44 protein-coding genes (1 of these 44 only partly in view) are annotated in these 57,671 nt (G+C 46.4%); 12 read left to right on the top strand and 32 right to left on the bottom strand.

The window, feature by feature from the left end; all coding sequences use genetic code 11:
* From BK127_RS08325 to BK127_RS08225, 21 genes are all read right to left on the bottom strand, one after another.
* Window positions 1-575, bottom strand: the 5' portion of a protein-coding gene (locus BK127_RS08325) for a sulfatase family protein (RefSeq protein ID WP_076229551.1). The gene continues 814 nt to the left of window position 1, outside the view; 575 of the gene's 1,389 nt are visible here — the first part of the coding sequence; the start codon lies at window positions 573-575; its stop codon lies off the left edge, out of view.
* A gap of 33 nt (window positions 576-608) precedes the next feature.
* Window positions 609-1,613 (bottom strand): Gfo/Idh/MocA family protein, encoded by a 1,005-nt coding sequence (locus tag BK127_RS08320; protein ID WP_076229550.1) that lies wholly within the window; start codon window positions 1,611-1,613, stop codon window positions 609-611.
* Between the two features lie 148 nt (window positions 1,614-1,761).
* Window positions 1,762-3,159: a sulfatase family protein gene (locus tag BK127_RS08315; RefSeq protein ID WP_076229549.1), complete on the bottom strand. Its 1,398-nt coding sequence runs from the start codon at window positions 3,157-3,159 to the stop codon at window positions 1,762-1,764.
* Between the two features lie 60 nt (window positions 3,160-3,219).
* A complete protein-coding gene (locus BK127_RS08310; protein ID WP_076229548.1) occupies window positions 3,220-4,026 on the bottom strand; it encodes a sugar phosphate isomerase/epimerase family protein in 807 nt (268 codons plus the stop codon).
* A 237-nt stretch (window positions 4,027-4,263) separates the two neighbouring features.
* Window positions 4,264-5,448 carry a Gfo/Idh/MocA family protein gene (locus tag BK127_RS08305; protein WP_083689169.1) on the bottom strand — a complete coding sequence of 395 codons (1,185 nt, stop codon included), beginning with the start codon at window positions 5,446-5,448 and terminating at the stop codon, window positions 4,264-4,266.
* Window positions 5,449-5,457: 9 nt separating this feature from the next.
* A complete protein-coding gene (locus BK127_RS08300; protein ID WP_076229547.1) occupies window positions 5,458-6,885 on the bottom strand; it encodes a sulfatase family protein in 1,428 nt (475 codons plus the stop codon).
* Window positions 6,882-7,514 carry an adenylyl-sulfate kinase gene (gene cysC, locus BK127_RS08295; RefSeq protein ID WP_076229546.1) on the bottom strand — a complete coding sequence of 211 codons (633 nt, stop codon included), beginning with the start codon at window positions 7,512-7,514 and terminating at the stop codon, window positions 6,882-6,884. The genes BK127_RS08300 and cysC overlap by 4 nt, the downstream gene beginning before the upstream one ends.
* Before the next feature lie 101 nt (window positions 7,515-7,615).
* Window positions 7,616-8,449: a carbohydrate ABC transporter permease gene (locus tag BK127_RS08290; RefSeq protein ID WP_076229545.1), complete on the bottom strand. Its 834-nt coding sequence runs from the start codon at window positions 8,447-8,449 to the stop codon at window positions 7,616-7,618.
* Complete coding sequence (locus tag BK127_RS08285; protein ID WP_076229544.1) at window positions 8,446-9,312, bottom strand: carbohydrate ABC transporter permease; 867 nt, start codon at window positions 9,310-9,312, stop codon at window positions 8,446-8,448. The genes BK127_RS08290 and BK127_RS08285 overlap by 4 nt, the downstream gene beginning before the upstream one ends.
* 95 nt (window positions 9,313-9,407) lie before the next feature.
* On the bottom strand, window positions 9,408-10,763 hold the full coding sequence (locus BK127_RS08280) for an ABC transporter substrate-binding protein (RefSeq protein ID WP_076229543.1): 1,356 nt from the start codon (window positions 10,761-10,763) through the stop codon (window positions 9,408-9,410).
* A gap of 212 nt (window positions 10,764-10,975) precedes the next feature.
* Window positions 10,976-12,496: a response regulator transcription factor gene (locus BK127_RS08275; protein ID WP_076229542.1), complete on the bottom strand. Its 1,521-nt coding sequence runs from the start codon at window positions 12,494-12,496 to the stop codon at window positions 10,976-10,978.
* Window positions 12,493-14,316, bottom strand: a complete 1,824-nt coding sequence (locus tag BK127_RS08270) for a cache domain-containing sensor histidine kinase (protein ID WP_076229541.1) — start codon at window positions 14,314-14,316, stop codon at window positions 12,493-12,495. Before BK127_RS08270 ends, BK127_RS08275 begins: the two co-directional genes overlap by 4 nt.
* A gap of 28 nt (window positions 14,317-14,344) precedes the next feature.
* The gene (locus BK127_RS08265; protein WP_076229540.1) at window positions 14,345-15,238 is read right to left on the bottom strand and encodes an AraC family transcriptional regulator; all 894 of its coding nucleotides are present in this window, start codon (window positions 15,236-15,238) and stop codon (window positions 14,345-14,347) included.
* A gap of 271 nt (window positions 15,239-15,509) precedes the next feature.
* The gene (locus BK127_RS08260) at window positions 15,510-17,078 is read right to left on the bottom strand and encodes an extracellular solute-binding protein (RefSeq protein ID WP_076229539.1); all 1,569 of its coding nucleotides are present in this window, start codon (window positions 17,076-17,078) and stop codon (window positions 15,510-15,512) included.
* A gap of 31 nt (window positions 17,079-17,109) precedes the next feature.
* Complete coding sequence (locus BK127_RS08255) at window positions 17,110-17,982, bottom strand: carbohydrate ABC transporter permease (protein ID WP_076229538.1); 873 nt, start codon at window positions 17,980-17,982, stop codon at window positions 17,110-17,112.
* 13 nt (window positions 17,983-17,995) lie between these two features.
* Window positions 17,996-18,970: an ABC transporter permease gene (locus BK127_RS08250; protein WP_076229537.1), complete on the bottom strand. Its 975-nt coding sequence runs from the start codon at window positions 18,968-18,970 to the stop codon at window positions 17,996-17,998.
* Window positions 18,971-19,151: 181 nt separating this feature from the next.
* On the bottom strand, window positions 19,152-21,401 hold the full coding sequence (locus tag BK127_RS08245; protein ID WP_076229536.1) for a helix-turn-helix domain-containing protein: 2,250 nt from the start codon (window positions 21,399-21,401) through the stop codon (window positions 19,152-19,154).
* A 166-nt stretch (window positions 21,402-21,567) separates the two neighbouring features.
* Window positions 21,568-22,557, bottom strand: a complete 990-nt coding sequence (locus BK127_RS08240) for a Gfo/Idh/MocA family protein (RefSeq protein ID WP_076229535.1) — start codon at window positions 22,555-22,557, stop codon at window positions 21,568-21,570.
* Window positions 22,558-22,818: 261 nt separating this feature from the next.
* Window positions 22,819-24,204 carry a hypothetical protein gene (locus BK127_RS08235; RefSeq protein ID WP_076229534.1) on the bottom strand — a complete coding sequence of 462 codons (1,386 nt, stop codon included), beginning with the start codon at window positions 24,202-24,204 and terminating at the stop codon, window positions 22,819-22,821.
* A gap of 71 nt (window positions 24,205-24,275) precedes the next feature.
* The gene (locus BK127_RS08230; RefSeq protein ID WP_076229533.1) at window positions 24,276-25,799 is read right to left on the bottom strand and encodes an extracellular solute-binding protein; all 1,524 of its coding nucleotides are present in this window, start codon (window positions 25,797-25,799) and stop codon (window positions 24,276-24,278) included.
* A 177-nt stretch (window positions 25,800-25,976) separates the two neighbouring features.
* Window positions 25,977-28,115, bottom strand: a complete 2,139-nt coding sequence (locus BK127_RS08225; protein WP_076229532.1) for a helix-turn-helix domain-containing protein — start codon at window positions 28,113-28,115, stop codon at window positions 25,977-25,979.
* 214 nt (window positions 28,116-28,329) lie between these two features.
* On the opposite strand from BK127_RS08225, the gene BK127_RS08220 reads away from it, so the two are divergent.
* Genes BK127_RS08220 through BK127_RS08210 form a run of 3 tightly spaced genes read left to right on the top strand, consistent with a single transcriptional unit; the run spans window position 28,330 to window position 31,603 of the window.
* On the top strand, window positions 28,330-29,292 hold the full coding sequence (locus BK127_RS08220) for an ABC transporter permease (RefSeq protein ID WP_083689167.1): 963 nt from the start codon (window positions 28,330-28,332) through the stop codon (window positions 29,290-29,292).
* Between the two features lie 18 nt (window positions 29,293-29,310).
* Complete coding sequence (locus BK127_RS08215) at window positions 29,311-30,171, top strand: carbohydrate ABC transporter permease (protein WP_076229531.1); 861 nt, start codon at window positions 29,311-29,313, stop codon at window positions 30,169-30,171.
* A 40-nt stretch (window positions 30,172-30,211) separates the two neighbouring features.
* Window positions 30,212-31,603 carry a hypothetical protein gene (locus BK127_RS08210; RefSeq protein ID WP_076229530.1) on the top strand — a complete coding sequence of 464 codons (1,392 nt, stop codon included), beginning with the start codon at window positions 30,212-30,214 and terminating at the stop codon, window positions 31,601-31,603.
* A 42-nt stretch (window positions 31,604-31,645) separates the two neighbouring features.
* Here BK127_RS08210 and BK127_RS08205 read toward each other — a convergent pair whose 3' ends face one another.
* The 3 genes from BK127_RS08205 to BK127_RS08195 all read right to left on the bottom strand — a co-directional run bounded on the left by BK127_RS08205 (window position 31,646) and on the right by BK127_RS08195 (window position 34,823).
* Window positions 31,646-32,470 (bottom strand): carbohydrate ABC transporter permease, encoded by an 825-nt coding sequence (locus tag BK127_RS08205; protein ID WP_076229529.1) that lies wholly within the window; start codon window positions 32,468-32,470, stop codon window positions 31,646-31,648.
* A 12-nt stretch (window positions 32,471-32,482) separates the two neighbouring features.
* On the bottom strand, window positions 32,483-33,373 hold the full coding sequence (locus BK127_RS08200) for a carbohydrate ABC transporter permease (protein WP_076229528.1): 891 nt from the start codon (window positions 33,371-33,373) through the stop codon (window positions 32,483-32,485).
* 85 nt (window positions 33,374-33,458) lie between these two features.
* Window positions 33,459-34,823, bottom strand: a complete 1,365-nt coding sequence (locus BK127_RS08195) for an ABC transporter substrate-binding protein (protein WP_076229527.1) — start codon at window positions 34,821-34,823, stop codon at window positions 33,459-33,461.
* A gap of 200 nt (window positions 34,824-35,023) precedes the next feature.
* On the opposite strand from BK127_RS08195, the gene BK127_RS08190 reads away from it, so the two are divergent.
* On the top strand, window positions 35,024-36,853 hold the full coding sequence (locus BK127_RS08190) for a sensor histidine kinase (RefSeq protein ID WP_179097421.1): 1,830 nt from the start codon (window positions 35,024-35,026) through the stop codon (window positions 36,851-36,853).
* A complete protein-coding gene (locus BK127_RS08185) occupies window positions 36,850-38,460 on the top strand; it encodes a response regulator (protein WP_076229525.1) in 1,611 nt (536 codons plus the stop codon). The genes BK127_RS08190 and BK127_RS08185 overlap by 4 nt, the downstream gene beginning before the upstream one ends.
* A 100-nt stretch (window positions 38,461-38,560) precedes the next feature.
* Here the strand turns inward: BK127_RS08185 and BK127_RS08180 are convergent, their stop codons facing one another.
* The 7 genes from BK127_RS08180 to BK127_RS08150 all read right to left on the bottom strand — a co-directional run bounded on the left by BK127_RS08180 (window position 38,561) and on the right by BK127_RS08150 (window position 49,428).
* Window positions 38,561-40,081, bottom strand: coding sequence for a hypothetical protein (locus BK127_RS08180; protein ID WP_076229524.1), 1,521 nt, complete (start codon window positions 40,079-40,081; stop codon window positions 38,561-38,563).
* A gap of 165 nt (window positions 40,082-40,246) precedes the next feature.
* Complete coding sequence (locus BK127_RS08175) at window positions 40,247-41,296, bottom strand: metallophosphoesterase family protein (protein WP_076229523.1); 1,050 nt, start codon at window positions 41,294-41,296, stop codon at window positions 40,247-40,249.
* A 113-nt stretch (window positions 41,297-41,409) separates the two neighbouring features.
* Window positions 41,410-44,004, bottom strand: coding sequence for a PAS domain S-box protein (locus BK127_RS08170; protein ID WP_076229522.1), 2,595 nt, complete (start codon window positions 44,002-44,004; stop codon window positions 41,410-41,412).
* A 241-nt stretch (window positions 44,005-44,245) separates the two neighbouring features.
* Window positions 44,246-46,402 carry an MMPL family transporter gene (locus BK127_RS08165; protein ID WP_076229521.1) on the bottom strand — a complete coding sequence of 719 codons (2,157 nt, stop codon included), beginning with the start codon at window positions 46,400-46,402 and terminating at the stop codon, window positions 44,246-44,248.
* 2 nt (window positions 46,403-46,404) lie between these two features.
* A complete protein-coding gene (locus BK127_RS08160) occupies window positions 46,405-47,547 on the bottom strand; it encodes an NAD(P)/FAD-dependent oxidoreductase (protein WP_076229520.1) in 1,143 nt (380 codons plus the stop codon).
* A complete protein-coding gene (locus BK127_RS08155; protein WP_076229519.1) occupies window positions 47,544-48,290 on the bottom strand; it encodes a methyltransferase domain-containing protein in 747 nt (248 codons plus the stop codon). The genes BK127_RS08160 and BK127_RS08155 overlap by 4 nt, the downstream gene beginning before the upstream one ends.
* Window positions 48,277-49,428, bottom strand: coding sequence for a type III polyketide synthase (locus tag BK127_RS08150; protein WP_076229518.1), 1,152 nt, complete (start codon window positions 49,426-49,428; stop codon window positions 48,277-48,279). The genes BK127_RS08155 and BK127_RS08150 overlap by 14 nt, the downstream gene beginning before the upstream one ends.
* Before the next feature lie 363 nt (window positions 49,429-49,791).
* Between BK127_RS08150 and BK127_RS08145 the strand changes: the two genes are divergently transcribed.
* The 6 genes from BK127_RS08145 (at window position 49,792) to BK127_RS08120 (ending at window position 56,585) form a co-directional block, all read left to right on the top strand.
* Window positions 49,792-50,802 carry a LacI family DNA-binding transcriptional regulator gene (locus tag BK127_RS08145; protein ID WP_076229517.1) on the top strand — a complete coding sequence of 337 codons (1,011 nt, stop codon included), beginning with the start codon at window positions 49,792-49,794 and terminating at the stop codon, window positions 50,800-50,802.
* A 75-nt stretch (window positions 50,803-50,877) separates the two neighbouring features.
* A complete protein-coding gene (locus BK127_RS08140) occupies window positions 50,878-51,972 on the top strand; it encodes an ABC transporter substrate-binding protein (RefSeq protein WP_179097420.1) in 1,095 nt (364 codons plus the stop codon).
* 103 nt (window positions 51,973-52,075) lie between these two features.
* Entirely contained in the window at window positions 52,076-53,722 is a 1,647-nt protein-coding gene (locus BK127_RS08135; RefSeq protein WP_076229516.1) for an ABC transporter permease, read from the top strand.
* A gap of 12 nt (window positions 53,723-53,734) precedes the next feature.
* Window positions 53,735-54,829 carry an ABC transporter ATP-binding protein gene (locus BK127_RS08130; RefSeq protein ID WP_076229515.1) on the top strand — a complete coding sequence of 365 codons (1,095 nt, stop codon included), beginning with the start codon at window positions 53,735-53,737 and terminating at the stop codon, window positions 54,827-54,829.
* Complete coding sequence (locus BK127_RS08125; protein WP_076229514.1) at window positions 54,826-55,758, top strand: ComEC/Rec2 family competence protein; 933 nt, start codon at window positions 54,826-54,828, stop codon at window positions 55,756-55,758. Before BK127_RS08130 ends, BK127_RS08125 begins: the two co-directional genes overlap by 4 nt.
* A complete protein-coding gene (locus BK127_RS08120; RefSeq protein ID WP_076229513.1) occupies window positions 55,758-56,585 on the top strand; it encodes a Cof-type HAD-IIB family hydrolase in 828 nt (275 codons plus the stop codon). The genes BK127_RS08125 and BK127_RS08120 overlap by 1 nt, the downstream gene beginning before the upstream one ends.
* Window positions 56,586-56,671: 86 nt before the next feature.
* Here BK127_RS08120 and BK127_RS08115 read toward each other — a convergent pair whose 3' ends face one another.
* The gene (locus BK127_RS08115) at window positions 56,672-57,190 is read right to left on the bottom strand and encodes a GyrI-like domain-containing protein (protein WP_179097419.1); all 519 of its coding nucleotides are present in this window, start codon (window positions 57,188-57,190) and stop codon (window positions 56,672-56,674) included.
* Between the two features lie 228 nt (window positions 57,191-57,418).
* Between BK127_RS08115 and BK127_RS08110 the strand changes: the two genes are divergently transcribed.
* Window positions 57,419-57,655, top strand: coding sequence for a hypothetical protein (locus tag BK127_RS08110; protein WP_076229511.1), 237 nt, complete (start codon window positions 57,419-57,421; stop codon window positions 57,653-57,655).
* The last annotated feature ends 16 nt before the right edge of the window (window positions 57,656-57,671 follow it).

The raw sequence follows: 57,671 nt of genomic DNA, 5'->3' as shown, positions 1-57,671 counted from the left end.
AGATGAGGCTCGGTAAAATTCAGCTGAATGTACCAAGGATGATCCCCAGATGTCAGCTCACGGATCGATTCGCATGCCCGATCCGCCAGCCAGTGCGTCTTGGAGCACTCTACAGGAACGGGGTCACGCTCTCCGAAAAACCCTGCTTCATAGCGGATATCAGGGTATGCTTGCGCCAGCATTTCCTTATACCCCTCAAATCCGATATAGGTGTCATAACCGTACTCCAAGGGAGACAGCTCGGGATGTACATCCCATTTACCAAGAAATACATTGGTATAATCGCGTTTGTGAAGCTCTCTTGGCCAAGCATATTCAGTAGGCTCAAGTGCCGGAATGCGGAGTCCGTTTTTGAAATTCCACAGTGCTCCGAAGGTTTCTGGCCTTCGACCATTAATCAAGGCTTGCCTGGATGGGCAGCAAATAGGTATGGGTGTAAAAGCGTTCGAGAACCAAACCCCTTCCGCAGCCAAACGGTCGATATTCGGGGTATGGACCGGATAGGCTCCACTATAACCGATGCAATCGTAACGCAGCTGGTCGAGCATAATAAACAAAATGTTTGGAGATTCCATCGTGTCTCCGCTCCTTCCTTTGCAAAGGACCCTTTATGGGCAGCTCGGCACCTCAATCGCATGGCCGCCGGATTGTTGGGATAGGATTGCGGCTTCAATGACCTCCTGGGCTGCCAATGCTTCCAAGCCTGATCCCTCAATCTGTTCTGGAGCAGCTTTCTGTTTAATTTGTTCGATAAATCGTTCGATCCGGTTGCGGAACGTATCGTTGAAGCCCTGCATGCCTCTCATAATCGAATTGTGCACCACAATGGTTTCACTACTCTCGCGTGGATACAGGGTAATGCTTTCGTATACATTTTCGATGACGAATCGGCCTTCTGTTCCAGCCACCTCGCACCATTCGATGGGATGGAGCATGGACATGTCATAACTGCCAGTCAAATGACCGATAGCCCCACTCGCAAACTCCAGATTGATGCTCGCATTGGACCAGGTGGTTCGGCCCGGAGCTTTATTCATAAATGCCTGCACCCGCTTGATATCACCGAAAAAGTAACGCATAACATCTATAGAATGAGGATGAAGCGCCCGCATATGAAACCATTCCGTAAAATCGGCCTTATTATCAATCGACAGTCTCATATTGATAAATAGCGGGGTGCCCAGCAGATTTTGTTTCATCCAAGCTTTGCCCTTCTCGGCGGCCGGAGTAAAGCGGTGGTTCAAATTACAGCCAAAACGAACGCCCTTGGCTGCGGCCGCTTTCACCATGGCCCTTGCTTCTTCAATCCGGTTGGAGATCGGCTTCTCGACCAGCACATCCTTCCCGGCCTCGATAGCCAGCATCACGGGTTCATAATGATGGCTGCCCTTTTCCTCACCACCTGTCGCTACGCAAACCATGTCAATCTCCTCGTTGTCCAGCATGCTTCTGAGGTCTGTATAAGCTTTGACTCCAAAGGCTGTAGAAGCCGCTTTGGCTCGATCCTCCATTAAGTCACAAACAGCAACAAGCTCCGTATCCGGATGCTGTGCGTAGTATCGGCAATGTATATTCCCGATGTTATTGACGCCAACCACTGCTACACGAATCATATAGATGAACCCTCCCTGAACATGCGTGATTGTGAAAATATACAGCTGTCATCTCTTTAGCCGACTTCTTACCGTGCTGCTAAAATTGATCACTGCTGCTCATAAACAATAGCCGCACCGCAATATTGCGGGCGGCATGGTCCACTCGTTATTTGCTCTTATTAAGCTCTTTGGCCTGAAGAGCCCGGGCATTGCGGGAATCACCGATGTATAAGGTATCATACGCCTGCTGCGAGGATGTAAAAGGAGCGTCCCCCTTGCCATGCCAGCCAAGATTTGTATACATCGGATTGGTTCTCCCTGTCTGCTCCTCACGCTTGCTGATATAAGCTTCCATTCTTGCCGTGAGCAGCTCCACAATTTCCGGCTCCTGCTCGGCTACATTGTTATTTTCCTGCGGGTCCTCAATCAGATTGTACAGCTCAACCTCCGGTTTAAAATGGAAATCGGGCTCCAGCGCACGAATCAGCTTCCAATGCGGCGTTCGCCATCCGTGCTTGCGCATCCAGGTGCACTCCGTAATATACAATTCACTAACTCTGCGTCCCGGATCATCATGTATGAAAGGTACAAGGCTTTGACCGTCCGGCTCCAGCTGCTCATCAATTCCCATCAATTCCAGAATCGTTGGCATAATATCACTGATAACCGTGACATCTGTCACTCTTTTACCTGAGGGTACTTTACCCGGATATTTGATAATTAGTGGTACAACCAATGTGCAGTCATACAAGCCATGATGATCAAAAAAACAATCGTGCTCATACAGCGTTTCACCATGGTCGGACGTCACCACGATCAGCGTATCCTCGGTAAGTCCCAAAGAATCTACGGTTTGGAGCAAATTTTGAATGCAGGCATCCATATAGGCAACGGCTCCATCGTATTGGGCATTCACATACGCTTCATCGGTCACGCCCTCCGGAATCCACGATTTGAGAAAATCGGCGAATGGCTTGAAGCTGTAGACCGGCTCCATGGAAGGGTTGGATGGGTCCATCTCATCGCCCCCATAAAAAATACGCTCATAGGGCTTCGGCGGCAAATAGGGAGAATGCGGGTCCATATGGCGAAGAAACAGGAAAAATGGTTTGTCATCCTCAGCCAAGCGATTCAGCTCGGGAATGGCCACCTCGTTCAGGTTTTCAGCCTTCGGACACCTTCCTGACTCGCCTGGCAGCCAGGCTTCGTAATCCAGATAAGTATCAAAGCCTCGCGACGATGGATTCCCTGTAAATCCGACGCATGTCGTGTTATAACCGAGTTCGCCTAGCAACTCCGGCAGCGTCTTTGCCCCTACTGCTCCTTTGTGCCGCAATGCGACTACATCGGTACCAAAGCAATCCTTGCCAGTCAGCATACTGGCATAAGCAGGGGTGGTGGGGATGCTGGGGCTAAAGTGCTGTTCAAACAGCACCCCTTCGCCAGCCAGCTTATCCAGATGCGGAGTTGTCAGCTTGCCATAGCCATAAGAGCTCATTCGATCACGACGCAGGCTGTCAATTCCGAACAGAATCAGATTAGGCTTCTTTGTAGAACCGGGCATTCCGTTCACTCTCCTATACTTATGATAAATTTATTAAATATGATGATCATTCGGCTGCAATTAACGTGCGCCAAGCTGTCGGAGGCAAGCGTTCAAATACCCGTAGGTTTCTGCAGCGACTATGGACACTTGGGCAAGTGAATGCTCCGGCTTGGCACCGATAACCTCAAGTACAACAGGTCCGTTATAGCTGCTGTCTGCCATCGCTTTGCAGTAAGCAAACAGATTGATGTCGCCGCGCCCGCAAGCCTGCAGCTCAATCGGTCCCGGGCCCTGCTCACGGCCTTTGCAATCACGGATATGAACATGCTTGACTCTGCTGATAACAGCAGGCAGCGCTTCCTCTGGATTTTCGTTGGCTCGGAAAATATGACTGGGGTCCATATCGATGCCAAATGCGGCAGACGATACCTCAGACATCGCCCTGAGCGTTGTCGGAGTGTCATGGATGGCATTGCCAATATGCGCCTTCACACATAAAGTCACTCCAAAGGAGGCCGCCTGTTCCGACATCCGCTGCAGCATATCGATCGAGCGCTGCACATCCTCTTCTACACCGGATTTACCACCCGGTCCGATATTAATGATCGGAATCCCAATTTCTGCTGCTGCCTCAAAAGCGCTCAACAGTCTCTGTTCATCTTTGACGCTTCCAAACTCCATCGAAAGAAAACTTAAACCGTTCTCTTGAACAATCGATCTCAGCTCAGCCGCTTGCTCCTTCCAGCGCGTAAGCTCCAAATGCTCACACATGCCTTCGATGGCTGAAATCTCCACCCCGTCGTAGCCACTAAGCGCGATGTGACGCACAGCCGTCGCGAAATCAAATTCCTTAAACAATACCGAATTGACACCGAGCTTTATCATATTCCTACACTCTCCCTTTTTCGGCTTTTACTGCCGTATAATAACTCTAATCACTCAATCATTTAAAAGTTCGGTGAAACATGAGCGGAGCGACCGTGGTGTTCTGGAGATAGCGAAGCGGTGCCTTTGTTTCCGAATTTTCACCAATAAATGTCTTATACAATAAGAAAAATCGGGAAACAACAGCAATCGTAAGAATACTTCGGTCGCGCAGCGAGCTGTTCACCATTTTTTAAATTACATCACCAAAGGATCACCATGAAACGCCGGCAGCGGGTGAGGTCTAACCACGGCACCACCCTGCTCATACGATTCAATCACGGCAAAGGTGTATTCCAGCACAGCCAGCGCATCTCTGCCGGAAGCGCGAATATGCTCTCTCGGCACGCCATTGGTAATATCCTCAAGAAACGCATGCAGCCTGTTGTTAAAGGTCGAATTAAATTCCGTAACACCTGATTCCGTGACCTCAGGCTCTGGATGCGCACCAATGACAGGAACACCCGGCTGAGCCCTCCAATAGGACACTTTTTCCACACAATTTTCAATGCAGAAGGTTCCCTTCGTTCCACCAACCTCCATGCTCCACCAGCCACCCAAGCCATAGGTTGCATCACCACGTTGGCTTAATAGATAACCCGCAGCACCGCTTGCAAATTTCACGTGAATACTGTTAATCGAGACCATAATATCGCTGGCGCTTTTACGAAAACCGGCCTGATTGGAAAACGTTTGGATGTGCGTAATATCACCGCAAAAATAGCGCATAACACTGAATGGATGGGTCAGAAAAGCTTTCATGTGAAAATAGGGCTGCCCTTTATCCTTTGGAGATTTGGGTGGATTGTACATAGCCTCCCCACCATTGAAGCCCATTTTGTGCAGGCAATATACGGTTTCCCCGATATCTCCTGAATCGATGTATTGCCGCGCTTTCTCCGCCGGAGCTGTAAAATAGTGGTTCAGATTGCTTCCCAAATATACATTTTTCTCGGCTGCGAACCGAACCAGCTCTCTGCCTTCATGGATATCGTTCGCTAATGGCTTTTCAATCAATACATGCTTGCCTGCTGCAATTGCCTGCATAGCGGGCTCAAAATGCCAGCTCCCATTATCGATGCCGCCCGTCGTGATATCGACAATTTGCAAATCAGGCTCCTGCTGCAGCATGTCCTGCAAACTGTAATAGGCGGTGACACCGTATTTGTCTGCCGCTTTGTCAGCTCGTTCCTTAACGACGTCACAAACAGCGATTACATTCGCTATGGGGTCACTTGAATAACATTCGGCATGACGCATGCCGATCCCGTTCATACCTACGATTCCAATTTTCAAAGCCATTTTACGCATCCCGTCACCTACCCCAAGCTGCTTGTAATGAGGGCAAGCAGGGACTGCACCACCTTTCATAGTGAATTTCATTTTAGAATTTTATTTTCTCAGGACATGGGCTTTCTCTAATTCGTCATAGCGCTCTTGCTGCGGGTTCGCGATCCACGACTCCCATGTTAATCCGACCGCTCCCAGGATCGTCTCGATTCGCCGCCGAAATGGTAGCTGAGCTTCTTCGATTTGCCGCATCATCGGATCGGGCTTACCCTGCAGCTTTAGGGCAACAAAATCATCAAGCTGCTGCTCCAGGGCCGCTGCCACTTCAGGATGCTTATCAATCACATTACATTGTTCCTCGGGATCCTCCTGAAGATCATACAACTCTCTTGGAGGTCGCTGAAAAGGGCCTGAATCATAATAACGGATGAACTTATAACGCTCGGTTCGGACAGCCCGCGCTGCCTGCCAGGCACATTCGCTTAAATATACCTCACGCATCGTCCCTTCAGCCTCGCTGTGAATGGATGTCCATAGGCTGTGCCCATCCAATCCATCAGGCGGATGCAGTACGGATAAATCAATACCCGTCGGAGCTGCCCGCGCTGCGGCCTCCAATATCGTAGGCAGCAAATCAGCATGCTGAACGAAGCCCTTCACCCGCTTTGCTTCCGGAATATGTCCTGGCCATCTCATTATAAGAGGCACATGTACCGTTTGCTCATACAATCCGCAATGATCCCAATAGATGTCATGCTCCGTAAGACTCTCTCCATGGTCACCAAAAAGGATCAATAGCGTATCCTCACGGATGCCCAAATTCAGCAAATGTGCGTCCAGCTCACCCAGCAGATCATCCAAATAACGAATTTCTGCGTCATAGAGAGCGTTTACATATTCGGCATCCGTTACAGGGCCAAGCTTATTGTAATGGTGATGCTTGAAAAAAGGATAAGCAGCGTGCGCATACGCCTGGTTCATACTCGTGTTGTCCTTCTGGTAAGGGTCTCTATCTTTCCCATAAAAATCTTGAAGGTAGTCATCCGGCGGCAGGTACGGTGTATGCGCATCCCAGTAATGCAGGAATAAGAAAAAATGCTCCTCCTTATGCTCCTCAATCCAGGGCAGCGCCAAATCATTAATCGTTCTGCCGTCGATCCACCGTTTCTTACCCGAGCTGTTGATATAGTACCGATAGCCGCGTGCGAACCATTCCTTCATGTTGTACAGATTATCAACGGCTCCAGTTACAAAACCCGAGGCTTTCAGCATCGAAGGCAGCCACTCTACGGTCTTGGGCAGGTAAGCCAGATCGGAGCCGTGGGAAATGATTCCTGACGTCAGACCGATTTTCCCTGTAAATATGGCGGAATGTGCAACCTCGGTAGGAATATCGGCCGCATAGGCACGCTCCATGAGTACGCCTTCCGAAGCGATTCGGTCGATATGCGGACTTGTCGGTTTACCATACCCATAGCAGCCCAGCCTGTCAGCGCGAAGCGTATCCAGCGAGATCATGATGATCTTCATCCGTGATCCCCTTTCGATTTATGATGAGCTGCCTCCAAGCCCAGCTGCTCGCCTAGCTCTTGACCTGCTGCAACACAGCTGAGACTTTGCATCGACTCAGTTTCCCATACGTGACCATCCAGCCATTCGATAATTTGAATTACATTGGAAGCTAACGAATGCTGCTGCGTGTCAATAATAAGGTCCGCCTGTTCCGGCTCCTCGTAGCTGTCAGAAATCCCTGTAAACATGGTGATTTCCTGACGTCTTGCTTTGGCGTACAGCCCTTTGACATCTCTTTGCTCACAGACCTCAAGGGAGCATTTTACATAAATTTCTACATATCCTGCAACATGAGCTCTAAGGTATTCCCTCATCTCGTGATAGGGTGTAATGGCGGAAACGAGCACCGTAATACCATGTCGAGCCAACAGATCAGCCACATAGGCAATTCGGCGAATATTTTCCAAGCGGTCCTCCCTGCTGAATCCAAGACCTTTGCAAATCATCGAACGAATCATATCCCCATCCAGCAGCTCAACCTTTCTCCCCGCTGCAATGAGCCGCTCATAAACATGCTGTGCGGTTGTTGTCTTACCGGAACCTGACAGGCCCGTGAACCAAAGCACAGGACCGCAAGAGCTGTCCATCTACGCTCCCCCTTTATCCATTCCTTTTACAATCTCTATTGTAAAGGGGTTCCGCCGTCATATCATTGTCCATTCAGCCATTCAAGTGGTCGAATCGGTCATTATCCTTTCACCGAGCCTGCAGTCATGCCCGCGACAATCTGCTTGTTAAAGAAGAGAAACAATATGAGCGGGGGTAGCGAGATCAGCACGACATCCGCAAACAGTAAATTCCACGAGGTCAGGTACATGCTCATAAAATTGTAGAGCGTCAGCTGCACGGTTGCATTGTCAGAACCGGGCAAGAAATACAACGGATTTACAAAATCATTGAACACACTGACCGCCTGAATGATAACAATCGTTGAAGAGACAGGCTTCAGCAAAGGGAAAATAATATGCGTAAACAGCTTGAAGCCACCGCATCCATCAATGAACGCACTTTCGTCCAGATCACGCGGGATCGTTGCTGTAAAGGCTTTATACAAAATCGCACAAAACGGAAAATGCAGCGCAATTTCTACCAGCGTAAGCCCTGGCAAGGTTTTGAATAAGCCAATGGAATTCAATACCCAAATCGTCGGTACGACCGCAGGTGGAATCATCAACCCCGCCAGCACCAGGAAATTGAAGGTCGAGGCCGCTTTTCCTTTCTCCCTTCGCTGCAACACAAAGCCTGCCAATGAACTGACGCAGACCAAGCCTGTAACCGACAACAGCGTAAGCAGCGTACTGTTGCCGAAAGCACGAACCAGCATATGATCGGTAGCTGTCAATACGGCTGTATAATTGTCAATAATATGAAAGCTTGTGGGCCAGGACATATTCATATCAGCCGCTGCTGTAGGAGATTTAAACGAATTGATAATGACAAAATAAAAGGGAATCCAGAATATCACCGTTGAAAGCAGCAGCATCACGATACTGATCGTCGTTTTTTGTGCTATCCTGTTCATAAATCTACCTCTCTTCTATTCAGGAACATATACAATGGGAAGGCCAAGAGCATGATAGCGATGAATAGAATGACATTCCCTGCTGTAGCAAGACCGTAAAATCCAGCCTGATACTGTTTATAAATAATAGAGGCGATTAAATCCGTGGAAAATCCAGGCCCGCCTTTGGTCATCGCCCAAATCAGGTCAAAGGTACGCAAACCCCCGATGAAGGCCAAAATAATGACAGAATTCATGGCCGGCCTGCTGAGAGGCAGTGTGATATGCCAAAACCCCCTGATCGCGTTGCCCCCATCCATTTTCAAGGCTTCATAATAGTGCTGGGGAATCGACATGATGCCAGCAATATAAATAACCGTGGCGATGCCGACGCCTTTCCATACATCCACAAAAGCAACCGATAACAGGGCAAGCTTCGTATTCCCAAGCCAATCAGGACCGTTGATCCCTATCGCTGTGAGACCTGCATTGATGACACCCTGCGTAGGATGCATCATCGTACTGAAGGCGATCCCCACCGCAATCGTACTGAGCAGCGTCGGGAAAAACACCATCGAGCGAAAATAATCCTTGAACCAGATCTTCGAGGTCAGCAGTGTGGCAAGCAAGAGAGCAAGTACCACTTTTAATCCACAAGTTACAACGGCAAAGATTAGTGTATTTTTAAACCCGATTTTCAAAGAGGATTCCTCAAAGAACATCACATAGTTATCAAATCCGATAAATTGCCATTTGGTCAGCGTCCATCTCGTCAAGCTGAAAAAGAACGACATGATCGTTGGCAGCAAATAAAATACAAAATAAATAATGCCTGCGGGCAATAAAAATAAATACGAATACATCCGGTTCTGCACCAATTTCATTATGATCGCTCCCTTACACAATCGGCCCTGCAAAGTTCTTGCAGGGCCGCTCCATTTAATCAAATCATATACAATAGGGCTTAACTGGCTTACGCTTACCAGCCTGGAAGATTAAGCTGCTGGGCTTGCTTCTTGACGTCCTTGTCGTAATCGGCTGCACCATCCGCAGGAGACTTTTGGCCTGTACCGACCTCAATCAGGATGCTTTCCAGATTCGGTCCTTTGACGGGGGATACAAACTCCAATGCCGGTGCGGTTTTGCCGTTATCAAAATAAGGCTGCATGTCTTTGATGCCGTCAAAGGCATCGTCAGGAACCTTGCTTCCTTTGATAACATAGGGACCATTCGCTTTGCTCTTGGTCATATAAGCCTTCTGTCCATCCGCCGACATGATGAAATCCAAAAACTTCTTGGCCGCTTCCACATTTTTACTCTTCTTATTGATGTAGTAGGAGCTCGGCATCCAAACCGTAAAGCCGTTGATGCTGGCGTTATCGCTTGGTGTTGGAAATACGCCTATATCCTTTACCTTATCCGGATAATTTTGAGCCAAGGCATCGATCGCACTAGTCAGCATCGGGTACTGTACGCCTGTACCCTCAGCCAGCATCTTCAGTCCATTATCGTAGGTTGTCGCGAGAAAATCCTTGTTCATGTATCCCTTACTGAACACTTCACTTGTCATTTCAAAGCCGCGAAGCGCTGTGGGTGTAGTTGCATATTTCATTTTATTGGCTGTGTAATCCGCCACAAAATTAGGTACTTGAGCCTGAATATTATATTGGTTGCCAAGCACGAAGAGCTGTGAGGTCCAGGTCGTTTTGTAAGAACCGATGACTGCCGTTTTGCCGGCAGCTTTGATTTTATCGCTATTTGCGATGAATTCCGCCCATGATTTCGGTACGGTGAGGCCAAGCTCGCTGTACACTTTTTTATTGTACAGAATGCCGCCGACATTCGATGAGCCGCCCGGGACGCCAAAAACCTTGCCATTGGAGGAAACGGTTTCTTTATAGGAATCGAGTAGGTTAGCCATAAATGGCTCCTTCGTCAGGTCCACGAAGTTTTCTTCAGGATTCAACGCCTTCAGCAGGGAACCCGAATTATAGTAAAGAATATCCGCCATATCCCCTGTAGCCAGACGTGTCTTGACCAGATTGTCGCCTTCCGTACCGTCCGGCTTAATGTCAAATTTGATCTTGATGTTCAGCTTCTTCTCCGCTTCTGCTGCTACGGCCTGCGTAGCTGGGTACGGTGTTCCGGTCGATCCGATTAACAGGGTAAGGGTAACCGGTTCAGCAGGTTTGGCTGCGGCCGGTTGAGTACCTGTGGCCGGGGCCGGGGCTGAACCGCCAGCCGGTTGTGCTTGGGGTTGTGTACTGCAGCCTGCAATTACGGTTGTTATCAGTGCTGCGTAAGAACAGACGGTTAAGAACCTGACTCGACTCATTTTTTTGACCTCCCTAGAGTTTTGGTACAAAACTTACTTCGTAAGCATCTACCAAGTTTTCGAAGAAAACTGACTTCGTAAGCGTTACCAGTTTCGGATGACAAACTTCGTAATCGAAGCGTCTCCCTTGGCCTTGATTTCATTGTACGTTCGATGCTTTTTGCAGCATACCTACGATTTGCACTCTTTTATGGGGGGGATTTTTCCTTTTTTTATTTCTTGCCTGCATGTCGCTTCGCATAGGTAATCGGAGTTTCACCTACTATTTTTTTGAACAGCGCGCTAAAGTGTCGGGAATCCTCGTAACCGACCAGACTGCTGATTTCCTGCAGCCGCTCGACTCCGCTTGTCAGCAGCTCCTTGGCTTTGCCTATCCGATAATTCGTTATGTATTCCGAGAACGTATGCCCGGTCTGGCTTTTAAAAATTCGTGATAAATAACCCAGACTGACATGATGCTCGGCTGCAAACTGCTGTAAGGAAATGCTTCCCTGAAAATGGTTGTGGATGAGCTGAAGCAGAACAGGTACAAGCCCCTTCGGATTGAAGTCCTTGATTTCCTGTTCACAATAAATACTAACAATACTTTCATTTAACCAATTGAACAGCTCTGTGTAGCTTGCCAATTGATTCAGCAGCCGAACGTCCTCTTGCAGATCATGAACACTCACCATCCCCACTTTGGAGGCAAGCACATTATATTTCAGAGAATACAGAAGATCATGAATAAACAATTGAAGCTGACGTCGGGTCACCAACTTCAAGCGCAGTTCCTCCATAATAAGCTGTAAAACTGCACTTCCTTTTAACATATCGCCCTTTTTATAATGAAGCTCCATGACTCTAACCTTTTCCCATACCGTACCGAGCTCGGCATCCTGCCTTTTCAATTCCGGCGGCAGCCATGTGGACATACCAAAGGTCATCTGCTTATCCAGCCGCTGCTGCAGCTCCAAGCATACCTGATAAAGGCTGCTTCGCTCCGGTTTAACAGCAAATCCCATATGGACTGGAGATGGAAGCGTACGTAATTGTTCATATAAAAAGGATAGCTTCTCTTGGATATCGCTCATTTGCCTGACATGAGGTAATGGGATTAGAACGATCCTATGTCGGCAATCCAGATCAACACAGTAATAATCACTCTCTGGAGCATATTTACCGCCGAGCTGCTGCCTCAGCTCATTCCAGCTTACAGCCGTATCCTTCCATCCTTTTACCGCCGAGCCCTTATCCAATACGAGCAGCACCATACAATAGGCACGACCATTCATCGACTGCAAAATATCATACACAGGAATTTCCTCGGCAAGCAGCATTTGCGTAATCGATCCGTTCAGCCATTCCTCTCTCCGCTTGCTTTCCTTCTCGATATGTACTATCGCTTGATCCACAGCCTTGTACAGGATATCCCTTTTTACCGGCTTCAGAAGATAATCAATAACACCGAACCTCATCCCGACACGGGCATATTCGAATTCGTCATGGACGCTGACAATCATACTCATGATGTTCGGGTCCAATTGATTCAGCTTCTCAATCAGCTCCAAACCGTCAATGCCCGGCATATTAATATCTGTCAGCACCAAATGCGGCCGAACGGTGTCCAGAGTTGTCAGCACATCATCGCCATTTTCAAAAGCATAAATATGATGATCAGGCTCGTAGCTTTTGAACAGCTCTACCATCTCAGCCAATGCCCAATGCTCGTCCTCTACCACAAAAATATTCATTGCGCGATTTCTCCCTTCACAGGTTGGACCCGACTGAACGGAATTATCAGGGTTACTGTAGTGCCAACACCCGACTTGCTGCTTACCTGCAATCCATACGGTTTTCCGTAAAAAAGCTGAACCCGTTGGTGGATATTCAAGAGTCCGATCCCATGGTGGATATCCTGAAATTGATGGAGTGAGCTTGAGCTATCCAGAGTGTTGTCTATCTGAATCCTCTGTGCTTCGTTCATTCCGGCTCCGTTATCGGTTACCGTTATCGTCAGAACGGACTCATGACAGGCTGCCCGTATAAGAATAGATCCACCCGTCTTTACCTTACGAAGACCATGATTTACAGCATTTTCGATAAGCGGTTGAATCGTCAGCTTAAGAATAGAAGCCTGCAGCACAGCTCCCGAAATATCGCATTGCAGCTCCAGACGGCTGCCAAATCGATGCTGCTGAATCTTGATATAATTGTTGATGTGCTCGATTTCTTCAGCCAGTGCCACGGGTCGATGAAGATTTTTCATACTGTACTGAAATAACCCCGCTAGTGATTCCGAGATCTCCGCCACCTCCTCAATTCCCCGCAAACGGCTGATCGACTTCATAATATTGAGGGTGTTGTATAAAAAATGCGGATTAATTTGAGCGTGCAGCGCCGATAGTTGAGCATTTTTCTCTGCCAGCTTTAATTCGTACACTTCACGGATCAAGCGGGAGATACTGTCAAGCATATGATTGTACATCCGGCTTAGCTTTCCGATTTCATTGGCTCCTGCATAATCCATTCTCTGACTCAAATCGCCGATTTCGACTCGGGACATTTTGCGCGCCATGTTGCTGAGGGGTAGGGTAATTTGATGGGACAAAATATAAGAGACGGTAGCGATCAGCAGCATACTGATGAGTCCGATAATGATGACGATATCCTGAATGCGCTTTTGCTTTAAGATAATAACGTCCTTGGGGATGAGAATGATGGTCGACCATCCCGTATAACTCGATTTTTCAAAAGTATACAGATAAATCTTGTCATTCCAGCGTAATTCGCCTTCAGGGAGGGGCTTACTGAATATCGTGGTGTCAAAGCGTGCCTGGGAATTTCCCATGAGACGACTCCCATTTTCAAAAACAACTTCACCTTCGTCATTGACGATCAATACGTGCATCGTGCTGTCATTTTCTTTCTCTTCGGTGTTGGTCAGCACCATCTTGAATGCGTTCAGATTGATTTTGATATCCACGAATCCCATGATCGTTTGGGTAGGGATTTTCGTGATTTTGCGAATAAAGGAAACGACGGTTTCCGGATTATCTCCAAGCTTTTGCTCCTCAGGAGCCGGCACCAAAATAAACGGCTTGCTGCCCAGCACCTCCGCATAATTGTGCAATTGTTCGCTCGATAAGGTAACTACCGGTTCCGGTTTGACATACTTCGTGTAGTGATACAAATGTCCGTCCAAGGTGTAAATGGAGATGCTCTGTACGTAGGATTTGGGATAGGAGAAATTAAATAATATCGGGTTCAATCTGTAGCCTATCGTTTCCTTTTCAATAGGATTGGATGCTTTATAAAAATCAAACAGATTGCTTTGAATAGCAGGATCGATTGAAATGGAAAGGGTTAGCTCTTCAATATTTTGCATATATAAATCCAGCATTTCAGAAAATTGCTTTGCTATGATTTTGGACAAGGAAAAGGTTTGGCTCTTGATATCGCTCGTATTTTTGTAATAAAAAATACCACAGGTAATGCCGACGATGACCAAGGCAACAATTGAAAAGGAAATAAACATCTTGGTTTTGAGCATCCGGTCATTCCATCGCCACACAGGAAACCCTCCTTTCCATTCATAGGTTTCAGGAGGATTCCCGATATTTGCCTGGGGAGCAGCCAACCCGACGATGAAACAGCCTGCTAAAAAAAGCCGGGTCCTCATAGCCGACTCTTCCCGCCACGGTAATGACCTTCTCGTCCGTTTCCTTCAGCAGATGTTTGGCTCGTTCAATACGAATTTGATGAAGCATATCCACGACGGTCATGCCCATCGATTGTTTAAAAATCCGGTTCAATTGTCTGGAGCTGATCGTAAACAGCTCGCACAAAACGGGTATCGATACTTTTTTATCATAATTCCGCTCCAAATAACCATATATTCGGCGGATCAGCATATGCTTGGATTGGTTGCGTACCGGTTCTTTGCCGCATTGCCCTTGTGCCTGCTGGTAAGAGCGTGAAAGCATAATAAGCAGTTCCACCATTTGCAGTCGAATTAAGGTTTCAGAGCCGGATTGCCGGTTGTCAAATTCGCCTATCATCGTTTCCAGCAGACTTAAGGCGCGAGCCCCATCCGGTCCCGACATGTTCAGACAGCGGTGAAAACGTTCTCTTTTGTCCATAAAAGGATGCACATAAAAATAATCCATGGACTGCGAAATCCCGAGATCGAGCAGCCAATTGCCTTGAATCAGATCCGACAAAAACAGGCAATTGATAATTTCAAGCTCCTTGCCCGGCTGAATGCTGTACGTATGGACCTCACCCGGATTAATAATAAATACGTCGCCAGTGCGAATTTCATAATAATGGCCCTCGAACACATGCTGGCCTTCGCCGCGGATCACGTATACGAGTTCAACAAAATCGTGACCGTGCAATAACGGAACATGCTCGTGATCGTGATAAAACCTTTTGATCCAAAAGGGAAAAGATTGCTCTTTAATAAACTGGCTGCTGTGCAGCTGTCTCTCCATTCAAATAACCTCCCTGAGCAAATCATAGATAACTCCTTGTGTAAGGTGGCTTTCAATATCGGTTGCGGAGGGCTGGACGTTTGATTCATCTTATGCTTGCATTTACCTTTATAATACGGCAGGAATAAACTTCCATCATGGTCAATATAGACATTATTATAGCGTATTTGTACATTTTGCTGAACTCAAATAAATAAGCCTATGGATTCCCATAAGCTTATTCGGTATACAGTTAATTGTGGGGTCAATCGCTTGCTTGTACCGTACACGATTACTTTTTCATCTCCTGGAACGCTTTCTTCTGCTCCTCCAGCACTTCATTGCCGCCAGTTTTCATGTATTCCGCGACCATATCATCGTAGAGCTTGTCAAAATCGGCTGGCTTGGCGGTAACGGTTTTCACATAAATTTCGATCGCTTTATCGCCCAGTGTCTGATTGTATTTGATTTGCGCCTCAATAGGTCGGTTAAACCGCGCAGGCAGCTGACCATCCTGCTCGCCTACCTTGATGCTGCTCATCGTAAAATCCTTATACTTCGGATCTGCAGCATTAGCCTTTAAGGTTTTCTCGGGGTCTCCCATATCCTTGCCGTTGATCAGCATACTATAATCGAGATAATTGTAAAGCACCTTCTTGGCTTCATCCGAGTCAATTATTACTGGAATCCCATCTTCGCCCTTCTTATAGGTGACACCCTCCGTGCCATTTTGAAGATCAAAGATTACTTTATAATCGGACATCCAGTTTAAGAACTTGATAACCTCAACAGCTCTTTTGCTAGACTTGGGAATCGCGATATGGGCGGACAATGGATGATAAATCGATTTGACATGCTTGCCCTCAAAGTTGGTAAACGGATCCACCGCCATCAGGGTCGCTGTTGGCACATTCTTTTGCAGTGTGGAGTAATAGGCAAAATAAACCGGTTCATTCGTATTCGTAATCGAAAAGCCGATAAGACCATTAACCAGATCCGCTTGGAACTTCTTTCCATCCTTATCCAGAGCAAAGTCCGGGCTGATTAATCCTTCATTGTACAGCTTGTTCAGGAATTTGTACCCGTCCTTATTACCCGGCTTAACCAGATCAGGCAGGGAGCTGTACTCCTCCTCGGTCATCTTCTTCCAGAATGATCTCACCAATGGATCAATATTGTTGTTATACTTAATTCCGTAAGGAATGACTTTGCCTCCCGTGCCGCCGGGATCTTTTTCTTTAAACGCTTTCAAAACTGCATAGAACTCATCCGTTGTCTTAGGCGGCTGCATGCCAAGCTTATCAAGCCAATCCTTTCTGATATTCGGCGTCTGGGATGCCAAAATAATTCTTTTAGCCGGAATCGTGTACTGCTTGCCACTAAAATTCCCGTAGCTGAGCAATTGATCTCCGAGATATTTTTTCAAATTAGGTCCGTATTGATTCAGCAATTCCCCAAGCTCGGTTAATCCACCCTGCTTCACCCAGTTCTGAACGGCAGGGTCGCTGTAGGTAAATATCATATCGGGCGCTTCATTGGCCGACATTAACACGTTAAGCTTCGGTACTTCCTCTGTCCGTGGAACCGTTACGAACTCCAGCTTGATATTGTTGGGATCGCCAAACTTTTCCTGCATATATTTGACAAAGTAGCTTTCTGTGAGCGGTGGAGCACCTGGAGGCGTATTGCCGCGGTCGAACAGCTCAATTTTTAATGTAACAGGAGCACCCTTCTTGCCATTGTCCGTCGCTCCGCCACTTGCGCTTTCCCCGCCCGAGCAGGCAGCAAGCGTCCCACCCAGCAGCGTGATTGCGAGCGTACTACCCAGTACCCGATATGCGGATTTCTTTTTCAGTTTCATCGCAGTCCACTCTCCATTCGGATTTTTACCCTCAACCTTTTACCGCACCAATCATCATTCCGGAAATAAAATAGCGCTGCAGCCACGGATAAACCAACAAGATAGGAACGGTTGCAAACATAATGCTCGCCGCCTTCAGGCTTTCGGGAATAGGAGCCGTTGCGCTCATCCCCTCTGTGGCCATCGAGTCGCTCATCTGATTGCTGATCACGAGCTGATACAGCTTGAGCTGGATCGGATACAGATCCTGATTCGTAATATAGAACAGAGCATCCATAAATGCGTTCCATCTGCCTACGGCATAAAATAAGCTGAGCGTCGCAAGCACAGGCATCGACAGTGGAAGCACGATCCGAATCAGAGTTCCAAAATGAGAGCTTCCATCCATGCGCGCCGACTCTTCAAGCTCCTCGGGAATTGAGGAGAAAAAGGACTTCAGAATAATTAAATAAAAAGCGTTGACCATCCCAGGGAGCACCAGCGCCCAGATTGTATTGGTCAGCTTTAGCGATTTAACAAGCAAATACTCAGGGATCAGCCCTCCGCTAAAAAACATCGTAAACAAAATCATCAACAGAAAAAAATCTCTACCCTTCAGCCTTTTCTTCGTCAGCGGATATGCGGCGCAAATCGTCATCACCATACAAATCGAAGTAAACAGAACGACCAGCAGGATCGTAAACAACAGTGATTTAAACATCTTCACATCCTTGAGCACGGTCTGATAGGCCAAAGTGCTCCATTCCACCGGAAACAGCGTGACTTGATTCGATAATATAGCTGCATTGGAGCTAAGCGAAATGGAAACCAAATGCAGGATCGGCACAAGGCACAGGAAAGATGCAAAGGTTACTACGGTAATGATGCACGCATTGATAATTTTATCATTCACGCTGGTTGTCACTCAGCTTCCCCCTTTACCATATGCCTTGGTCGGTTACTTTTTTGGAAATATAGTTGGATGAGAGCAGGAAAATTAAACCGACCACAGCTTGAAACAAACCGATAGCCGTTGCGATGGAGAAGCGGGCAGATTGCACACCTACCTTGTACACATAGGTACTGATAACATCGGATACATCACTAACTAAGGGATTCGCCAGCACATATGGCCGCTCAAATCCGATACTCGCCATATGGCCAATGTTAATGATAAGCAGGATCATAATCGTTGGTTTGATGCCTGGCAGCGTAATATTCCATATTTTCCGCAGTCGTCCAGCCCCGTCCACTTCTGCCGCTTCATACAGCTCCTTATTAATACCGGTCAGTGCGGCCAAATAAATAATCGTGCCCCATCCCGCATTTTGCCAAACCCCTGAGCCTACATAAGTAATGGTCCAATATACCGGATCCGTCAGGAATGGAATAACACCAAGCCCCGACGCTTTCAATAAATGATTCACCAACCCTGTATTGGTGGATAACAGCTGGTAAACCATCCCGCCTATAATGACCCAGGAAATGAAATGCGGCAAATACAAAATCGTTTGCGAGCCTTTTTTAAACCATTTGATTTGAATTTCATTTAACAATAGCGCCAATACAATGGGAGCCGGAAATGAAACAATCAGATCCAGCAGGTTGAGCAGAAGCGTGTTGCGCAGCACCTTGTAGAAATCCCTCATCAGAAAAATTTCACGAAAGGTATCCAACCCCGCCCACGGGCTGCTCCAGACGCCCTGAAACATATTAAATTCCTTAAATGCAATTGTTACGCCGTACATCGGTATATATTTGAATACCAAAAAATACAGCATCGGCACGAACAGCAAGGCATACAGCTGCCAATCCTGGCCAATGGAAAACCTTCTCTTCAGCTTTACTGACGCTTGCGGTAAAGATTCCGAGCTAACGACGGTACCTCCTGCTGCAGATTTCTTGCCCGGCATAGGCTACCTCCTTTTCTGTGTAATGTAAGGTAAACTTTAAAGCAGCGGCGGGAGAGGATCAATTTACATGAATCGCCGCTTAACGATTTGTTAGAAAACGCTTCCAAATACTCACTTAACCTTTTGTGTTCACTTAACAATTCCGAACAATATTAGCCTTCGCCCCAGGCAGGAATGGAGTTTATCGCCCCTCGGCACGTTTCCGATAATCCCCCGGAGGTAATCCGAACATATTCTTGAAGGCTCTGTGAAACGAAATTACATGGACGTAACCAACCTGCTCTGCGATATCCTGTACGGGCAGTGACGTATTCAACAGGAGCTGTTGAGCTACCTCCAACCGTTTTCTAAGCATATAATCAATAAATTTTTCACCGAATTCTTCCTTGAACAGCTTACTCAAGTAACGTGGATTCATCCCGAAACGATCACTAATCTGGTTCAAGGACAAATTCGGATCGGCATAATGAAGCTCAATATACTCTTTCACCCGCCCAATGAGCACATAATTATTTTTGACCGACCGCAGAGAGCATATTTTATTTTCCAACACGGAGAGCAGCGTTCCCAACCGGTCTCGCCATTCATCCAGGGTTTCCGACCCATTGGCTATCGCTTCAAATTCCGAATCATATTCATTGTGAAGCAGATGGTTCACTTCATCCGCCATCTCCAGCAATTCTTTATGCAAATGATACATCATATAATTCGTAATGGTTTCCATGTCTGTTTGTGAAAATCGCCCTTTTTTCAACTCCTGATACAACCCAGCTAAATGGAACTGCCATTGTCCGTCACTCATCCGAAAAGACTTCGCTATCGTCCGGGCTAATTGCAGATGCGGGATAATACGACCTTCTGCCTTGGATTGCAGGTCCCAGCTCCCTATCATGGCACCTAAGCCAAATACCGGCTTATACGATACGTGTTCCTTTGCCACCGAATAAGACTCGGTGATCTCACCCGGATACTGAATCTCCGAGCCGATCCCTACAGAAACCGTAAAGCCCAGGTTGCTTAAGGTCCACGCCTGCACTTTTTTCATCACTTCACATACCGCACCCTGATTCTGCTCCTGATCACTGTTGAGGTACAGGACAACCGCCATCTGTTGTGGTTCAAACCATTCATTCCAAACAAATAATTGATCATTGTGGGCAATTTCCTGAAGTACATTGCTAAGCACAAATTTAAGCAAATATTGGTCTCTGGTATTATAGGTCTTGGTAAACTGTGAAAACCGGTCAATCTCCACAATGACAGCTGTAAGTCGATGAAACTGGGTAGGCAGCTGGAGATTCTCCATCTCCTGCTTCCACGACTTGTCAGACCATACCTTGTGGCCCTCCAGCCAATCAAAGAGCACCTGTCTTTTGCGAATGAGCAGATCATCCTTATGCAGCTGCTCGTATTGACCAGCCCTTTCCAATAAATCGTCAATAGCGTACTCGATATATTTTAATTCATCCTTCTCTAAGCGCTTGACCAGCTCTCCGCTTTTACGTTTGGAATAGTTCTGGATGCGACCTGCAATGGCTTGAATCGGTTTATAATTGCGGTGTGTAATATAGGTTAACCCGACAAGTCCCGATAGGATTGCTATGAACCCGACAACGATCCAAAAATCATTTAGCAAGGATAACAGCGAAAATCGTTTGTCACTTTGTGCCGATACGTACCCCCAGCCCGTGTACTCCGATTTGGTAAACAACCGTTTATTATCATCAAGAGCCGCACTTGGGTCCTGTAGTGTACGTTTGGGATTAAACGGCTCCAGCTTCGAGGTCAACAGCTCGATCGGGCCGGTATCTGATCGGACCAAATCTTTAATGAATCCGTTCAAAGCCTGTACATGGATATTAACGACAATAGCACCCTGCTTTTCACCAATATAGGGATAATATTTGATTAGTGATACGACGCGTTCTTCACCTATGGATTCATGAACAAACTCATTATACATTCGGGGATCGCTCCAGGTATTGGGATTCACAGCCGAATTATAGGCCGAAAGCAGAAAATCCCGGTCACCAAACTGATCCAGGTTTGATAGCCCACTTCTTGATAAAACCTTGCCGGAATTGGCATTGTACACATAAATGGAATTAGAAAAAGGGAGGATGGACGAGAGTTCGTCCATTTTTTGTGAGATGCGAAAATAGTCATACAGCACTTTAGATTCCGAGGTTGAAAAAAAATCTTTCATCGTCTGGTTGGCCACGATTTCTTTGATCACCGTGCGTTCCGCCGATTTGAGATTCGCGTCGATAGCCTGAACAACCTTCGTTGTTATCGCTTCGTTCGTCATCACGATCTGCTTCTGGACCGAATTGTTCAATACAGCGAAGAAAGAAAAAATCAGGATCGAAATGACCACAAAGAAAATAGGCGTGTAAGACAGCAGCATACGATAATACAAATTCATCTTCATCACATTCAGCCCCCTGTACTTGTTTGAACATTGAGACACATGCACGTAAATATTCCCCTATTTTACCATCTCCACTTATTTCCTACAATTAATCCTTCATGTTTGTAAGGCTGTGGATCAAAAAATAACCTGCTCATCCATGAGCAGGTTATTGGCCGTTCACCAATTATTTATCAGCAGGATAGGTTAAATTCCACTGTTTTCTGATCGTATCTATAGTAGTCATGATAGCGAGTGTCTCATCCAGAGGCATAATCTTGCTTTCGGTCCGCCCTTCGCGCAGGCAGGCCATGGCCTCCTCTGCCTCAAATACAAATCCGTGTGCCTTGCGATCATCCTCGTAGGTTACCGGTTCTTCACCCGTCACCTTCAGCGTGGCTGAGCGGGCTGCTAGAAATAATGGGACATGAATATGGCCTTTAGTCCCGAATATGTAAGCATCATTAACCATAGCCAGCTGAACGGATCCATTCAGTGATGCCGTCCGCTTTCCCTCATATTCGAATAACAGTGAAAACTGCTCGTCTACCCCGGTTTCTCCCATTCTCGCACTGCTCATGATGTTAACAGGCTGAGTACCATACACCATCGATATAAAGGAAATAGGATAAATACCGGCATCCAGCAGCGTTCCACCACCTAATGCGTGATTCAGTAAACGGCTTTCCGGCTTCCAACCGATATTAAAACCAAAATCTGCTTTAACCAGTCTAACCTCACCGATCTTCCCTTCTTCCAACCATTGTCTTACCTTGTGAATCGCAGGCAAATGGCGTGTCCACATAGCTTCCATCAGGAAAACACGATTTTCCTTGGCATAAGTGATCATTTCCTCGGCTTCCGCCGCATTCATAGTAAAAGGCTTTTCGCACAGTACCGCTTTTCCGGCTCGTAGAAATGTAAGTGTATTGTCCTTATGTGCGGGATGCAGCGTACCCACGTAGACGATATCCACCTGCGAGTCCTCAGCCAGCTGCTCCAGACTTCCATAAGCTTGCGGGATATTGAATTCCTTGGCAAAGCTCTCTGCCTTCTCCAGACTCCTTCCCGCAACGGCAACCACCTCTGCCCCTTTAGCAAAAGCCAAATCCTTAACAAATTGTCTGGATATATTGCCCGGTCCGGCAATGCCCCATTTGATCGTTGGCGTTGACATCAGTACGCTCACTCCTTACGTTCTCAAATTATTCATTTCAATCTTCTCATAAAAAAACGTTTTCTTCAAATAAGTAGGAAAACGCTGGATAATAATAACCCATACTGCCTGCACGTTATTTAGGTTAAATCTTCTTGTATCAGCTCAAACAGCCCTGCACCCGATAGAAAACCGGGTAGGGCTGCCGAGTACCGCTAATATGTTCTCATAAGGGGTTGCCGACCTCAATTCAGCAGATCGTCTGCTTGCTTATGTCTCTACTCACAAGCCGCTAATAATGTACAAGTTGTAACCGACAGCGTACAGCTTCTGGCAAGCTTTGTAGTAAGGATGATTATAGCGAGCTATCGCCTCTGGTGTATCCTCGGCGTTCCGGTCAGCCCAGATGCTGATCGTACCGTCAGCGCTGAATGCAAGGATCTGCTCGCCCGGCATATCCAGAAATTTGGTCGCCATGGCAACTGTACCGCCAACACTGCCGAGGGAGACACCATTACGGTCGATGACCTCCCCGTCTCCCCCTGGCATCCCACGAACAAGCTCGTGAAAGCCATCGCCATTCAAGTCCACCGGCATCGTACGGTACACACTGAACGGCAGCTCGTAGGGCTTGCCGGTCCCCGCATCATAGGTGAATTCATCCATATCTTGATGGAATCGTCCGTCCGGTCCGCACGTTTTGGCACCAATCCGAATCGCCATCGTCACATGACTGCGATCATCCTTTAATCTAGCCGCCCAGCCAATGTCCATATGCCCCTGTTCGACATCTCCCCACTTGCGATTTCCCTGATCATCAAACATGACAACTCGTGGTGTTGCTGCGGGATCGGATTCGCGAACGGTGAACAACGACCAGGTTTGGCTGCTGCTGTCCAATATAGGCTGAACGACATCTGAATGCCCCTCATAGACGTCACGATCTGCGCAGAACAGCTCCTTGCCCGTATTAAGCTCAATGCAGCGCTCTCCCCACATCAGCTCGTCAATTCCATCTCCATTGAGATCAATCACAGGGGTGACATGGCTGCCGCGAGCACCTGGGTCCTCCCTCTTGATAAGGGTTTCCCAACGATTCGTCATATCAGCCTTCCAGCCCTGCAGCCGCATATCCATATACGTTCCCTGAGCCGTTACAAGAACGGGCTCCCCATGGACGTAACCGCCGACAATGAAATTACGGAATGTGCAGCTCAGCGGTTCTACCTTACCGCCTTCATGAGGCCATGGCCAATGGCCTACCGTCTCCCCGGTCGCCGCATCCAGTTGCTCCAACCGGTAAAATGGCAGTGAAAACGGATGCTGTTCATTCGTATTGTTAACAAACCAGATTTCATCCGCACCGTCTCCGTTCAAATCGAACGCATATACCGGACAAAACCAGATGCCAGGAACCAACCCTCTGCCAAATTCACGCTTCCAGAGGACTTCTCCTGATTCGGTAAACAGCGTCATCTTGAGGTTATCCGTCGGATAGAAAAACATGTTCACGGACGGATCTACATCAAAGTCCGCTGCATAAATCGCCAGAAATGCCTTTTGTCCGCCACCCAGCTGTACAGGTATAGCACGAAGCTGCCCCAAATTTTGCCCGAGCGATAACTCCAGCACCTTTTCCAATTTAACCTGAACTGTAGAATTTGCCATGTGTTGTTGCCTCCTAAAAGTTTTTTGAAAAAAAACTGACTTCGTAAGCATTTACTTTAAAGTTTTTTGAATCAGGGTTTGACCACATTTTTACCTTCGGTGTTGTACCAATTCGTCCAAAATTCGATTGCCTTGTCCCCGCCTGCGGATTTATAACGACTGACATAATCATCCCACGTTTTATCCACATCAGCATTGCCGAGAATCGCTTTGGTCGTATATTCACTGCTGATTTTAGCCAGATTAAATCCTGTCAGCTCGGGGTAAAAAGGAAGCGCAGCGCGCAGCACATCCGCTTTACCTATCTTCGTTGCCATCTCCAGATTATCTACCGCTTCCTTCGGATACACGACACCGATGTATTTCTTCACATCCTCCGTCAGCTGTCCGGTACGGACCAGCGAGAATGCCCAATGGATCGGGGCTAATTGATTGGCAGTCAACTCAATCTTTCCGCCAGCTTCCTTGTAATTGAAATCCGGAACACCGATGAACGAATATTTCATACCTTCCGGTGATACCGCCCAATCCATAAATTTCATCAATTGATCGATATTTTTGGTCGTTTTGGGAATCGCCACATAATGCCGGTTCAAGCTCGGATATACGAAGCTCGAGGCTTTACCGTCAAGCTGCATCGGTGCGGGAACCGCAATGTATTTGCTCATGACCTCCTTCGGAATTTCCAGACCGGACGGATAGTGCCAGAAACCAGAGATGATGCCATACTTGAGCGTTTTAAACTTTTGCTGGAAAATTGGTGTTGTGATGGTCGGAAATTCCGGGTCAAGAATTTTTTCATTGACCAGCTTGTTCATAAATCTCAAAAATTCTTTGTACTCCGGCGTGATTTCCGATGGCGTTACTTTCCCATCACGAATGGAGTAAGCCTCCGCGTTAAAGGCAGCTTTGAACGCACGAGCTCCGTTATCGACAGTATTATTCGTTAATAAGCCGAACGTATCGTTCTTCCCGTTACCGTCAGGATCACCGGTTGTAAACGCCTTCATCACGTTGTAAAAATCATCAATGGTTTTGGGTATCGGAAGCTTCAGCTTATCCAGCCATTCTTTATTGATATACACAACCTGACTCAAGCCGTCGGGCCTGCTGTAAGGAATGGCGAACACCTTGCCCTTTTCGGTAACCGGCAGCCATGCATCAGGGGGCATAACCTTCTTCAAATTCGGGTACTTGGCCGTATCATTAATATAAGGAGACAGATCAGCCAACAAATCGTCTTTGGCATATTTCATAACCAGATCACGATCGCCTACAGCAAACGCATCCGGGTAGCTGCCCGATGCCATAAGTACATTCAGCTTATCTACATAGCCGGCCGTACCCGGTGAATCCAGCACTACCTCCACCCCTGTTTTCTCCTTCAGAAACTTGATGTACTCGTTATCCGAGAGCGACATTCCTTTGGGATCGACGTTGTAGTCAAACATCACTTTAAATTTATACGGTCCCGCATCCTTTGGTGCCGCTGCCGTATTTCCCCCTGACCCTGTGCTGCTGCAGCCGACCATAGCTGCTAACGCTGCAGCCAATAATGCTGGTAAAGCTGTTCTGTTCCAGGCAACCCTTCTCATCCGGACTTCCTCCTTTTATAGATTCATATCGTCTCCGCCGACTGAAGCTGCTCCCCCTTTTAAATGGCAATCGGTGATATCGGCCGGTAATTCCATTGTTAAATCATTCGACCTCGCTTGGCAATTTACATTATTTCAACTTGTGTAAAATAGTTGCAAAACGAGATGTTTATTTTTTTATACATTCCTTTTGGATAGCGATTTATTACGGTATTCACTTGGTGTGAGCAGATGTACCTTCTTGAAATTGCGGATAAAGGAGTGCACCGTTTCATAACCGCAAATTTCCGAAATGTGCTTGATCGTCAGATTCGGGTCCTGCAGCAGATTCTGCGCTTTATTGATTCGCAGCTGATTCATATAATCGACGAACCCTTGACCCACCTCCTGCTTGATTAAAGTGCTGATGTAGGACGAATTAATTCCGAGGGAATCGGATATGGTCGTCAGCGAAATCGATTGATCGTAATGATCGTGAATATAATCGAGGATGAGCTGAACCGTTTTATTATTGGAATTTTTACGCGCCTGAATGGCTGCCGATACTGTACGGGCTACATGAATCACGTAATCGGTTTTATCCTGAAGAAATTCATAGCTGTATATTTTCATAAAAATATCCTCTTTCACGATGTCTGCAAAATCAAACCGCTGCTCCAGCGTCAACTTCACAATCCCATACAGGACATTGGAAAATAGTGCATTCAAGCGGTCGAGCGAAAATTTCTCTTCATTCAGCATTCCATTTTGCATACGGCGGAACAAGCTTTCGAATTCATCAAGTCGGTCTTCTTTAATCAGATTGCACATTTTGTTAATATCGGTAACGAGATACACATGCTCATCAGAATGTTTGGCTGAAATGTCCTGGTATCGTATAATGCTGTGCTTGCCATAGATAGTTTTGAAGCCAACAGCCTGCAGGGCTTGATAATAACAGGTGTGCGCATCCTTCAAGTTTTCCTGCAAACGGCTAATACCTGCGCAAATCGTCAGATTGCAGTTATCCCTGATCTCATTTTGCAAATAACGGATGGTGCCTTCCACCTTATGCAGCATAGCTGATTCGTCCATATCGCTCGGTATCGAGAGCAGAATCGCGATTTTCTCCAGCTCCGCCTTCACCGCATAAGCCGCATAAGAGGTCATGAAGGTCCACTTGATCGCATTGTATATCGTTTTATCCATAAAAAAACGGTCATCCTGCTTCATATTTAATAGGTAATCATAAAAATCATCGATTTGAAACACAATGACCATGATCCGCTCGGAAGGAAACTGCACGCCCATTTCCGTCATTTTCTCGCGAATATCCGCTTCCTTGAGCTTGCCCGTCAGTACATTCAGCACCAAATTATGCTTCAAGTCATCGAGATTCCTACTATAATTATGCTCAAGCCGCTCTATCGGCTGAAAATACGACTTTTTGGCATATCTATAGATAAGTGCTCCGAGCACAATGAGAAACAGACTTAACACCACGATCATGATCTTACGATACTGCCATGCAGGCGAGGACTCGATAGGTGTAGCGATGGAAATCATCTCCCACTCCCCACTCGCATGACCAGTCTGAAATACCTTGTATCCTTCAAGCGAAAATGGCTGATCCAGTAAAGTCGGCTTTTGGGGCAATCGTTCTACAGGAAGCTCCGCGATCTTGACTTCCTTGCCGTCTTGAAACGTAAGGATGTTCCGTTCCTTGCCAACGAGCAGGGTCCCGTACAAATCGGCCGATTGACTCAGCAGCTTACGTTCGTCGATATTGATCGCTACGAGTCCGTTATTACCGATTGCGCCTATAAAGGAAATAATGCTTTTGGCATTGCCGTAACCGGCCTTTTCCAGCCGTTTGCCAACCCAATGTCCGTTTTTCTCATTGAATTCCGTAAAAATTTCCTTATCGGGAAATTGGTCAAGCTTGGTGAACTCATGGTTGGTCGATAAAACCGTATCCGTTGTTTTTCCATAAATATATACAGAGACGACAAGCGGATTGCTGCTAATTATCTTCAAGGAATTGTCCTGAAGAAGACCCAGTAAATACATATTGGATATGGTAGGCTCCCGCTGCTGCATCCACTCCCCCAGCGTTTGGTCGAGAGTGAGCCGATAATAAATTGAGCTGATCTGGTCTTCCAGTAAAAAGGCCAGCGATGCCTGACTTTCATGCGTGGTTCGAAAGGATTCAATGGAACGCTCAGACGCCTCAACCTGTGCTTTAATCAAATAAAACTCATAAGCAAAAGTCTGAATCAATACAAGAATCATGAGCAGAAGAAGCCATTTTTTCATGTTTTTTAATTTTTTCAGCATACTTCATCCCCCCGCCAAAGCTTCATCTAAATCATTGAAAGCGTCATCATTAAGTATATCACCAACCTTTTTTAGCGATAAGGTCTATTTCTTTGGAAGGAAAAATAGCAAGCCAAAAGTCAAAAATATGTACATGATCCGGCATAATAACAATATCAGCGCTGGAATAACCCCCCTATAATAAAGACCATATCGAACAGGAAGGGGAATTTACATGGCGACACCATTAGAAATGCAGGCAGTCGTTAGCCGATCATTGAAACGAAGTCGAGTTGCAGCTATCCGACTGGCCATAAGCAAATATAAATATTTGTATTTGCTCATGCTCCCAGGAGTGATCTGGTATTTTATTTATCGCTACTTACCGATGTATGGGGTGATTATTGCCTTCAAGGACTATAATTTCTCCAAAGGCATTATCGGCAGCCCTTGGGTCGGCTTGAAGCACTTTGAGTTTCTGCTGCACAATCAGGATTTCTTCATGATCGTCCGCAATACGTTATTGATCAATTTGTACGAGCTGATATTTGCTTTTCCGGTTCCGATTATTTTGGCTTTGCTGTTGAACGAAATGAAAAGCGTATTGTTCAAAAGGACGATCCAAACCGTCGTATATTTCCCGCATTTTATGTCATGGGTCGTATTTGGCGGTATCGTGATCCAGCTTTTGGCTCCCAACGAAGGGCTGGTCAACAGCATACTGCGTTATTTGGGTATGGAGCCGGTTTTTTTTATGAGTAAATCCGAATACTTCCGTCCTGTTGTCATCGCTTCCTCGATACTGAAGGAATCGGGATGGGGCGCGATCATTTATTTGGCAGCACTCAGCTCCATTGACACCGAGCAGTATGAAGCGGCGACGATTGACGGGGCGAATCGTTGGCACAAGCTGATTTCCATTACGCTGCCAGGTATCCGCAACACGATTATTATTATGATGATTTTGAAAATCGGTTATTTACTTGAGGTTGGTTTTGAACAAATCTATATTCTCTACAATCCTTCCGTATACGATGTCGGAGATGTGCTCAGCACGTATATTTACAGGGTTGGGCTGCAGAGCGCCCAGTTCAGCACGACAGCGGCTATTGGCTTATTCCAGTCGGCTATCGGTTTCTTCCTGATCTGGAGCACGAACCGGCTAGCCCGCAAATTCAGCGATGTTTCGTTATGGTAAAAGAAAGGGGTGTTGTGCATGTCTTATAAATGGTCTGCTTCCACAGCGATCGGTGCCGTTCTGGTACTGTTCGCGATCATGACTTTTTTTCCTTTTTATTATGTGATTCTGGCCTCGGTCAGCAATTCGGATTTGATTACGGAGGGCGAGCTGCTGCTGATTCCAAGAGGCTTTAATCTGGAAGCCTACTCGTTAATCTTATCCAACAATCAATTTATACAATCGTTTCTGGTGACGATCACCCGAACAGTGCTTGGACTCGCCGTCAATTTGTGCCTGCAGCTAACCATTGCATACGCGCTTTCCAAATCGTACCTGCCGGGCAGAAAGTGGTTCATGATCTATATCATCATTACGATGATGTTTAACGGCGGCATCGTGCCCAGCTTCCTGATCGTGAAGGCGACTGGTCTGATGGATACAATATGGGCGCTTGTGATCCCGACCGCAATCAGCACGTGGAACGTGATTTTGCTGCGCACCTTTTTCGAGAATGTCCCGGACAGTCTGGAGGAATCGGCCAAAATTGACGGCGCTAACGATTTCACTATTTTCCTGAAAATCTATTTGCCCTTATCGCTCCCTTCTATTATGACTATCGGGCTGTTTATCGCCGTCCATCACTGGAATTCCTTTATGGATGCAGTCATTTATACAAGCTCCAGCGACTTGAAGGTCATGCAGCTGTTTTTAAGAGATATGGTTATTCAAAACGAAATGGCCGCTCTATTAGGAGATATGTCTGCGATGAGCCACGTTTCCTCCCTATCGCTGCGGACAGCCGCTATCTTCTTATCCGCGCTGCCGATTCTGATTGTGTATCCGTTTATTCAGCGATTTTTTGTTAAAGGGGTCATGGTTGGGGCGGTTAAAGGCTGAAGCAGTTATACCATTCACAATATTATAGGAGGTTAGAAGTATGAAGATGGAAGCGATGGATCGTAAGGAGATTGAATTGAAGCAGGTGTTGGAGCTGTCACTCGGCTCCCCCATCGGCATGCTGCGGGCATTTCCTGTAAGGATTAAAGAAGGCAAAAAAGCGATCGCCGTCGTCTACAGCGCCGATTTTGATATTGATCCTTATGCGGAGATGTTCTTTTTTCCGACGGACAATTTGAAATTGGTGCTATTCACGCCAGAGGGCGAGATCTTATGGAAACGCGACTTTGGTTCTTCCGTTATTCCAGGAATCTGGTTTTGCCCGGTTTTCCCATTTGATCTGGATGGGGATGGTACGGATGAAATCTGGTTCGTCAACAATCTGAATATGCAGCATCAGCTTAGTCTGCAAAGCAGCTGCCTGGAACGTATTGACAGCAGCACAGGAGAAACCATCGGGCAGTATCCGTGGGTGTACAGAGACACACAGCAGCCTATGTCCACACAGTACCGTAATTTCATTGCCGGAGGTATGGTTAATGGCGAGCCAGTATTGGTTACGGCACAAGGTACCTATGGCAACATGTATTTGCAAGGATGGAATTCGGATATGAGTCCGCGTTGGGAATTTCAGGTAGGCAAGGATGACCTGGGTGCCAGAGGCAGCCATTTATGTCCAGTCGTTGATTTCAATCAGGATGGTGTGGATGAAATTTTTTGGGGGGAGCGATGCATTGAGCTGAATACCGGAACCGAATTATTTTGTGCCGATCGTGAAAGCTATAAGGGACATTCCGATATCGTTCAACCGATATGGGATGCCAAAGAGGAGTCGTGGGGCTTGTATACGATACGCGAGACCGACCCTTCAGCTTCGCCGCGCGTCATTGTATACGATACGGAGGGACGTCGTGTGTGGGGAGAAGTCGACCATGGCCATATGGATATGGGCTGGACCGCACGCCTGAAGGATGAGGGCGAGCATGTGGCGATGGCGATCCGTATCGGAACCAAAACATGCGGTCCCGATGGCCGCTTCCATCAGGACCGCGATGAATTTACCTTCGACGCGTCGAGCGGGCAGCCCTATGAGCTGCCATTCAGCGTCTACCGGATGGTGCCCGTCGACCTGAACGGCGACGGGTACCACGAGCTCGTCCGCGGCATTCCCGGCGGGGACGGGGAAGTGCTGGACCGCAGCGGGCGCTCGTACGGCAAGGTTGGCGGGTCGGTTGCGATGGCCTCGCATTTTCTCGATATGCCGGGCGAGCAGCTGCTCTGCTTTTATCCGGACGGCATGATCCGGATCTGGGTGGACGCTAACGCCAAGGACAGCGAGCAGGCGCTCGCGCGCTACAGCCATCCGTATTATATAAACAGCCAAAGACTGACGGCTGTCGGCTATAACTTGTGTTTGATGAGCGGAATATAAGACCGCGAATCGACAACTAATCGACAATGGCTGATAGCAGTATCACCCTTTAACGGCACCAGCGGTAACACCCTTCGTAATTTGCTCATTAAACATCGCATAAATAATAATCGCAGGAATCGAGGTCAGTACCATTACCGCGAACTGTGAGCCGTAATCGGAGGAATACTGGCCTGCAAAATTCATCACGGAGAAAGGCAGCGTCTTTAAAGAATCCTTGCTCAGAAAGGTTGCAGCCATAATAAACTCGTTCCAGCATGTTAAAAATGTAGTTACGGCTATCGTTACCAATGCTGGCATCGTGAGCGGCATAATGATTTGAAAAACAATCCGATAAATGCTGCAGCCATCCATAACAGCCGATTCTTCGATAGCTGAGGGAATGCTGCGCAGAAAACCGGATAAGATGAAGGTTCCGAGCGGAACCGAAACGGCTGTGTAAGGAATGATTAATCCGAGATAGGAATTGGTCAAGCCAATGGCTTTGAAAATGGCAAAGTTCGGGAGCAGCGTGGCGTGAATCGGAATCATGATCCCTAACAAAATCACGGTAAAAAAGAACGAACGCATTTTCCACTGCATCCGTGTGAAGGCGTAAGCCAGTGATAAGGACAAAAATACGGTTAAAAGTATCGTTACCGTTGATACCAACACGCTGTTGAATAAATATTCGGGAAATTTGCCGTCTACCCATGCGTTCACATAGTTTTGCCATTCCGGCTGGCTTGGCCATTTCAAAATACTGGAGGAGAAAAAGTCGCTGCTGTTAAGTAACGAATAATTGAACAACCAGATTAACGGGAATAACTGCCCGAAGGCTACCAGTATAAACAGGATCCAAAGAATCGTTGTATGTTTGCTTTTCATATCTGCCACCGCCTAATATTCAGCTATGTCGCTGCGAATCATTTTGTTGCTTACATAGGTCGCGATTAAACAAACGAGAATAAACAGGATCGATATCGCGTTGGCATAGCCATACTGGCTCGCCGAGAAAGCTTTGTTATACAAGTAAACAGCCAGAAACTGTGTGGAATCACCGGGACCGCCATTCGTTGTCAGAAACACGGTTTCCATTTGCTTGAGTGCTGTAACTATCGCGAGAGTTACCTGAACAGCAATGACCGGCGAAAGCAGCGGAAGTGTAATTTTCAAATGCAGCTTCAGTCCTGAAGCCCCATCCAGATGAGCGGCTTCATAAAGCTCCTCGGGAATCCCTTTGATTCCGGCATAATAGAATAGGAGTCCCCAGCCAAACCCTGCCCAAATTAAAATAAACAGCAAAGAACCAAGTGCAGTACTCGTATCGCCTAACCAGGCATGCTGCAAAAATCCAAGCCCGATCGTATCCAGAATTTTATTGAAAATCCCGAAATCAGGGTCCAGGATGCTCAACCACATTCTGGAGATGACCACCACAGAAATGACACAAGGAATGAAAAAGATCGTACGAAACACCTTCTCGGCTTTGCCGCCGATACGATCCAGCAAAATAGCGAAGGCTATACAGATCGGATGCTGCAGGACAATACAGCCAATACCAAGCAGGAGCGCATTCATTAATGATCTCCAGAACCGCGAATCCTCAAACAGCAATTCCTGATAGTTTTGAAGTCCAACCATTTTAACGTCCGTACCTGGGCCCAGCGTATCGGTGAACGAATAATACCCACTAAGCACAATCGGTGCCAGAAACGTAACCATAAATAACAAAATACCTGGAAAAACAAACAGGAAAATAGCCATCTTGTTGCCAAGCACCTTTTGCATGGTACCTCACTCCTTCCACTTGGATCCGTCAAGGACAGGCAGCACGGCCTGCCCTCGAACAATCCCTCTATCTCTCATTCCGAGCTTATTTCTTTTGTTTTTCCGCTGATGCCTGCAATTCAGCAGTCAGTTGTTCCGGTGTAAATGTGCCTGCAAAAAACTTGCCGAATGCATTTTGAACATCATCTTTAAATGCCGGTGAGCCGTAATCGATAAATGAAGCTCCAGCAGTCGAAGAAGCCTTAACCAGGATATCAGTGAGCTGCTTTTGAACCTCACTTTCTTTTCCGGTTAAATTGTATTTTTGTGCAGGTACAGCGGCGCCGGTTTCCCAAGCATATTTGGCCCATTGATTCGCACTCATTAAATAATCAAAAAACTTTTTAGCTTCATCCGGATTTTTGGAGGAAGTTGTAACTGAATACCCGCCGCCGTTCCAGGCCAGCAAATCGGATTCTTTACCCTTGCCGCCTTCGACTACAGGGAACTTGGCAACCCCAAGATTACTGCGGAACGCTTCCGGCAATTTATCATTGGTCGCCATCCCCGCTTCCCATGAGCCCATAAACCACATAGCTGCTTTGCCTTGTGTAAACAGATTTTGTGAAGCGCCGTAATCAGCAGTCATGAACGAATCCTGGAACATCTTGACGTCCCGCAGCTGACTCATGAGCTGGGCAGTCTTTAGAAAGCTGGCATCCTGTGCAAAAGTTTTCTTTTGATCGACAGCGTCCAGGATCAGGCTTTGATCACCGCTCACACGCTGCAGTATATTTTGGTACAGCAAACCGAAGCTCCATAAATCTTTACCATTGATCGACATCGGAGTAATGCCTTTGGCCCTGAACGCTTTGGCCACGTCCAACAGCTCATTGTAGGTTGCTGGAACCTTAATTCCGTTATCAGCGAACATTTTTTTGTTATAATAAATCACTTCGTAATCGCTGTTTCTCGGAAGTCCGTAAATTTTCCCGTCAAATTCAAACGATTTGTAGACGCCGGGAAAAAAGTTGTATTTGTCACCTTCATACTCCTTGGCATTCAGCTCTTTCACATATTTGGCTTTAACGAGCGTACTGAGCTCAGCACCGCCATGAACCATGGTGACATCAATCGGTTCGTTGGATGCCATGTAAGCCTTCAGCTTGTTTTTGAATGGCTCCTCGGCTAGTGCTTCCACATCAATCTTGATATTGGGATTGTCTTTGATATAGCTGTCAATAGCCATCTGCTCGGCAAGTCCTTGTCCGGATTTGCGATCCGGCAGGTTGGAAAATAAACGCAGTGTAATTTCTTTTTTTGTACCGGCAGCTGCCGGGCTTGGTGTACTTGAAGCTGGACTTGGCGTTGTTTTCGTATCAGTGCTGGCTCCGCAAGCTGCTAATGTCCCCACCATAGCCACAGCCGTTGTGAGCAAAGCAGCCTTAACCATTGGATTCGTTTTCTTCATAAGTGAGCTCCCCCTGAATAATAAATTTGAATGTTTCGCATGTAAGATTCGTTTGTTACTTGGATCATAGCAAAGTGTTCGCTAAGAAACAGTAGAGAAAAAACGGGTAAAGTTTAATTTTATCGAATGTTGGAGTACATACGTTGTGAAAACTGCTGCGGGGATATACAATACAACCAGAATCAGTATCATACATGGAGATGATCAATATAGGAAAGCTTTATTTAAACCTGAGCATTAAATATAAAATCTTCATTCTCTTTTACTTGCTAATTGTAGTCCTTTGTCTAACACTGGGCTATTATTCCTATCAAACCTCCAGTAAAGAAATTATTAATAAGGTCAGTACCACCAATCTCGGGATTATTAAAGAAGTGGACAACAATATTGTCATGCTGCAAAAAAACATTGCGGATTGGGTAACGGTATTCAGTCTCGCATCCGAGGTACAAAGCCAGCTTCAGAGCAATCTCGGTACGTCCAACGAGCTTGAAACCACCCTGTACTCGGGCTCGTCCGCGTCAATGATGAACCAAATGCTGCTCACTCGGAACTTTGATTATTTGGCTCTGTACGGAAAGGGTCCTGCCCCTCTGTTTCAGGTATCTACCGATGATAGCAGCGGTGCCAACCAGTTTATTCACATTCAGGAAAGTCCGATATACCGTAAAACCGAGGAGCTGAACGGTGCCTCATACTGGTTTCCGCTAACGGACGATAACAACGTGTTCATTCAGAATAACCGGAATGAGAAAATCGGAATGAGCCGGATTGTCCGCAATGTTAGCGATGGCAGCACGATCGGGTTCATTTTTGTGGGGATTAACCAAAATACGATCCGTAACCTGTATTTAAAAAATTTACATGACCAAGACCATGGCATTGTCATTCTCGATCAAACCGGCTACCCGTTGTTAAAGGCGGGCAAAGACTTTTTTAGCAGCAACAACCCGGATTTGTCTTTTACAGCGACAAGGCAGCAAAGTGAGTCCGGTTCCATGATCATCAACAGCAACGGGGAGAAGCTGCTGCTTTCATACAGCGGTATCAATGAAAACGGTTGGAGTATTCTGTATGCGGTACCTCTGGCTTCACTGACACATGAGCTGGACTCGATCAAGGTGTTTGTTATCGTATTAATTTTGGCATGTCTGCTTCTCAGTATTCCTTTTATGTTTATCCTGACTTCGATTTTGACTGCACCCCTGCGTCAATTGCTGCTGTCGATGAAACGATTTCAGAATGGCCATTTTGACGAACGGGTAGATATTAAATATAGAGATGAGATCGGGGAATTAAGCCGCGGGTACAACAGCATGGTAGCTAACATTAAAGCCTTGATCGACGATGCCTATGTGCTTCAGCTCAAAGAAAAAGAAGCCGAGCTCAAGGCGCTTCAATCACAAATCAACCCTCACTTTTTGTATAACATGCTGGATACGATATTTTGGGAAGCTGAAGCAGCCGGTCAAAGCCGGATCAGTGAGATGATTGTTAACCTGTCCCGATTGTTCCGTTTAAGCCTGAATCGCGGCAAAAGCTTTACCAATGTCAAAAAAGAAAAAGAATTGATTGAATTGTATTTATCTCTGCAGCAAATGCGATTCAAGGATCTTTTGGAATATCGGGTTGATATCGCGGATGAAATCGAGCCTTATGTTATTTTAAAGCTCATTCTTCAGCCTTTTATCGAAAATGCGTTAATTCACGGCATTGAGCGTAAGCGCGGCGGCGGAATTGTATCGGTTAGCGGCTCTCTGCAGGGCGATACCTTGCGATTTGTCATTGAAGATAACGGACCTGGCATGGATGCGGCAACGATTCAACGGATACTGGCAGAGCCTGCCGACAGTGACGTGTACACGGGACAAGAAACCAGTGGCTATGCGATCCAGAATGTGAATGCCAGACTGAGGCATTATTACAAGGAAGGTTATCAACTGAATTATGAAAGTGAACTGGGTCAAGGAACCCGAGTAGAAATTATAGTCCCTGCCATACCCGATACCCAGGAGGAACCACGCGTATGATCCATTTAATGATTGTCGATGATGAGGAAAGAGCCCGCACAGGCATACGTTCCCTGATTGATTGGACGAAGCACGATATTGCAATCGTTTGTGAAGCCAGAGACGGGGCTGAGGCCCTCGAGCTGTTGAACAATGTTCATGTCGATATCCTGCTCACCGATATACGTATGCCGGAGATGGACGGGCTTTCCCTGATTGAACATGTAACGAATGATTATCCCCATATCAAATGTGTGATTATGAGCGGATACGATGAATTCGCCTATGCACAGAAAGCGCTGACGATCGGCGCCAGTGATTATTTGCTTAAGCCAAGCCGAACACAGGAAATATTGGATACGGTTCTTAAGCTTAAAGCGATCATTGAGGAGGCACGCCACCAGGAGAATACGTTGGAAAAGCTCAAAGTCGGCTTTCGCGAAAGCTTTCCGCTTTTAAAGGAGAAGACTTTAAGTCGACTGGTGATGACAGATAATCCACCGTTCGAGCGTCTGCTGGCCAATCTGCATATCAATGGAGAGGCGTTCCCCCATCTGTTTTTTGGAATCATTGTCTTACAAATTGATAATCTGCATATGCTGCAGCGAAAGTATGATCAAGAGGATATCGAGCTGTTCAAATATGGTGTCAAGAATATAGCTGAGGAAACGTTCTCTGCTTTATTTCGATGTGCTGCATTTGAACATCAGGATGATATCATCGTTATTTTAAATACAGAGGATTGGACAGGCAGCGATGAATTGAACCAACACGTCGCAGAAGTACAGCAGCATATTCGTCAATATTTGAAATTCACGGTTTCAATCGGTATAGGCAGCTTTGATTCGGGGATTAACCATCTGAGAATTTCGTATCAGGAATCGATCCGGGCGTTGGATATGAAATATTTTATCGGCATCGAAAAGATTGTTGATTACAAGGAAACTGTCGATGATGATCCCGTTCACACCTCCTACCCTTTATCCCAGGAGAAAGCAATAATTCAGGCTGTAGCCACAGGTGATCAGAACGCCATTGCGGACAGGCTGAACGCATTTAACGAAGCGCTTAAGCCAGCCAGCACCTCGAAAGAGCATATTCAAAAGTCCATGCTTGCGCTTGTGTTTGCCTTGTACCGTTATTGTATCGAAAAAAATATTAATACGAATGACGTATTCGGTGAAAGCCTTACAGAGCTTACCCATATTATCGAGCATTCCAGTATGGATTACATCGTACAGACATTAACAGACGTATTATTAAAAGCCAGTGAGCAATTACATGTGAAAAAAAACAGTAATAAAATGTTCCAATCCGTACTTGATTATATGGAGCATAACTATCACAAAGACATCAATAGGGAAACCGTAGCCCGTGAAGTTTTCATTACTCCCGGTTATTTAAGCTTTCTGTTCAAGCAAGAGCTCAAAACCAATTTTCTCGACCATCTACACAAAATTCGTATCGATCACGCCTGCAGACTGCTCCACGATCGAAGTATGAAGCTAAGTGATATTGCCCATGCCGCTGGCTATAACGATGAAAAATACTTTTTTCAAATCTTCAAAAAGTATATCGGCATGACACCTACCCAATACAGAAACAATCTGGGCGCGGACTCCTTGTAACATAGAGTCACTAAGCAGACAAATAAGGGATAACCAATGGTTATCCCTTATTCCATACGCCTATTCATCTGCAGCTGCTTATTATATACGAAACAGTATGCTATTGCAGCAGCTCAATGTCACTCCAGGTTTTTGACCGATTCTGTGTCCAATTCGTCACCGTATTGCTATACAATTGAATGGTGTAGATATCACCTTCGTTGTCTCGGTAAAAGGAAAGTCCATCGTCAGGGGCCTTCGACAATTTCCGCAGCTCCAGTGTAGGCAATACCTCGTACAAGCCGTCTTTCTGAGGGTCAATGAGCTCACTGGTGAGAGAGTTTAACCCTGTAGAAGGGTCGATTCCCAGCTCGTTCGTGTAAGACTTGCCGTACAGCCTTACAATCAACCTTCCATCGGGTTCAACTGGATTTCTTGTAGGACTGTTAAATCCGAGCGGGCTGATATCCTGCTCATTCCAGACTTCGTTGGCAAGGCGTATATTACCATTTATGTCCATAAGCGCCAGCAAACCGGAGCCGCGGAAATAAAAATCCCTGAAAGGCATGCGATCTCGTGCTATCCAAACCGAGCCGTCGGTATTTTTGACAACATGCTGTGGCTTGTAAAGATAATTGGTGACTGGACGCAATTGTCCATCTATAATCGCGAACAACTGATAGCGGCTGCTTGGCGGTGGACCTATTACGGCTATCGGGAAATAGGTGTACACGGCAAGCAGCTTTCGCTTGCTATCGATCTCATACAACGTACCTTCAATCTGCAGCTTGGTATCGCCGAGAATCCCTTGTTCCTCTTTACGCAGCTCTCCAAGCTGGAAGCCTTCATAGGTGAGGCTGTTGCCCACACGTTCAATTGCAACCTTCTTCCCCTCATAGGCTCCAGCCTGTGCATCCTGAGCGGCCTTGTCACGAATATTTTGTGCCTGCTCCTTCTCGATCCATTCCGGTTTCGTTTGCAGCTTTTTATCGATTTTCATCATGGCGTAGGTTTTATAGTCTTTACCCATGGCATCCACATACAAGGCTTCGGCATCATCATATACAATTTGCTGGAGCACTTGGTCCTGACCGCTCCATATCGAAAGTCCTTCTTCAAGGCTAAATTGCAAATCCATCATAAGTCGTGTATGAGCAAACGTCCATGTCAGCGGCATGTAGGTGACATCCCTGAACTCCAGGAACGGATATTCTTCCTTATCGTTAACAATTTGTGCACCCCATAATTGAATGGGAGCGGTGGCAACCTTGGCCGAATAGGTACGGGTCAACAAGTTTGCTGCCTTGCCACTCTGTATGTACTTTGTTTTATCAAGAGCCGGGTACATCCAGTAAGGACTCGTGCAGCAGCTTCTGTAAATCTTCAATCCTTCGGCTGCGGTCCAATCGATATTCAGCTCAAGCTCTTGCATCAAATCCCAGTTTAACGGTATATAGGTCACGTCCTTGTACACCACGAATGGATAATCCAACTGCTTGTTGTTCATCATTTGACCGTTAACCTTCACGGGGAATTTCGCTATGCTAACTTGAACAGAGCTCGATTCCGCCATAGCTATACCTGACCACAGGCACCATACTAGCAGCGCTCCGAGCCAGGTCAACATCGTTTTCTTTAACATGTGCGCTCGCCTCATTTATACATATATTTTTCCAGCTATGCGTTAGACGCAAGATGTGTCAGAAAAGTTCTTGAGGACGAGTTAAGAAGCCTCCAGCTCACACTTGTCAGCGTGGAAACTGGAGGCTTCAGAATGGATACATTCAATTCGCCGAGAGTAAATCTCTCATGCCTTCGCTTGCAGCGGCACGGTATAATGAGCTGAATCGATCCAGCTGCGGTCCGAAAATTCGCGCCCACGGACCACAACCTTATCCTCATAGATCTGCACATACATGCCCTGAGCAACATTATCATTCCCGGAGCTGCGGGTTTTGCCAACCGAGGCATTATTGAACCAATGAAACGAGTTGTCCTGGTTATAATGATTCTCCGTGGCAAAATTACGGTGCGTATGACCGGACAAAACAAATACGTTACGGTACGGCTTAAGAACCTCACGGAATTCCTTGGCCCGGACCAGCTGATGCGAGCCTCCATCCATACCCGGTGCTGGCAGCGGCTGATGAATGAACACAAAAGCGGGTTTCCCGTCCTCATGCTGCTTCATCTGGTTGCTCAGCCAAGCCAGCTGTGCATCCGAATACCAGGCCCCTTCGCCATATTCCGGTTTATCGCCAACATAAGCTTCCTGAGACACCAATATGAAATGAAAGCCACCCATCCAGAAATCGGTATATGGTTGATCCTTATATCCGAAAAATTTCATAAATCGCTCTTTGGCCATAGCATCGCTTTTGCCGTTGGGCATGGTTTCCTTGGCAAACTCGCCTTTCTTATCTAACCATATATCATAGTAGTCATGATTTCCCATATTGGCATAGATCGGAGGCAGCTTGTAACCGTTTAATATTTTGCGCAGCAGCTTATAGTCCGTCTCACGCCCCATATCCGTCAGATCTCCACCTAACACAATACATTCCACCGGAGATTCAAAACTGCTGACGTCTTTCAATGCGGCATGCAGTTTATCTGTCATTATCGAGATCCCATCGGAAATATGCAGATCACTTAACAGGAAGAAGGACAGCAGCAGCTTATTCGACGTCGGATTGGCTGTTTGCTCGGCAGGGATAGGTGTAGTTGCAGCTGTGGAATCAGATTCGGCATGCAGCGGTTTTTCATGATCAAGTACATACTTCCATATCGTACCGCCTCCCGCGAAAACCGCCAGGATGGCTAGCATTCTTTTGACAAATTGCCTTCGGGACATCATATGCATCCACCACCTGTTCTATCTATAAATCAGACGATAGCAGAATTATAGCATACAAAGATTAATCATTTCTCAATAAATCTAAGATTGCCTGAATTTAAACATTCCATCCCTTAATGAGCTATGGGAAGAATGACCTCAACCGTTGTCCCCTCGTTTTCTATGCTGAATACCTCTATCGCTCCTTGATGATTTTCAATAATCTTTTTACTCACCATAAAGCCTAGTCCGGTGCCTTTTTCTTTGGTTGTGTAAAAAGGTTCCCCGAGTCTGGACAGAATATGTTCAGGAATACCAAACCCTTGATCAATGAACCGGAGCAGCAGGTTTTCTTTATCTTTACTTTTCAATTGAATCACGATCGTGCCGCCTTTGGGCATAGCTTCAATAGCATTTTTGATGAAGTTGATACAGACTTGCTTCAATTGATTTTCATCGCATAAAATATGAGTCGTCTCCAGCTCGAACTCGGTAACAATTTGCACATTGTTCATGATCGCTTGTGTCCCCAATAAGGTGGTCACTTGACCGATGAGCATGCGAATATCCTTACGCTCATACTGGACCGATTGCGGCTTGGCGAGAATTAACAGTTCACTCAAAATCATTTCGATCCTTTCGATTTCAGACGAGATGATATCAAAATAGATTTGCTTCTGAAGCGATCCCGATTGCATGAACTGTACAAAGCCTTTGATAGCCGTAATTGGATTACGGATCTCATGCGCAATTCCTGCTGCCAATTGACCGGCTATCGATAATTTTTTGGAATTGATCACAAGCTCTTCTGCTTGCTTTTGCGCAGTGATGTCTCTCAGGATAACAGCCCAGCCATGAATATGATCGTGCTCATCTCGCATACCGAAGCTGGACAGCATGATAGGAATGACCGTGCCATCCTTTCTGCATCTGACGGTTTCATACCCTGTGAGCGGCTCATCTGATTTTGATATCTTCTGCCTCATATCCATCTGGGGCGACAAATCAGGGAGCATAATCGGCAGCTTCTGAATGGAGAGGCCTATAATTTCGGCGGCTGACCATCCAAAAACCTTTTCAAATGCATGATTGACTCTGGACACCTTTTCTTCAAGGTTTACAATTAGAATCGGGTCAACATTATGATCAATAAAAGATTCCAGCTGGTCCTTAGCTGCATTCAGCTCCTGAACCACTCTTTTTCTTTCACTGATATCGCGGTACATTCCCATGATCCCAACAATTACGCCTTGTTCATCACGTACAGGAGATAAGGTTCCGCTTACTTCGATGAGACTTCCATCTTTACGCAGTCGGATCGTTTCGAAGCCTATAACCGAATTACCGGATTTCACTTGATTCAAGTTGAGTTTTACAGATTCCTTGAGATGATCGGGCACGATCAAGAATACCGAGTCAGCACAAATAATTTCATCCAGACTCCATTGAAACATGCTCTCAAAGGCGGCATTGGCTTCTATAACCCGATCCTCAAGGTCAACCACCCATATCGCATCAGCATTATTTTGAATCAACGATTCCAGTCTGTCCTTGGTTTTCCTCAGCTCATCCTCAGCTTGCTTGCGCTCTGAGATATCCCTTCCAACGCTAAATAATTTGGTGATTTTCCCATCACGATTTCGGATTAACTTCAAGGTGGTCTCGATCCAAATATAGTGTCCATTTTTATGGCGGGCTCTGCAGGTAAAGATATCGACCTCCGAAATGGGAAACAGTCCGTTATAGATCAAGAATGCTCGATCTTCAGGATGCCAATAATCGGTCGTAACGGTGCCAATCACTTCCTCAGGTTCATAGCCCAGTATAGTTTTGATAGCGGGTGACACATAACGGGTAATTCCATCCGGCGTGCTGTATGAAATGATTTCCTGAGCATTATCTGAAATAATCTGGTACAGCTCCTGACTTTCCTTCAGCTGTAACCATAATTCTTTTTGTTGGGTAATATCCTTGGCAATTCCGTAAACCCCCATCACCTGATGGTTCACGATGATAGGAATATGTGTCACATCGAAGCTGATACAATTCCCGTTCTTATCTAACGCCTCAGTCTCATACCGTTGAGTAAGTCCCTTTGCTGCCAGTGCAAAATGGTATTCTACCTTCTTGTTGTCTTTAGGATGCATAAATGTGCGATAGTTGACCGAATTGTGCTGAATCTGCTGATCTGTATATCCGATAAGTCTCTCCACCGAATGGTTGATTGAAGTAAACGTACCCTCCAAATCCATTGAGAAGATCAGATCGGGATGATGCTCGAATAACGATCTGTACCGTTGTTCACTGTATAATAGTTGGCGTTCTTTCTCCCGCAATCCTTCTTCAGCCAACTTATGAGTGGATACATTAATAAACTGGGATATAAAAAATAAGGGTTTGCCTTCCTCATCCCTAACTAAGGAAACTGTTAATTGAAGCCATGTAATAGAACCTTGCTTATGAAAAAATCGTTTTTCCGTCTGGTACGATTCCCGCTTGTCTTCGATTAATTGGTTCATAAGCTCATGATTAAGCACTACATCATCTGGATGTGCAATTTCTTGAAAAGCGATTCGGGTTAGTTCGTCTTCCGAATATCCTAACATGGAGCATGCGGAAGCATTCGCCTTAAGAACCGCTCCATTTGTTGCTAAGAGAACCATCCCAATCGGTGCGTGCTGAAATGCCTGAATGAATAATTCATCCGCAAAACGATAGTCGTTGATCATAGGTCCCTCCCCGTGTCACAAATCGAAATAAGCTTTTAGATAGCTTTCTAGCAGGGTTACCTTCTTTCCTGCATCGACGATATTTATTTGTGAATTTGTATTTGGAGGCAAATGCTTGAAGTTTGCCTACACGAGCAACTACAAATAAACCCTTCATAGATGAAAGGGTTATTTGCACCTTTTAAATTCCAAATTATGTAAATTATCACCGTAATTTGGAATCGGTTATACTTTGCTCAACCTATTTGAGCCATCTCGGTGACCACCAGTTCCAACTGCCGAACAATTTCATTAAGGAGGGAACGACAAGCATTCTAATTATGGTCGCATCAATCAGAATAGCTGCTGCGATACCGATCCCAAGCTGTTTAACCCCGACAACGTCGGCAAATGCAAATGGTCCTGTCACCACAATCATAATTGCGGCTGCTGAGGTTATGGTTCTGCTCGTTGACGACAACCCGATGAGAACGGCGCGATCATTGTCTTGTGTATTTCGGTATACTTCAAAGATTCGCGATACCAGGAACACCCCATAATCCATACTGATACCGAAGGTCAGTCCAAATATAAATACGGGAATCATGATGGCGATACTGCCCGGTTCCATTCCCATATTCCCCTCTTCAAAGATCCATACCAGAATGCCGAATGCGGCTCCCAGACTCAGGAGATTCATCACAATGGCTTTAAGCGGAATAAGCAGGGATCGGAAAGCAAAGAATAATACCAAATAATTGGAAATCACAATAAATAAGAGCACGTAACCAAGATTGTGAAATATAGCATCAAAGACTTCCTGCTGGTACTTGGCCTCTCCACCCAGCACATACGGTAAATTTGCAGATGCTCCGGTCTGCTCCCGTTGTCTGAGCCAGTCCATTACTTGTTCCGAAGACGGGCTTCCTCTTAATGTCACATGGATCAGCATGTGGTTTTTATTCACAAATCGCTGCAGCACCGATCCATATGGGTCCTGTGGCAGCGGCTGCTGCTGAAACGATGCATCCAGCTTTTCAGGAAGCATGCCCAAGGTGGAAAAAACAGAATCAACACGTACAACACCGGGATCCTTTTCCAACATTTGAACAAAGGCATAGGCCTCCATCCAATCTTGTTTGTTCAGGTTATCGAATTTCCCTTGCATGACCATAACTATAGAAGAGGTCGAAGGAGTAACGAAATGGGCTTGATAAACCTCGGCAGCCTGACGAGAACTATAGACAGCAGGTAAAGATGACGCGTCTGGTATGGCAAGCTTCATCCTGCTTACAGGCAGCAAACAGCCGATTAGCAATAATGAAGCCAATACAAGCATACGGACCGGTTTGTCCATTACAAAAAGCGATAGAGAATACCAGATATTCTTTCTTCTGTTTGCTGATTTATTGGACAGCGGCTTACTTTCCGCTTGAATGGCGGGCCATAAGAATGACAGCATCGCGGGCAATAAGGTAAAGGTCAAACAAACCGAAACGACTAATACGGTCATCGCTCCTACAGCAACCGAAGTGAAAATAGGAAGTGGAATGAACAGGGTTCCCATTAAACCTAATAAAACACTGAACGCCGAGAATAAGACAGCCCTTCCAGCTGTCTTCATGGCTGTAACCATCGCCGGCTCAGCTGCTTGTCTCTCTAATTCTTCTCGAAATCGACTGACCAGAATTAAGGAGAAATCAATACTCAGAGCCAGTCCGACCATAGGGATGACATTAAACACAAAGTTGGAAAGCTCAAGTTGGGTACCTATCCCATACATCATCCCCATAGTGCTGGCTACCCCTATCATACCTATAACAACAGGGATCATTGCAGAAACGATTCCTCGAAAAGCAAACCACAGGATAATAAAGGCGACCGGTATGCCGATCAGCTCAGCTTTGCGCAAATCACGTTCGCTTGCCCGGTTCACATCGTCCTGAACGACAGATTTCCCTGTCATGGTTACCATCATATCCTGCTGATTCAGCAAACGGCTATGCATATTTGCCAGTACGGGCTTCAGCTGATAAGGCTTATAGGAAAAGGAAAGAAGTGCATAAGCGTAATTACCTTCAAGCATCCCCTGCGTCTGGAGTGGCGATATCACTTCAGTTAGACCGTCAATTCCACGCAATTGATCTAAGGATTGTTCGATATAATGATGAAACCTCTCCAGCGATACGAATTCTTTTTTTTCAAAAACAAGCATGATCGGGTCCTCGGGTATATGAAAATCAGCAGACAATAGCTGCTGAACCTGAACGTAGGCTCCATTCGGGAGCAAACCGTGATCCTTGAGGACCGTAGGCAGCTTGCTTGCGTAACTACCAAAAAAGAGCAAAAACAAGGCCCAGAACGATATAACAACATTGGGATAGCGGTAAGAGATCAGCGCAAGCCTGTGAACTCCCATATTTACTCTGTTCCTTGTAATCGGGTTGCCCGAACCAATTCAATAGCTAGTCCTGGTGCCAGATTCGCTAATCCAGGCAAAATTCGGGGCACAAGCGGTAAGCCAAACAACCATTGCAGAAAGCGCCCCCATCGCATAGGACGCTTGAATTCTCGATGTATAGACTGTGTATATTCATACCGCCAGCTTCCAAGCGTTAGATCCCCGCGTAAATAGCGGTCGGCTAATGCACCACACAATCGCGCCGAACGCAAAGCTATTGACATGCCGTCTCCACATAATGGCGGTATCATGAGCGCAGCATCCCCCACATGCGGAATCACATCCCATGCCAAGGGCTTGCGCTTTAAATCAATCGGGGAAACTGCCGACTGCGTACCTGGCACCGGAGTCGCTTGAGCCAGTTTTCGATATAGCTTCGGGCTTCTACGAGCTGCAGCTTCTATCATGCCAAGGATCGTTTTTTCTGTTTTTCCAATAGCGCTCTGTTTCAAAAGCGCCGCAACATTCACAAGTCCACCATCAATAGGTGAAATGCCCAGATAACCACCAGGGAACACATACAGTTCAACAACAGGCTCCATCTCTATTCCAGAGTAATGGGATTTCACCCCGATGTGCATAGAATGAACGGAACCCTTAGAAGTAGAACCCGGAAGTCCTGAACGACGATGAGCCCCCCAAGCAGCGATTACCATACGTGCCTGAACCTGTTTGTTCAACCCATCCTGCTTCGTCTCAATCGTATATCCATTCTCATTGGGATACACGGATGTGACCGTTGTTGCCGTCTGCAGCTGTGCACCGGACCTTAGCACCTCGTTATGGAAGGTGGAATCCAATAAATAACGACTCACTCCCAGAGCATGTCCAGGCAAAGGAATCTCCAAAGTAGCACCGTGACTAAAGATCAGCCTTATCCGGGTAATCATGCTTGGTTGCAGCGACTCAACAGCTTTCATTAAACCTAATGCTTTCAGTGTATGTTGGGATTCCGGGGAAAGGAATTCTCCGCAAACTTTGTGCCGGGGGAACAACTGACGATCGATCAGAACGGTATCCCAGCCCTGATCCGCGAGCTTTTTGGCCAGACTGCTGCCTGCAATGCCAGCACCAAGAATGGCTGCATCGTAAGTAGGACTCATCCCTGCTCAACTCCGTTGTTGGAATTAGATCTGGTCTTGTTTAAGACGACGACATACCGGAATAACGGTCTCCATGCATAAAACATCTCCGGGGTATCCAACGTTTTCCTCAGATGCTGCCAATCCGCCGATCGAAAGCCTTTGGCTACGGACAATGGCCCGTCGTGTAAAATGTAACGATTATTGGAAAGCATTCGCGTTACAAGCCACACCGCAGCCCATGGAATCCAATGCCGATGGATATCATTGATCACAACGCCTAATCGCGAAGCCTTCAGCATCTTATCTACAACTCCGGGAAGCTCGTCCGCTGCAAAATGATGTACAAATTGCGTTCCCGTAATGATATCCGCACAAGCTTCCGGCAGTGAAAACAAATCATCTTTCCTCACCTGTACACGCGGTTCATTCTGAAAGTACAGCCTTGCCTCTTCACAAGCTTCTTCCGTAATATCAATCAAAACAAGTTGGAGCTCGATGCGATTCCTGTCCGCCCATTTCAGGAGATGCGCATTCACATCCCCCGATCCACACCCAATATCCAGAATAGTTAACTTTCTCGGCTTGCCGGCATCCAGCCACAATCGTTTGACTCCATAAAGTGTTGGTGCAGAGGCACCGAATATCCGATTCAGCAGCCGGAGATGATGCAAGGCTTCCCGGAGCGCAGCTCCCCCTATAGTAAAGTCGTCCATCAATTCGGGCTCTTCGGCCCTCCGCTGTATGCTTCTAAGCACGGACATGGCCTATGAGCTGTTCCTGACTAATGACCGCAGGGAGATATGTTATTGGGATCAATTCTGCGGTAAGACCTGGACCGAATGCCAAGGCAATCCCATTAGCTGGTCCGGAGCCTTTGCTTTTCAGCTCCTGTTTCATCTCGTTCAGGACAAATAACAGGGTTGCTGAGGATACATTACCATAATCACGAAGTACGGTTCGGCTGGGACGGGTCTGCTCATCTGTAAGCTTGAACAGGCTTTGTATGGAATCAACAATCCCTCGACCTCCGGGATGTATGGCCCATAGCTCTGGATTCGGCTTACCGTCTAACAAATGTTCAACCTCGGCAGGTATCAAGCTTGCGATCAGCTTAGGAATATTCGGAGATAAATAAAGATCAAAGCCGTAGTTGCCAACTTCCCATACCATCTCATCGGCACAATCAGGCAGCAGAACAGAACGCCCATTGTCGAGCTGAAACACATCCTTATGGTCAGGGCCAGGTGCCCCTATGATGCAAGCCGATGCCCCGTCACCAAAAAAAGAAGCTGCAAATAAGGCTTCACGCTGACTCGAAGGCTGAATATGCAGTGTGCATAGCTCAACGCATACAATTAACACCTTGGCAGACGGATTACCCAAGAGCACTTGCCGTGACAAAGAAATAGCCTTCAATCCGGCAGCGCAGCCCAAAAAGTTAAGCGGCGTTCGATTGACATCGGCGGCTAGTCCCAATTTGTTAGCCAGGACCGTATCCAAGCCGGGCAGAAATTGCCCTGTGCAGCTGACCGTGAACAGATGGGTAATATCCGAGGTCTTGATGTTCCCATCCAGTAAAGCTTTATGAGCAGCATCCAGACTTAAGGGAACCGACTCCCTTTTGTAGGTTTGCATCCTGTCCCTGGTTGAAGGGGCATCCTGTGATGTGCTCCTTGGAAAATAACGGCAGCTTTCAGCGGATTCGAGCAGATTCGGTTCGCAGGTGTAGCGAGTTTCTACCCCACACTGCTTAAATATTCGTTTTGCCCAACGTGCGGAATCGGGACTATCTCTTAACGCTTCAGCTAATCGGTGTGCTGTATCCGCTTGATCGATCCGAAATTCCGGTACAGCCGTACCTATGCCCAGGATCGCAATGATTGGATCTGCGTGTTCCATATGTTACATCCATCCCCTCGCGCAATCTTCAAACATTTATCTTCATGTTGGACATGTATCTGACTTTAACCACATGTATATGCCAATCGGACCCGTAATATGACATGGCGTTCACCCCACGGATCGAGGTATCCAGATGACAGGTTACCTTCTTCTTGCAAACGTTTCCGGTAACGTTTGTATTTTAACAACGACATTTTTGTTCAAAAATATATGTAACTTTAAAATTATTATTAAGATTTGATCGAAAAAACGGCTCATTTCTTGAGATTATGTAAATTTGGGCAAAACGGATTGAAAGTGAAAACATCGTATTGTAACATAGGGAACGTTTCCGGAAACGTTTGTGAATGAGGTGTGCATGTGGCAAATATTAAAGACGTGGCTAAGCATTTAGGAATTTCAGTATCTACAGTTTCAAGGGCAATGAATAATCATCCCGATGTGCGCGAAGAGACGAAGCTGCAAGTGATGGAGGCGATCCGAGCTCTAAATTACAGGCCCAATGCGATAGCGAGAGGATTAATTAACAAAAAAACGTATACGATCGGTTTAATGATCCCGGAAATATCGGATCCGTTTTTTGCCGGTCTAGCCAATGCAGTTGAGGATACTTTATCCAAAAAAGGGTATCAGGTTGTGTACGGAAATACGAACCGCGACCCTGAGAAGGAAAAACAGTTTCTTTCCAATGCCATTGAGCGACAGTTTGACGGGCTTATTATTACTCCCGATTTCTTGGACGATTCATTCAAGGAACTCATTTCCAGTCTGGATATGCCTGTCGTATTTTTACGTAGAAGAACGCCCCCGGGATTATCGGCTCCTTATGTTGATGTTGATCATTATGAGGCAGCAACAGAAGCGGTCAATTATTTAATCGGTATGGGCCACAGGCAGATCGGATTTATCGGGATGCCGGAAAGCTCATTTACCGGGATTCAAAGATTACTTGGCTATAAAGATACCATGTGGAAGCACGGCCTTCTCTCTGATGACAGCAACATCGTTATGAGTGGTGGAAGAAACATAGACAGCGGCCGAAAGGCCATGAGCAAGCTGTATGAGAAAAATCCGAACATAACTGCTGTATTCGCCGGGAATGATTTGCTTGGTATAGGGGCTCTCGAATGGCTGGCTCAGCACAAAATTGCGGTACCGGATCAGATTTCCGTCATAGGCTTCGATAATTTGGAATACACGGAGCTGCACTGGATCCAATTAACTACAATGGAGCAGCCCCGTACGGAAATGGGTGCCAAAGCGGCCGAGCTGCTGCTGCAAATGGTTTCTGATAAAGAAATGACCCCTAAATCCGAGTTGATCAAGGCCAAGTTGATCGTAAGGCAAACCTGCAAGGTGCTGCAAATATAACAATCAATCTAAGATCATGCTATCCTGCTTCTTCAACCCCATGCCCATTGGGCAACAAAACAAGGAGGAACAAACGTGTTAAAAAAATGGATTGGTGTATTAACTGCCTTTACGCTCGTCAGTGTTGTAACGTTAACCGGATGCGGAACCAACAGTGCAGGTCCAACAACGGCTTCTGCTCCGAAACCGGCTGAAACCAAAGAAGCACCCAAAGACACCCCTGCAGCATCCAAAAAACTGACCGTATATGCCGCCCTCAATGAAGATGATATTGTGCAAATTCAAAAAAAGTTTAAAGAAGATACGGGTATAGAAATCGAATATTTACGTTTAAGCGGAGCTGGAGAGGCAAGCACACGAATTCAGGCTGAAAAAGCTTCCCCCAAAGCAGATATATTTGTCGGCGGCTCAGTTGAATTTTACGAGCCCCTCGCATCCCAAGGATTACTTGAGAAATATTCCTCCCCTAACGCCAAGGAGCTCGATGCCCAGTTCAATGATCCTAAAGGCTTCTGGCAAGGATGGTACATGGGCGTACTTGGCATCGTGCTGAATAAGGACAGATTCAAAAAAGAGCTTGAACCCAAAGGCATTAAAGAACCGAAAACGTGGGATGATCTGCTTGACCCTGCCTACAAAGGCTTATTCATAACGTCCAACCCGGCTACAGCTGGTGGAGGATACATTTTTGTAGCAGACCAGTTGTTCAGATTGGGCGAAGAAAAAGGCTGGGACTATTTGAAAAAGCTCAATGACAACGTTCATCACTACACCCCTGCTGCTGGTGACGGCATTAATCTTACGGCTACAGGTGAATTTGTCGCCGGGATGTCCTGGGCCCATGATATCGTTAAATCAGCCAAGCAAGGCTATCCAATTCAGGTTATCGTTCCGGAGCAAACCGCGTTTGAAATCGGCGGCGTCGGTGTTGTGAAAGGCGGAGCCAATACAGATAATGCGAAGAAGTTCGTTGACTGGCTGTTAACCAAGCCGGTTGGGGAAATGAACACGAAATTATCGAACCGTTATTCAGTGAGAAAAGACGTGGCTCCACCGGAAGGTATGATTAAAATCGAGGATGTTAAGCTTGTGAAATATGATCGTGAGAAAGCTTCCCAGATGAAGGCTGATGTTGTGAAGAAGTTCACTGAAATGACCGGAAAGAAATAACAATCGCAACCGCCATATAAAGCAAACCGCTGACTTGCCTGTGCGGGGAATGTTTCACTCTTACCACATAGGCAAGTTTAGCAATCGAAAGGTGTGACCTGCCTTGACCTCACGTGCTGTTAAAGACGCATGGGCCGATTTGAAACGATTGAAGCAAGAGCCGATTCTGGCTGCACTTATAGTCATGATCATATTGATCACTGTTTATTTTGTATGCTGGCCGATCCTAAAAGTCATTAGCTTTCCGCAATTAAGCGATTATCTACAACTGTTCAGCAATTCACGTTGGTTTCAGGCAGCGTTAAACAGCTTATTCATGACGGTTATTTCAACGATTTCCTGCACCGTCGTCGCTTTTATTTTTGCTTATTCCATTACAAGGCTAAATATTCCGCTCAAAGGACTTTTCCGTTTTATTACCCTTTTACCGATTGTCTCCCCTCCTTTTATCGTCGCGCTGTCGTACATTTTACTGTTTGGCAGACAGGGGATCATTTCCAAGCATGTGCTGCACCTTAACTTTGATATTTACGGCTGGCATGGGTTATGGCTGATTCAGACGATTACATTTTTCCCGTATGCCTATGCTGTTATTAACGGAGTCCTTAAGGCTGGTCCGACGAACCTGGAATATGCTGCGTATAACCTGGGAGCAACTCGCTGGCAAGTATTTAAGGATGTACTATTCCCGCTATGCAGACCGGGGGTTGCGGGAGGTGCACTCATCACCGCCATGAATGTGCTGGCTGATTTCGGCAATCCGATGATTATCGGAGGCAACTATACGCTTCTTCCAACTGAGGCTTACATGCAGATGGCCGGATTGTTCGACCTGCCTTCGGCAGCCATGCTGTCTACGGCACTGCTCATTCCAGCGCTCGGACTGTTTGTACTGAACAGGAATTGGGTCGGGAAACGCTCCTATGTAACCGTCACTGGCAAAGAAACCTCCTTGGCGCCGTATCCTGTCCCTTTTTATGTAAAATGGGGTTTGTTCTCTTTCTGTTTGTTCGTTACGGCAGTTATATTAGCGGTCTATGGGGTGCTGTTCTACGGAGCTTTCACGAAGACATGGGGATATGACTGGTCCTTTACTTTGAATAATATGAGCTATGTGTTTGCCAAGGGTAAGGAAATGTTCAACAGCATCAAGTTTGCACTCATTTCCTCGATTGCAGCAGCATTATTTTCACTGCCGCTTGCTTATATCGTGCAAAGAAAGCAGATTGGGATCAACCGTTTTCTGGATTTTCTGGCCATTTTACCTGGAGCTGTTCCAGGGGTATTTCTCGGACTCGGGTTTGCCATTGCTTTTAACGAAGGGCCGCTTGTACTGACGGGAACCTCGGCTATTATGATTATCGCATTGATGTTCTGGAATTTACCCACCTGTTACAGCGCCAGTCTTGCAGGCCTGCAGCAGATTGGAACCTCTCTGGAGGAAGCGTCGCTCAATATGGGCGCTGGCAATTTCAGAACGTTCAAGAACATCCTGCTTCCCCTGCTCAGAGGGCCTTTTCTATCTGGACTTGTACTTTCCTTCCTACGTTCGGTGACCTGCCTAAGCGTAATCATATTTATTTATTCAGCAGGAACGTCGGTCGGTACGATTTCAATTCTGGGCCTTGTACAGAACGGTGCCTGGGGCAGCGCATCAGCATTTACGGTCGTGCTTATTTCCATCGCCTTCGCCGTACTCGGCATAGCTCGACTTTTTATTAAAGAACAGGGTAAATCCATTGGGTTATAACGGAGGCATATGATGAGTGCAGACAACTCGATTATCAAAATTGAAAATGTGACGAAGCAGTTCGGAGCTTTCAAGGCCATCAATAATGTATCACTGGACATACAAAGAGGCAGCTTTACCACGCTTCTCGGGCCAAGCGGCTGTGGAAAAACGACGCTGATGAGGTTGATCGCCGGTTTCCATGAGCCTGACTCCGGAACTATTTATATAGAAGGAAAGCAAGTAAACGGCACGCCGGTGTACAAAAGAAACACCCCGCTCGTTTTTCAAGAATATGCGCTATTCCCCCATATGACTGTTTTCGAGAATATTGCCTACGGCTTAAAGCTGAAAAAGGTGCCCGCCAATGTGCTAAAGGAAAAAGTCGAAGCCATGCTCGATATGTTCGGACTACAGGGGTTGGAGCACAGGTATCCAAAGCAGATGAGCGGAGGCCAGCAGCAGAGAGTCGCATTCGCGAGGGCATTGATCATAGGACAAAATATTTTGTTGATGGATGAGCCTTTAAGCAATCTGGATGCCAAAATGCGTGTGGAAGTGAGAAACGATATAAGAGATATGCAGCAGCGCGCCGGAATCACGGCAATCTTCGTAACCCATGACCAGGACGAAGCACTTTCGTTGTCGGACCGGATTGCCGTGTTCAACAAAGGGACCATCTATCAGGTCGGAACGCCATGGGAAGTTTATTTTAAACCGATCAACAGGTTTGTAGCCGACTTCGTAGGTGTAGCCAACTTCCTGAGCGGTGAAGTGGTCGGTGTGGAAGCGGAGGATTATATCGTCAAATGTGCGGATATGGCAATCAGGGTCGATAAAACCGGTTATACTGCAAAACTGGGAGATCAGGTGACGTTAGTTATAAGGCCGGAATGCATATCTGTTTTAACCGAAGATACCAGCCATGGAAATTACGATAATGTATGGAGCGGGGTCATTACAAGAAGCAGCTTTCTGGGTCGAATGATCAGATATTGGGCAGAAGCCGGTTCTACGCAGTGGATCGTTGATGATACCAGTCCAAGTGTTCGTGGATATTTGGAAGGTAACATCCGTATTGCCTTGGACAAAAAGAAGATCCATATATTAATTGGAGATGAAGCATGAGACCCATTGTATATGCATTGAATGTGGGTCGGGGTGACGCCTTTTTTCTCGAAATCCCCACGGAAAGCGGAGTCTTTGTCGTGCTTATCGACGGAGGGGATCAATTCTTTCAAGAGTCCGTTATTCCGTTTCGTTTCATACAGGAACGAGGCTGGAAACAGATCGACCTGATGATTCTAACCCATCTGCATCCTGATCATCTGACAGGCTTGCTTGAAGTAGCAGAGCATATTCCTGTCATCGAGGCGGTTCTGCCTTACCCTCGGTTCTCGCTGGCTTTAAGTGATATTCGCCACCCAAAAGCGTTGCAAACAGCCCGGATGTTCCATGCTTACAATCAATTAAGGGAGCTGCTGCTCCAACAAAATACAATCATATCCTTGCGTCCACCTTTCAGTGAAGATGCTGCCTCTGCATCATGGAGTTTCGGACCTTTTGTATTGCGGCATCTGGACCCACTAAATGTCAATGATTTACCAGCTTACGAGAACATTGTGCAGCTGTGTTCTTCACCTCTCGAACCGGTCATACAAGAGAAGCTTTTGATTAATTTCGATTCCTTATCCAATCAGGACAGCAGCGTCTGGCTATTCGAGCAGGCGGATGGTCTTCAACTATTACTATTCGGTGGTGATGCGCTGCTCTCGAACTGGGATCGGATTATGCAGCATGAGAAGCTGCAGCCATGCGGCTTTAAGGTTGGCCATCACGGTATGGCTGATGGATGGAACGAACAGCTGCTCAGAAAGCTGTCTCCAGACTGGATATTAATTACGAACAATGACACCGAATATGAACAATTTCAGGATGAATGGGAACGGTTAGCGCAAACGTCTGGAGCTGAGTTATATGTTACAGGCTCGCAGTCGGGAACCCTTTACCTTTCATCTATGCTACCGCTGGCTCCAGAAAGGATTGTGAACAAATAATGCCGTCAGTGCATCGCTACCGCATGATCGTCACCGATATTGATGGGACACTGGTGGATCTGCAGCAAATGATCAGTAAGCGCAACAAGGAAATGATTTATGCTTTTCAACAGCAGGGCGGAATCGTTACACTCGCCACTGGGCGGGTCGAAGAAGCCGCGCTGCCATACGCACAGGAGTTACATATCCGTCATCCGGTTATCTTATACAACGGGGGTAAAATTGTCGATTTCAACACGGATCACTGTTATTTTGAAGCAAGGCTTACGCTGAATGTCATTGAAAGATGCCTTCAACTGCTGCAAGACCAACCGCTGGATATGATTTTTTATGCCGACAAACAAATATGGGTCAAAGAAAATACGGAACCTATCGAGGCATATATGAAAAAGGATAGGGTGCAGTGTCACAACTGGGATACTCCGGATTTTTTGAAGCAAAGCAATGTCAACAAAATACTAATCATTAAAGAAGATCAGGATTTTTCCGGAGTATCGGAAGCACTGGAATCTATGGTGGGGGTTAACTGTGAATTAGTGCGATCGGAACCTACGTACCTGGAAGTGCTGCCTCAGTCGGTGTCCAAAGGGCAGGCTTTAATAACGCTTGCGAACCATCTTGGAATCGAGATGCAGGAAGTGATTGCGATCGGTGACAATTTAAACGATTTGGAAATGATACAGACTGCCGGACTGGGAGTTGCTGTCGGGAATGCGCATCCAGAGCTCAAAGCGCATGCACAGTATGTTGCGAAATCTCATCTCGAGCATGCCGTCGCGGAAGTCATACACAAATATGGTCTGCATCCCATATCACATTCATCATGAATCGAATTATTATTGCCACAATAAAATGATTATTTTCATACAACGGCAGAAATGCCGTTTGTATTTGGTCATGTGCATGTCCAAAATTAATCCGACTTCTTCTTGCGCACCGGGTACAGCATGGTGAAATCGAATGTCTCGATGGCTGCATAAGGAATGGTTAAAGCGTTCAACGGTTCAAGTGGTACCGTCTCCATCCCCAACACGCCTTGTCGCTTATCCAGCTCATAATCTGGTGACTGCTCCAGCCAAGCAAACATGGCTTCATACACACGCCACATGTGTGCTTCATCTCCGTGCACGCGCGCGCTCGCACACAGCCCTCCGCTCACTTCCAATGCTTCTATGCCATCGGGTACATCACCGAATTCGGCAACCGCCAGTCCAACCCAGAGCGTATCGACCTTCCCGCCCCACTGCTCCTGTGGAATGAACACATACGCGGACGGTCCAAGCGTCAGTCGTGTATCGTCCAACGGAACCTGCGCTGTTAGCTTGCTCCAAGCCACCCGTGTACCACTCTTGTCCGGCAGCATTGCCGTCCGTACCGCAAGTGCTTTGAAAGGCGCTACTTCTACACATTCAACCGCTATCGTCTCCTGCATCATTCAATCTCTCCTTTTTACCTAAATTTCCACATTTTTATTAAACGTTCGTAATTTTGTTCTTATTCGCTATTCCCTCTTGTAATCCTCCTAAACTTCTCTAAATTACCATAATTTATTCATATTCATGTACTTCGACAATAAAAGCTATGGGTTGACAGTAGCTTTCGAGCACATTTTTATCGACTATTTGGTAAGCTTTGAAAAAAGATTCATAGGAGGAATACGATGATTCAAGAGATGACCGTTTATGCTATCGTGTTTTTTGTTACAATCGGTATCATGCTTATTCTATGTATAGATGTAATCTCAAGGAGTCGCCCCGTGAAGCTATCAACCAAAAAAGAGATGGAAATACAAATGGATGGGGCTCAGACTTCCACAGATCATTATGAAAAAAATCTTGCTTTCCCCTTCTATGTCGACTGTACTCAAAGCTCCGATCAAGAACGTATAGAACATTAGTCCATTATGCGGAACA

Source organism: Paenibacillus sp. FSL H7-0331, from assembly GCF_001956045.1.
The sequence above is the reverse complement of the archived record's forward strand: the minus strand, read 5'-3'. Positions and strand labels throughout refer to the sequence as shown.

What these genes read in the sequence shown, in the direction of transcription:
- BK127_RS08260 (WP_076229539.1), bottom strand. Translation starts at nt 17,078, where the DNA reads ATGAAACTGAAAAAGAAATCCGCATATCGGGTACTGGGTAGTACGCTC.
- BK127_RS08250 (WP_076229537.1), bottom strand. Translation starts at nt 18,970, where the DNA reads ATGCCGGGCAAGAAATCTGCAGCAGGAGGTACCGTCGTTAGCTCGGAA.
- BK127_RS08160 (WP_076229520.1), bottom strand. Translation starts at nt 47,547, where the DNA reads ATGAGTCCTACTTACGATGCAGCCATTCTTGGTGCTGGCATTGCAGGC.
- BK127_RS08110 (WP_076229511.1), top strand. Translation starts at nt 57,419, where the DNA reads ATGATTCAAGAGATGACCGTTTATGCTATCGTGTTTTTTGTTACAATC.
- BK127_RS08210 (WP_076229530.1), top strand. Translation starts at nt 30,212, where the DNA reads ATGAAGATGGAAGCGATGGATCGTAAGGAGATTGAATTGAAGCAGGTG.
- BK127_RS08275 (WP_076229542.1), bottom strand. Translation starts at nt 12,496, where the DNA reads ATGAATATTTTTGTGGTAGAGGACGAGCATTGGGCATTGGCTGAGATG.
- BK127_RS08225 (WP_076229532.1), bottom strand. Translation starts at nt 28,115, where the DNA reads ATGCTGAAAAAATTAAAAAACATGAAAAAATGGCTTCTTCTGCTCATG.
- BK127_RS08245 (WP_076229536.1), bottom strand. Translation starts at nt 21,401, where the DNA reads ATGAAGATGAATTTGTATTATCGTATGCTGCTGTCTTACACGCCTATT.
- BK127_RS08285 (WP_076229544.1), bottom strand. Translation starts at nt 9,312, where the DNA reads ATGAAATTGGTGCAGAACCGGATGTATTCGTATTTATTTTTATTGCCC.
- cysC (WP_076229546.1), bottom strand. Translation starts at nt 7,514, where the DNA reads ATGGACAGCTCTTGCGGTCCTGTGCTTTGGTTCACGGGCCTGTCAGGT.
- BK127_RS08170 (WP_076229522.1), bottom strand. Translation starts at nt 44,004, where the DNA reads ATGATCAACGACTATCGTTTTGCGGATGAATTATTCATTCAGGCATTT.
- BK127_RS08290 (WP_076229545.1), bottom strand. Translation starts at nt 8,449, where the DNA reads ATGAACAGGATAGCACAAAAAACGACGATCAGTATCGTGATGCTGCTG.
- BK127_RS08120 (WP_076229513.1), top strand. Translation starts at nt 55,758, where the DNA reads ATGCCGTCAGTGCATCGCTACCGCATGATCGTCACCGATATTGATGGG.
- BK127_RS08265 (WP_076229540.1), bottom strand. Translation starts at nt 15,238, where the DNA reads ATGGAGAGACAGCTGCACAGCAGCCAGTTTATTAAAGAGCAATCTTTT.
- BK127_RS08155 (WP_076229519.1), bottom strand. Translation starts at nt 48,290, where the DNA reads ATGTCCGTGCTTAGAAGCATACAGCGGAGGGCCGAAGAGCCCGAATTG.
- BK127_RS08220 (WP_083689167.1), top strand. Translation starts at nt 28,330, where the DNA reads ATGGCGACACCATTAGAAATGCAGGCAGTCGTTAGCCGATCATTGAAA.
- BK127_RS08125 (WP_076229514.1), top strand. Translation starts at nt 54,826, where the DNA reads ATGAGACCCATTGTATATGCATTGAATGTGGGTCGGGGTGACGCCTTT.
- BK127_RS08165 (WP_076229521.1), bottom strand. Translation starts at nt 46,402, where the DNA reads ATGGGAGTTCACAGGCTTGCGCTGATCTCTTACCGCTATCCCAATGTT.
- BK127_RS08315 (WP_076229549.1), bottom strand. Translation starts at nt 3,159, where the DNA reads ATGCCCGGTTCTACAAAGAAGCCTAATCTGATTCTGTTCGGAATTGAC.
- BK127_RS08190 (WP_179097421.1), top strand. Translation starts at nt 35,024, where the DNA reads ATGATCAATATAGGAAAGCTTTATTTAAACCTGAGCATTAAATATAAA.
- BK127_RS08150 (WP_076229518.1), bottom strand. Translation starts at nt 49,428, where the DNA reads ATGGAACACGCAGATCCAATCATTGCGATCCTGGGCATAGGTACGGCT.
- BK127_RS08320 (WP_076229550.1), bottom strand. Translation starts at nt 1,613, where the DNA reads ATGATTCGTGTAGCAGTGGTTGGCGTCAATAACATCGGGAATATACAT.
- BK127_RS08240 (WP_076229535.1), bottom strand. Translation starts at nt 22,557, where the DNA reads ATGTCAACGCCAACGATCAAATGGGGCATTGCCGGACCGGGCAATATA.
- BK127_RS08185 (WP_076229525.1), top strand. Translation starts at nt 36,850, where the DNA reads ATGATCCATTTAATGATTGTCGATGATGAGGAAAGAGCCCGCACAGGC.
- BK127_RS08200 (WP_076229528.1), bottom strand. Translation starts at nt 33,373, where the DNA reads ATGCAAAAGGTGCTTGGCAACAAGATGGCTATTTTCCTGTTTGTTTTT.
- BK127_RS08205 (WP_076229529.1), bottom strand. Translation starts at nt 32,470, where the DNA reads ATGAAAAGCAAACATACAACGATTCTTTGGATCCTGTTTATACTGGTA.
- BK127_RS08175 (WP_076229523.1), bottom strand. Translation starts at nt 41,296, where the DNA reads ATGATGTCCCGAAGGCAATTTGTCAAAAGAATGCTAGCCATCCTGGCG.
- BK127_RS08235 (WP_076229534.1), bottom strand. Translation starts at nt 24,204, where the DNA reads ATGGCAAATTCTACAGTTCAGGTTAAATTGGAAAAGGTGCTGGAGTTA.
- BK127_RS08180 (WP_076229524.1), bottom strand. Translation starts at nt 40,081, where the DNA reads ATGTTAAAGAAAACGATGTTGACCTGGCTCGGAGCGCTGCTAGTATGG.
- BK127_RS08280 (WP_076229543.1), bottom strand. Translation starts at nt 10,763, where the DNA reads ATGAGTCGAGTCAGGTTCTTAACCGTCTGTTCTTACGCAGCACTGATA.
- BK127_RS08195 (WP_076229527.1), bottom strand. Translation starts at nt 34,823, where the DNA reads ATGAAGAAAACGAATCCAATGGTTAAGGCTGCTTTGCTCACAACGGCT.
- BK127_RS08300 (WP_076229547.1), bottom strand. Translation starts at nt 6,885, where the DNA reads ATGAAGATCATCATGATCTCGCTGGATACGCTTCGCGCTGACAGGCTG.
- BK127_RS08115 (WP_179097419.1), bottom strand. Translation starts at nt 57,190, where the DNA reads ATGCAGGAGACGATAGCGGTTGAATGTGTAGAAGTAGCGCCTTTCAAA.
- BK127_RS08310 (WP_076229548.1), bottom strand. Translation starts at nt 4,026, where the DNA reads ATGATAAAGCTCGGTGTCAATTCGGTATTGTTTAAGGAATTTGATTTC.
- BK127_RS08130 (WP_076229515.1), top strand. Translation starts at nt 53,735, where the DNA reads ATGAGTGCAGACAACTCGATTATCAAAATTGAAAATGTGACGAAGCAG.
- BK127_RS08215 (WP_076229531.1), top strand. Translation starts at nt 29,311, where the DNA reads ATGTCTTATAAATGGTCTGCTTCCACAGCGATCGGTGCCGTTCTGGTA.
- BK127_RS08305 (WP_083689169.1), bottom strand. Translation starts at nt 5,448, where the DNA reads ATGAAATTCACTATGAAAGGTGGTGCAGTCCCTGCTTGCCCTCATTAC.
- BK127_RS08230 (WP_076229533.1), bottom strand. Translation starts at nt 25,799, where the DNA reads ATGAGAAGGGTTGCCTGGAACAGAACAGCTTTACCAGCATTATTGGCT.